This window comes from Flavobacterium galactosi, assembly GCF_048158585.1.
GTDB classification, from domain to species: Bacteria; Bacteroidota; Bacteroidia; order Flavobacteriales; family Flavobacteriaceae; genus Flavobacterium; species Flavobacterium galactosi.
The window spans coordinates 461,373-519,043 of sequence record NZ_JBLNKV010000003.1 but is presented as its reverse complement, the minus strand read 5'-3'; the positions used below and the strand labels follow the sequence as shown (position 1 = coordinate 519,043).

Below are 57,671 nucleotides of genomic sequence, written 5' to 3'. Positions count from 1 at the left end.
TAGACAATTAGCAGACAAAGAAGAAATTGATATCCGTTACTATTCTATTATCTACGCTGCTATCGATGACTTGAAAGATGCGATGGAAGGAATGCTTGCTCCGGAAATGAAAGAAGAAATTCTGGGTACTGCAGAGATTAGAGAGATATTCAAAATCTCTAAAGTTGGTTCTATTGCGGGAAGTATGGTTATGGATGGTAAAATCGTTAAAAACGCCAAAATGAGAATCATCAGAGATGGTGTGGTTGTCTTTACTGGAGAGTTATTAGCGTTGAAACGATTTAAAGATGATGTAAGAGACGTTGCTAAAGGATACGATTGTGGTATTCAAGTGAAAGGATACAATGATATCGAAGAAAGAGATGTTATTGAATCGTACCATGAAGTAGCTATCAAAAAGAAATTGAAATAGTATTTACCAAATTAGCTTTTGATATAAAATCCCGATTCGTCGGGATTTTTTTTTATTTTAGGTTGAACGGTATTTGTGTTATTATAAGACTATATTTACAAGTATAAGTACAACGGAAAAGAGCTGCAAGACGAGCTGGGGCTCGGGGTTTACGACTATGGCGCGAGAAATTATGACCCTGCTTTAGGACGGTGGATGAATATTGACCCGTTGGCTGAACAAATGAGAAGATTTAGTCCTTATAATTATGCTTTTGATAATCCTGTTCGTTTTATTGACCCTGATGGAATGGCTCCCACAGACACAATATTTTTGACGCGAAATAAAGATAATTCGGTTAAAGACCAGCTCCAATATAGAAATGGTAACTTTTATCACGATGGAGGTAAAGGTGAAAGATATAATCCAAAAGAAGGAAATGTTGTATTGAACAAGGTTTTGAAAGCTTATCGAACTATAGAAAAATCAAATGATAAAATACTTAAAAACCAATTGCATACTTTAGAAAAAAGTGACAAAACACATTATGTAGAGAAAAGTCCAAATGGAGAAAATGCTGTCTCCACTTTATAGCGTGATAATTCTTATTTTGGTAAACCTGCAAGTACGCAAACTGAATATGATTTTGACGTAAAATATGAAGGAGGAAAAAGTGATTTAGGAGTAGTTGCTCACGAAATGAGACATCAATTTGATCACGATATTGGGAATATGCAAGATAGATCAGATAATGATAACGCAAGTGATCCTGAGGAGATTAGGGCAGTTTATAATGAGAATCTTGCTCGTAAAATAGAAGGTAAAGAACCATTATCATCATATGGAGGAGAAAAGATCGATCCTAAAAAATTAGCTAATCCACCAAACAATAAACAATCCAAATAATGAAACAAAATAAATTTAAGTTACTAGTTATCATTTTTCCATTTTTACTTTGCGCTTGCAGTAAAGAATTAAAAAATGATAAAAAATTTATTGAGAACTTATCAAATGATGTAGACTTTGATTTACCACTATATAATAAATCCTTGAAGGTTTTCATTAATAAAGACGATACTATATATGCAACTAGTCTAAGAGAATTGCATTTTATTAAGGATAAAAATTATAAAGATTATAAAGATTTTGATAGCTTTCTAATTAATGCCATAAATGATAATTTATTATCAAAATCAGATTTAATTAAAAACTCTGAATTTAATTTTGTGTTAGATAAAACCGTAATGGAAGATTACAGTAATAATGGGCTAAATTACTTGATAAATAAATATTGCGAGAAGAGTGATTCTAAAAATAAATATTATATACTAAGCAATTTAAGTTTTAACATTAAACAAAGTCTGATGTATTTCTTTTTTAAAAATAATTATTATGTGATGCATAATGATCATTCAGGAAAATATGTTTTAATTAGTAAAAATTTATAATAGCCCAGCTGGCGCAAGCGTTTCGCTCGTGAACACAAGCAAAATCACACTGGCGCTCGTTTGTCCACCTTCTCTGGTGCTTGACTGCGTCGAGTATTAACTTTAATTAGAATACAAATCGTAGCGTTTGCAACGCGGTTAAAACAAATAAAGCCACTTCTTTACAGAGTGGCTTTATTATGTAAAAAAAAAGTAATTATTTGATTTTATATATCTACCCTTTACTTGGTTTTATCAAGAGTACATTTTTGTGTTTTTTTCTAATGTCAATTAGATTTCGTTCTGCTTCAATGCGAGTTTTAAAATTCCCTACCCAAACCTTATAATTGGGAGTATTGAATACAATTGTTCCGTCAATATCACTAAATTCTTGTTTAAATTCATTTAACGTGTTTTTTGCTTTTTCGCTGTCGCCACTAAAAATTTGAACTTTATACCATTCGTTTGCAGCGTTCAAAACGTTTGTTTTTCTTTTCTCATTTAGCAATTGTTCGAATTTAGGGTCTTGACTTACCGTGATATTTCGATCTTGTGCATTAATATAATTTGAGGTAAGGGACAATGTGACGGCGTAAAAAAAGGCTTTTCGGGGTGTTAAAATTCTCATAATGTGATAGTTTTTGTGCAAAAGTACTATTTATAGAATGAAACGAAATAATAAATATTATTTAGAATTAATATAAATTGAATTTAAGACTATTTTAAGGTTTTGAGAATAGTTCTTAAGTCGTATTTTTGTCCAAGTTTTAAAAAATGTACTGTTTTTTTCTAAAAATATTAATAGAAAAAACCGTACCAATTTTAGTAGATAATCATTTATAATATGAAAAAGGTGGGTAACCATAATTCGATCTCAAGGAAATTATATCTAGGCTTAGGGCTAATGTTGATTTTCTCCCTAAATTCATTTGCGCAAACTGCAGTTCCTGCAGTCGCTCCGGCTGCGACGCCTCCTGCGGCTGTTGCGACCCAAGGTGGTGATGCTGCAAAAGGAAAAGAGCTTTTTAATGCGAATTGCGCTGCATGTCATAAGCTAGATGCGAAAGCAACTGGTCCTATGTTAAGAGGTATTTCTGCAAAACATGACATGGCTTGGATTTACAAGTGGGTTCATAACAGTTCTGATATGATTAAATCAGGAGATGCAGCTGCTGTAAAAGTTTTTGAAGAAAACAATAAATCAGTAATGACGGCTTTTCCTCAATTGACGGAAGCAGATATTAATGATATTATTGCTTACACATCAGAGCCAAAAGCGGAAGCTCCGGTTGCTGCGGGTACTGCTTCAGTTCCAGGTACTGGGGGTAATGATAGTAGTATTTCTAATAATGTTATACTTGGCGCTCTTGCTTTAGTGATGGTTATGTTGGTTGTAATGTTGTTTTTGGTAAACAATGTTCTGACTAAGGTGGCTAAGGCTAATGGAATTGAAGTTGCTCCAAAAACACCAACTACTCCAATTTGGAAAGCGTTTGCAAGAAATCAATTTTTGGTATTGGTAACGTCTATATTCTTACTATTGTCGGGTGCTTATTTTGTGTATGGTTTCTTAATGCAAGTAGGTGTTGATCAAGATTACGAACCAATTCAGCCAATTCATTATTCTCATAGAATACATGCCGGTAGTAATGGAATTAGCTGTAAGTATTGTCACTCTTCGGCTAGAGTAAGCAAGAATGCTGGTATACCATCTTTGAATGTTTGTATGAATTGCCATAAAAACATTTCTGAAGTGTCTGATACTACTGCTACTCCAGATCACTCTAAGGCATTCTATGACGGAGAAATCCAAAAATTATATACTGCTGTTGGTTGGGATCAAGCAACTCAAAAATATACTGGCAAAACTCAGCCGGTTAAATGGGTTCGCATACACAATCTTCCTGATTTTGTTTACTTTAATCACTCACAACACGTTACGGTGGCTGGTATTGAATGTCAAACTTGTCACGGTCCAGTTCAGACTTATGAGGTTCAAAAACAATTTGCTCCGTTGACTATGGGTTGGTGTATTAATTGTCATAGAAAAACCGAAGTGAAAATGGAAGGGAATGATTATTATACAAAAATTCATGAAGAGCTTTCTAAGAAATACGGTGTAGACAAATTGACTGCAGCGCAAATGGGCGGTTTAGAATGTGGTAAATGCCATTATTAATCAAATTATTAAGATTTTAATATTTATATATGTCATCAAACAAAAAATACTGGAAAAGTGTTGAAGAGCTAGACGAAAATAGTTCTATTGTTGAGGCGCTTAGAAATAACGAATTTGTTGAAGAAATTCCTACGGATGAATTTTTAGGAAATAGTGATGCTTTATCATCTTCATCAACAACACGTCGCGATTTTTTAAAGTACGTTGGGTTTAGTACTGCAGCAGCTACGCTTGCAGCTTGCGAAGGTCCTGTGAATAAGTCGATACCTTATGTGCTTCAGCCAGAACAAATCATTCCTGGAGTTGCGGATTATTATGCGACCTCAGTTTTTGATGGTTTCGATTTTGCAAATCTTTTGATAAAAACACGTGAAGGGCGTCCTATTAAAATAGATAATAATACTATTGCGGGGGCAAAATTTTCTGCTAATGCTAGAATTCACGCGTCAATATTGTCACTATATGACAGTATGCGTTTGAAAGAGCCAAAAATTGAAGGTAAAAATTCAACTTGGTCTGCTGTTGAGTCTAAAATAAAGTCAAGTTTAGCTGATGCAAAAGCTAAAGGCGGTCAAATTGTTCTTTTAACAAATACATTGGCAAGTCCATCAACTGAAAAGTTGATTGCTGAATTTATTGGTAATAACCCAAATGCTAAACATGTAGTTTATGATGCTGTGTCTTCATCGGAAGCTTTAGATGCTTTTGAAGCGGTATATGGTGAAAGAGCTTTGGTTGATTACGATTTCTCAAAAGCTTCTTTAATAGTATCTGTTGGTGCGGATTTCCTTGGAGATTGGCAAGGTGGAAGTTATGATTCAGGTTATGCTCAAGGCAGAATTCCAAAAAACGGAAAAATGTCTCGTCATTTTCAACTGGAATCAAACATGACTTTATCTGGTGCTGCTGCTGATAGACGTTTGGCTATGTCTACTGCAAATCAAAAACAAGCATTAGTTCATATATATAATGTAATAACTGGTTCTTCTGTAGCAGTTAGTTTAGATGATAAATTTAAATCTGAAGTTAATAGAGCTGCTCAGCAATTAAAGGCTGCTGGTTCAAAAGGAGTTTTAGTTTCAGGTATTCAAGATAAAAATGCTCAATTATTAGTTTTGGCGATCAATCAAGTATTGGCAAGTGAAGCTTTTAATACTTCAGGAACAAGACAAATAAGAAAAGGATCAAACGAAAAAGTTACTCAATTAGTTAATGAAATGAAAGCAGGAAGCATTCATACTTTGATTATGAGTGGTGTTAATCCTGTTTATACTTTAGCAGATAGTAAAACATTTGTTGAAGGTTTGAAAAAAGTTAAAACTTCAGTTGCTTTTTCTTTAAAAGAGGATGAAACTGCTTTGCTTACTACAATCGCTGCTCCAGCTCCACATTATTTAGAGTCATGGGGTGATTTAAGTTTGACAAAAGGGACTTATAGTATTACTCAGCCAACGATTCGTCCATTATTTGATACCAAGCAATTTCAAGACGTTTTATTGTCTTTGAATGGTGCTAGTGGAACTTTTTACGATTATTTAAAAGGAAATGCCTCAGGAATTGTTTCAGGTTCTACTTGGAATAAAGTGTTGCATGATGGTGTTTTTGTTGGAGCTATTCCAGCATCTTCGGCATCTTCAGCTGATTATAGTGCTGCAGCTAATGCTTTGGCTCGATCAAAAGCTTCTGAAGGATTTGAATTGGTTTTGTATACAAAAACTGGATTGGGTGATGGTCAACAAGCGAACAACCCTTGGTTGCAAGAATTGCCAGATCCAATGACAAGAGTTTCTTGGGATAATTATCTTACCGTTTCAAATGCTGATGCTAAGAAATATGCTTTGTCTAATGAAATTGTTGCTAATGGTGGTTTGAATGGTAGTTATGCTACAATTACAACGGCTGATGGTTTAAAATTAGAAAATGTGCCGGTAATAGTTCAGCCAGGTCAAGCTGTAGGAACTATTGGTTTAGCTTTAGGTTATGGTCGTAAAGCGGCTTTGAAAGAAGAAATGCAAGTAGGTTTAAATGCTTACCCATTATATAAAGGTTTTAATGATGTTCAATCGGTAACATTGGTTAAAGCTGCCGGAGAACACGAATTTGCTTGTGTTCAGGGTCAGAAAACATTGATGGGAAGAGGGGATATTATTAAAGAAACCTCTTTGGAAATTTTCAATACTAAAGATGCTGAGTTCTGGAATGAACAACCGATGGTGTCTTTGGATCACAAGGAAGTTGAGGCTACAAAAGTAGATTTATGGGATTCATTTGATCGTTCTACCGGACATCACTTCAATCTTTCTATCGATTTGAATGCTTGTACGGGTTGTGGTGCTTGTGTAATTGCTTGTCATGCTGAAAACAACGTTCCTGTTGTTGGTAAAGCTGAAATCAGAAGAAGTCGTGATATGCACTGGTTGCGTATCGACAGATATTATTCTTCTGAAAGTACATTTGCAGGCGATAATGAAAGAAAAGAAAATATTGCTGGTTTGTCAAGTTCATTATCTACATTTAATGAAATGGAAAAAGCAGGAGATAATCCTCAAGTTTCTTTCCAACCGGTAATGTGTCAACACTGTAATCATGCGCCTTGTGAAACTGTTTGTCCAGTTGCTGCAACATCTCATGGTCGTCAGGGACAAAATCAAATGGCTTATAACAGATGTGTTGGTACGCGTTACTGTGCGAATAACTGTCCCTATAAAGTGCGTCGTTTTAACTGGTTCTTGTATAACAAAAACAGTGAATTCGATTATCATATGAATGACGATTTAGGACGTATGGTATTAAATCCAGACGTAAATGTTCGTTCTCGTGGAGTTATGGAAAAATGTTCGATGTGTATTCAAATGACACAAGCAACAATTTTAAATGCAAAAAGAGAAGGAAGAGTAATCGTTGATGGTGAATTTCAAACAGCTTGTTCAAATGCTTGTTCTACTGGAGCAATGATTTTTGGAGATGTAAATGATAAAGAATCTAAAGTTACTAAACTGGCTGAAGACGAAAGAATGTATCATTTATTAGAGCATGTTGGAACAAAACCAAATGTGATTTATCATGTTAAAGTTAGAAATACCTAGTACAAAAAATAATTAATTAAGAATCAATATAAAGGATTATGTCGTCTCACTACGAAGCAACCATTAGAAAACCCTTAGTTATAGGTGATAAATCTTATCACGATGTAACTGTAGATGTAGCTGCGCCTGTAGAAGGTAAAGCAAACAAACATTGGTGGATTGTATTTTCAATTGCATTAACCGCATTTCTTTGGGGAATGTGTTGTATCATTTACACTGTATCTACAGGTATTGGAACATGGGGATTAAATAAAACGGTAGGTTGGGCTTGGGATATCACTAACTTCGTTTGGTGGGTAGGTATCGGTCACGCAGGAACCTTAATTTCAGCTGTATTGTTACTTTTCCGTCAGCGATGGAGAATGGCTATTAACCGTTCAGCGGAAGCAATGACCATTTTTTCTGTAATTCAAGCAGGTTTATTTCCAATCATACACATGGGTCGTCCGTGGTTAGCCTATTGGGTTCTACCGATTCCGAATCAATTTGGTTCATTATGGGTGAATTTTAACTCTCCTTTGCTTTGGGATGTATTTGCAATTTCTACGTATCTTTCGGTTTCATTAGTTTTCTGGTGGACTGGTTTATTACCTGATTTTGCTATGTTGCGTGATAGAGCAATAACACCTTTTAACAAACGTGTGTATTCTATATTGAGTTTTGGATGGAGTGGTAGAGCAAAAGACTGGCAACGTTTCGAAGAAGTTTCTCTGGTTCTTGCAGGTTTGGCAACTCCTTTAGTACTTTCGGTACATACCATTGTATCAATGGACTTTGCTACCTCGGTAATTCCAGGTTGGCATACTACAATTTTCCCTCCTTATTTTGTTGCAGGAGCAGTTTTCTCCGGATTTGCAATGGTAAACACGTTGCTTATCATTATGAGAAAAGTTTCTAATCTTGAGGCTTACATTACTATTCAACATATAGAATTAATGAACATCGTAATTATGATTACGGGTTCTATTGTGGGTGTTGCGTATATCACTGAGCTTTTTATCGCTTGGTATTCAGGAGTTGAATATGAGCAATATGCATTCTTAAACAGAGCAACCGGACCTTACTGGTGGGCATATTGGTCGATGATGACTTGTAATGTTTTCTCTCCACAATTCATGTGGTTTAAAAAATTAAGAACAAGCATTATGTTTTCTTTTATTATTTCAATTGTAGTAAATATTGGAATGTGGTTCGAAAGATTTGTGATCATTGTAACTTCGTTGCACAGAGATTATTTACCGTCTTCTTGGACAATGTTCTCTCCTACATTTGTTGATATTGGAATTTTCATTGGAACCATAGGTTTCTTCTTTGTGTTATTTTTGCTTTATTCTAGAACATTCCCTGTTATAGCACAAGCGGAAGTAAAAACGATATTAAAAGGAACTGGAGATAATTACAAAAGAGAAAGAGAAGCAAATAAAGATTTACATCATGAGTAATAAAGTAATATACGCCATTTATAATGACGATGATATTTTGATGGATGCGGTTAAGAAAACCAGAGCAGCTCATCATCATATTGAAGAAGTTTTTTCTCCATTTCCTGTTCACGGTTTGGATAAAGCGATGGGGCTTGCTCCAACAAGATTAGCAATTTGTGCTTTCATATACGGTTTAATTGGTTTATCATTTGGAACTTGGATGATGAATTACATTATGATTCAAGATTGGCCTCAGGATATAGGTGGGAAACCAAGTTTTAGTTATATTCAAAACATGCCTTCTTTCGTTCCAATTATGTTTGAAGAAACAGTTTTCTTTGCAGCTCACTTAATGGTTATTACCTTTTATATGAGAAGTAAATTATGGCCTTTCAAACAAGCGGAGAATCCAGATGTGAGAACAACAGATGACCACTTTTTGATGGAAGTTGCTGTAAATGACAATGAAAGTGAATTAGTTTCTTTTTTCGAAAGTACAGGAGCAGTAGAAGTTAAAGTAATTGTAAAGAATTAATTGTCGATATGAAAAGTCTATATAAAATAACATGTGTAATTTGTATTACTATTTTAGTTTCGTCTTGCCATAATAATTCGAAGCCAAATTACCAATACATGCCTAATATGTATGAGCCTGTAAGTTATGAAACTTACGAAGAGTCAAGTGCATTCAAGAACGGTAAAGAAGGGCAACTTCCTCCTGCAGGAACTGTAAATAGAGGATTTGAGCCTTACGAATATGAAAATTCAACTGCCGGATATGATTTATCTAAATTAAATTTAAAATCGCCACTTGATTCTATATCAGTTAAGGATGAAGAGAAATCTAAAGAATTATTTGAAATTTATTGTGGTATTTGTCATGGTAATGCAGGTGATGGTAAAGGTAAATTAGTTACACAAGGAAAATTTCTTGGTGTACCAAGTTATAAAGATAGGGTGATAACTGAAGGAAGTGTTTTTCATGTTCAAACGTACGGTTTAAATTCAATGGGTTCTTATGCTAACCAGTTGAATCAACACGAACGTTGGTTAGTGGCATCTTATGTTTTAAAACTGAAAGCTAAATTATAATTGTTGAACAAACTGATCGTAATAGATATGTATACATTTTCAAGTAAATTAAAAACATTTTCTTTTGTCTTAATGGCTGTGGGCCTTTTAGGGATAGGATATGGTTTTTTAACTGCACCAAAAGATATTCAAGAAGTTGAAAAACTACTTGCTGCTGAAACTCATGAAGGTCATGGTGAAGCAAAGCATGAAGTTGCAACCGCAACTACTGAGGCTCATCATGAAGTTAGTAAGGATAGCGAAGTTAAAGAAGAGACAGAACATAAAGAACATTTAAGCCATGTTTTAAAGCAATTGCAAAATAAGCCTTGGGCTTCCTTGTATGTTGCTTGTATTTTCTTTATGCTTATCGCTATGGGAACTTTAGCTTTTTATGCCATACAGCAAGTTGCTCAAGCAGGATGGTCTCCAGTTTTGTTTAGAGTTATGCAAGGTATAACGGCATATTTGCCTGTTGGTTCCGTTATATTTTTTGTAATTCTTATCATTTGTGGTTTACACATTTTTCCTTCAAATAGTTTATTTATTTGGTTAGATCCTGAAGTAGTAGCCCATGATAAAATAATTGCTAATAAATCAGGGTATCTTAATTTCCCTTTTTGGATAGTAAGAGCTGCAATTTTCTTAGCAGGTTGGAATTTATATCGTTATTTTTCTGCCAAAAACTGTTTAGCGCAAGATCAAGCCAATGATGATCTTTGGTACAAAAAGAATTTTAATATATCAGCAGGATTTTTAGTTTTCTTCATTGTTACGGAGTCTATTATGTCATGGGATTGGATTATGTCTATCGATCCACACTGGTCCAGTACTTTATTTGGATGGTACGTTTTTGCTAGTTTCTTCGTAAGTGGAATTACTATGATTACAATGGTAACGTTGTATTTGAAGTCTAGAGGTTATTTAGAACATGTGAATACAAGTCATATTCATGATTTAGCTAAGTTCATGTTTGGAATCAGTGTATTCTGGACTTACTTATGGTTTTCACAGTTCATGTTGATTTGGTATGCTAATATTCCTGAAGAGATAACTTATTTTGTAACAAGAATACAACTATATAACCTTCCGTTTTTTGGTGCGGTAGTTATGAACTTCTTATTTCCAATATTGATTTTAGTTAATACTGACTTCAAAAGAATTACTTGGATTTTAGTTATGGCAGGTATAGTAATCTTATTAGGACATTACATTGATTTCTTTAATATGATTATGCCTGGAACGGTAGGGGATAGATGGTTTATTGGTGTGTCTGAAATTGCATCTGTTCTTTTCTTCCTTGGATTATTTATATATGTTGTTTTTACAGCATTAACTAAAGCTCCTTTGTTACCAAAAAGAAATCCATATATAGAAGAAAGTAAACATTTCCATTATTAATATTTAAAGAAAAAAACAGATGACAAGTTTGTTGGTAATTATAGTTTTAGTTTTATTAGCTGTTGCTTTATGGCAATTGACTAAAATATTCGACCTAACTCAAGTAGGATCAAATCCGGATAGTTCTCAAGTAGCTACGGACAATGATAATAATGTACAGGGTTATTTAATGTTCGGTTTCTTAGCTTTTATTTATATTTTTACGATCTACGGATTGTTTAAATGGGGTCCACTTGTGCTTCATACGCCAGCTTCAGAGCATGGTGGTCTTGTTGACAGTCTTATGAATATTACTTGGGTTTTGATATTTATTGTTCAAGCAATCACGCAAGTTTTGTTGCATTATTTTGCCTTTAAATACAGAGGTAAAAAAGATCAAAAAGCTTTGTACTTTGCTGATAATAATAAATTAGAAGCGATTTGGAGTGTTATTCCGGCAGTAGTTCTAGCAGGCTTAATTCTTTATGGTCTTTATGCTTGGACTAATATCATGTTTATTGATGATGAAGAGGATACCGTTGTAATTGAATTATATGCACAACAATTTAAATGGACTGCACGATATGCAGGAAATGATAATGTTTTGGGTAAAGCTAACGTTAGATATATTGAGGGTGTTAACACGCTTGGTGTTGATTTAGGGGATCCTTATTCTCAAGATGATATTGTTGTTTCCGAATTGCATATACCAAAAGGAAAAAAAATACATTTTAAAATGCGTTCTCAGGATGTTTTGCACTCTGCTTATATGCCTTATTTTAGAGCTCAAATGAATTGTGTTCCTGGAATGGTAACTGAATTCGTTTTTACTCCAATTTATACTACTGCGGAATATAGAGATCTACCTTTTATGATTGAAAAGGTTGCTAATATAAACAACATTAGATCTAAGAAAAGTATAGAGCTAGTAGCGAATGGAGAAACAGCTTTGGATCCTTACACTTTTGATTATTTGTTATTATGTAACAAAATTTGTGGAGCTTCACATTATAACATGCAAATGAAAGTTATAGTTGACACTCCTGAAGAGTATAAAAAATGGTTAAGTGATAAAGCAACTTTAGTAAAGGAAGTAAAAGCTTCTAAAACTCCAGCTCCTGTAGAAGGAGGAACTACAAAAGATTCTACTGGTGCCAAAGACACCGCAGCTATTGCTAAAATAGCTATGAAATAATTATTAAGAAAATTTAAAGTATACACATATGTCAGCAGAAGGTCACGATCACGGACACGATCACGAACACGAACATCACCATAAAGAAACTTTTATTACTAAATATATCTTTAGTATTGATCACAAAATGATTGCCAAACAATACTTGATAACAGGTATTATTATGGGAGTAATTGGTGTGGGTATGTCTATGCTTTTTAGAATGCAATTGGCATGGCCAGAACAATCATTCAAAATATTCAATATATTATTGGGTGATAAATTTGCTCCAGACGGAGTTATGGCAAATGATATTTATTTGGCATTAGTTACTATTCATGGAACAATAATGGTTTTCTTTGTTCTTACCGCCGGATTAAGCGGTACTTTTAGTAACCTGCTAATACCGCTTCAAATTGGTGCACGAGATATGGCATCAGGCTTTATGAATATGATCTCTTATTGGTTATTCTTTTTATCAAGTGTAATCATGATTAGTTCATTATTTGTAGAAGCTGGTCCGGCTTCAGCTGGTTGGACTATTTATCCACCTTTAAGTGCTCTTCCACAGGCTATTCCTGGATCTGGAATGGGTATGACACTTTGGTTGATTTCTATGGCTATATTTATTGCTTCTTCATTAATGGGATCTTTAAATTATGTTGTTACTGTAATCAATCTTAGAACTAAAGGGATGTCAATGACAAGATTGCCACTTACTATTTGGGCATTCTTTGTAACTGCAATTATTGGTATAGTTTCTTTCCCAGTTTTATTGTCAGCTGCTTTATTGTTGATTTTTGACAGAAGTTTTGGAACTTCATTCTTCTTATCTGATATTTATATTGCAGGTGAAGTTTTACATTATCAAGGTGGTTCTCCAGTTTTGTTTGAGCACTTATTTTGGTTCTTAGGACATCCTGAAGTTTATATTGTATTATTACCAGCTTTAGGAATCACATCTGAAGTTATTGCAACTAATTCTCGTAAACCAATTTTTGGTTATAGAGCGATGATTATGTCAATTTTGGCAATCGCATTCTTATCAACAATTGTTTGGGGTCATCATATGTTTATCTCGGGTATGAATCCATTTTTAGGATCTGTATTTACATTTACAACTTTGTTGATTGCGATTCCTTCTGCAGTAAAAGCGTTTAATTATATTACAACACTTTGGAAAGGAAATTTACAGTTGAACCCTGCGATGTTATTTTCAATTGGTTTAGTTTCTACTTTCATAACAGGTGGTTTAACAGGTATTATACTTGGAGATAGTACATTGGATATCAATGTTCACGATACCTATTTTGTTGTGGCTCACTTCCATTTAGTAATGGGTATTTCTGCTCTTTATGGTATGTTTGCCGGTATTTATCACTGGTTTCCAAAAATGTTTGGAAGAATGCTTAATAAAAACTTAGGTTATGTTCACTTTTGGGTAACTGCTATTTGTGCTTATGGTGTGTTTTTTCCAATGCACTTTATTGGATTAGCTGGTTTGCCAAGACGTTATTACACGAACACTAATTTTCCATTGTTTGACGACTTACAAAATGTAAATGTTCTTATTACTACTTTTGCATTAATTGGAGGAGCATTTCAATTGGTTTTCTTATATAACTTTTTCAGTAGTATTTTCTACGGTAAAAGAACAGTTCAAAATCCTTGGAAATCAAATACACTAGAGTGGACTGCACCCGTGGAACATATCCATGGTAACTGGCCAGGAGAAATTCCTGAAGTTCACCGTTGGCCGTATGATTACAGTAACCCTGCTCATGTTGAAGATTTTGTGCCTCAAAATGTTCCCATGAAAGAAGGTGAAGAAGTTTTACACCATTAATCGAAATATATATAGCCTCTGCGAAAGTAGAGGCTTTTTTATTTTAGAACGGTATGATAATTATCTATTTATTTTACAGTTGTTTTCATTAATAATTTGATAAAGTCTTCAAAGGGAATTCTGCCAAACTAAATACTTTCTTTATCTTTGTTAAATGAATGAAAATTTAGATCCAACAACAAACGGTTATAATGCAGAGGAGCTTGATCTTGAAAAAAAATTAAGACCGCTTTCATTTGATGATTTTGCAGGTCAAGACCAAATATTAGAAAATTTGAAAGTTTTTGTTCAAGCAGCAAATCAAAGAAATGAAGCACTTGATCACACCCTTTTTCATGGTCCTCCAGGTTTAGGAAAAACTACTTTGGCGAATATTCTTGCCAATGAGTTGCAAGTAGGCATAAAAATTACTTCAGGACCTGTTTTAGACAAACCGGGTGATTTAGCTGGCTTGTTGACCAATCTAGAAGAAAGGGATGTGTTATTCATTGACGAAATTCATCGTTTAAGTCCCATAGTTGAAGAATATTTGTATTCAGCAATGGAAGATTTCAAGATTGATATAATGATAGAATCTGGGCCAAATGCAAGAACTGTCCAAATTAATCTGAATCCATTTACTTTAATTGGTGCTACAACTCGTTCTGGTCTATTGACTGCACCCATGAGAGCCCGTTTTGGAATTTCATCACGTCTTCAATATTACACAACGGAGTTATTAACCACAATTGTGGAACGAAGCGCCGCTATTTTCAAAATGCCTATCACTATGGAAGCTGCAATCGAAATTGCAGGTAGAAGTAGAGGAACGCCCCGTATTGCCAATGCATTATTGCGTCGCGTTCGTGATTTTGCACAAATAAAAGGAAATGGCAAAATTGACATCGAAATTGCTCGTTATGCGCTGAAAGCTTTAAATGTTGATGCTCATGGATTAGATGAAATGGACAATAAAATTTTAACTACTATTATCGATAAGTTCAAAGGCGGACCTGTTGGTTTATCAACTTTGGCGACAGCCGTGTCCGAAAGTAGTGAAACAATCGAGGAAGTTTACGAACCGTTTCTTATTCAAGAAGGATTTATCATGAGAACCCCAAGGGGTAGAGAAGTTACTGACAAGGCCTATAAACATTTGGGTAAATTAAATACGAATATTCAAGGCGGATTGTTTTAATTTTGGGAGCTATTTACTTCGTCAGTTCGCTACCTTTTGTCCTGCTATTCGCTATATCTATCTCGTGAAAAACAAGATAGGATGCCACTTCAAACGAAGTTCACTGAACTTCCATAAAATATAGCTAAGTAAAGTAATCAGGGCTAGTTTGAATAAACTATTAATTTTTAACTTTTGCGTCATAATTCAAAAATCTAAATACACACAATTCATAAAATCCGAAGCTAAACGCCTCGGTTTTTTGGCTTGTGGTATCTCGAAAGCCCAGTTTTTAGAAGAGGAAGCTCCGCGCTTAGAAAATTGGTTAAATAAAAATAGAAATGGTGAAATGGCGTACATGGAAAATCATTTTGACAAACGTTTAAATCCAACGTTACTTGTTGATGACGCTAAAAGCGTAGTTTCTCTTTTATTAAATTATTATCCCGAGGAACTTCAAAATCCGGATTCTTATAAAATTTCAAAATATGCTTATGGACAAGATTATCATTTTGTCATTAAGGAAAAGCTTAAAGAATTTTTATTTTCGATTCAGTCAACAATTGGTGAAGTTTCTGGGCGTGCCTTTGTTGATTCAGCACCAGTTCTAGACAAGGCTTGGGCTGCCAAAAGTGGTTTGGGCTGGATTGGTAAAAACAGTAATTTACTGACTCAAAAAGTAGGTTCTTTTTACTTTATTGCCGAACTAATTATCGACTTAGATTTAGAGCATGATAATTCCACATCAGATCATTGCGGAACATGTACGGCTTGTATTGATGCTTGTCCAACGAAAGCGATTGTAGCACCGTATATTGTAGATGGGAGTAAATGTATTTCTTATTTTACAATAGAATTAAAAGAGAATATTCCTCAAGAGATGAAGGGGAAATTTGATGATTGGGCTTTTGGTTGTGATGTTTGTCAAGACGTTTGTCCGTGGAATAAGTTTTCAAAAGCTCATAAAGAACCTTTGTTTAAGCCAAATCCTGAATTGCTTTCCATGTCCAAAAAAGATTGGAAAGAAGTTACTGAAGAAACATTTAGAGTTGTGTTTAAAAATTCGCCTCTTAAAAGAGCAAAATTTCAGGGAATTAAACGGAACATTGATTTTTTAGAGTAATCTAATATTTTAGATCAGCTTATTTAAGTTAAGCAAATTAATTCTTTATAGAAGATTCTCTAATAATAACACTTGTTTCTAATTCAATAGTTCTTGGTGTAAAAGGAATTCCTTCTTTATGACAATTCATTTCTTCTAATAATAAATTAAAAGACTGAATTCCCATTTCATGGCTTGGCTGATCTATAGTGCTTAATTTGGGTGTCAGTACTTGTGACATAAACCAATTGCTGAAACCAATTACAGCAACTTGTTGAGGAACTTTAATTTTGTTGTCATTAAAATGAGATAATACACCTACTGCAACCAAATCAGTAACTGCAAATACTCCGTCAACATCAGGATGATCTTTTATTATTTGTTTTGCAAAATCTAATCCTTCCTGAAAAGACACGGTTTCACAGGTATAAACTAATTTGGTATCAAAAAGGATATTGTTTTTTTCTAAAGCTTTTTTATATCCTATATAACGGTCAATTGAATTTTGGGGGTTTAGAGGGCCGCGGATATGGACAATTTTTTTACAGCCATTGTCTATTAAGTGTTGAACAGCGTTAAATGCTGCTTTTTGGTCATCTATAATTACTTTTGAGCAAGAAATTAGTTTGTTTATTTTATCAAACATTACAAAAGGAATATTCCTGTTGATTATTTCTTTTAAGTGATCATCGTTATTTGATTCGTTAGAAAGTGAAATAATAATTCCATCAACTCTTTTCTTGATAAGAAGTTCTACTTGTTTTTTTTCTAATTCCAATGACTCATTTGATTGTAGAATAATAACTAAATAGCCATTTTTTTCCGCTTCATCAATAATAGCATTTACCACATTCGAAAAAAAGTGATGTACTACTTCAGGAATAATTAAACCAATAGTTTTTGATTCTTTTGTTCTTAAATTTACGGCAAAGCTGTTAGGTGTATAATGTAGATTTTGAGCAAGATCAATTACTGCTTGTTTCGTTTTTGCACTAACATCAGGATAGTTTTTCAATGCTTTTGAAACAGTTGTTATTGAAATTCCTAATTTTGTTGCAATTTCCTTAAGAGTGATATCTTTCATGAATTGGATTTCTACGAATTTAATTTTATAAAAATATTTTTTAGGAACAGTTTTCTTTGAAATTTGATAAGCCTTTGTCTTAATTAATATTTATTAAAAACGGCTTTACTTTCATATATTCTTTTACAAGATATTAATTTTTATCGTATTTCTGTTTTTTTTATCAAAATAAACAAATTAATACAGATTAGTTAAATTGCGAAATACGTAGTGTGTTGTTTTTATTAAACAGTTAGATTTATTAAGTAGACTGTCTTTCAATTATACTTGTTGCTAATTCAATTGACTGAAAAACTATAGGTAAATTGTTTTTTTTTAAATTAATTTCATCGAATAAAATTGATGCTGATTTTCTTCCAATTTTAAATCCAGGTTGGTCAATCGTAGAAAGTTTTGGACTTATTACACTTGACATAAACCAATTACTAAAACCCAAAACTGCAATCTGTGTTGGAATAGCAATGCCTACTTCATTTAAGTATTTAATAATTCCTACTGCAACTAGATCAGTAACTGCAAAAATAGCGTCGATTTCAGGATGTTCATTGACTACTTTTTTTGCGTTTTCATAGCCATTTTCAAAATCCATGTTGTTATCACACACATAAACCAGTGACGAGTCATAGATAATGTTATTGTCTTCTAATGCTTTTTTGTATCCTAAAAATCGGTCGATGGAATTTTGTGGCAAATAGGAACCTCTAAAATGAGCAATTTTTTTATATCCTTTTTTTATAAGATAACTAACGGCATCATAAGCTGCTTTTCTATCGTTAATAGTTACTTTAGAACAGTTAACAAGTTTCGCAATTTTATCAAAAAGTACGAGTGGAGTATTATGAGAAAGGATTGTCTTTAAATGTTCAAATTCGCCAGTTTCGTTAGATAATGACATTAAAATTCCATCAACTCTTTTATTCAATAAAAGATCAATCTGTTTTTTTTCAAACTCAAACTTTTCGTTTGATTGTAAAATAATAACCAGGTAATCCCTCTTCTCAGCTTCTTCAAGAATTCCTTGAATAACATTTGAAAAAAAGTCATGAACAAGCGTAGGGATTATCAAACCTATTGTTTTAGATTCTTTTGTTCTTAAGTTTACTGCAAAACTGTTTGGAGTATAATTTAGCTGATTTGCTAGTTCAATAACTGCATTTTTTGTCTTTTCACTTACATCTGAGTACCCTTTCAAAGACTTTGAAACGGTTGTAATAGAAATCCCTAGTTGGTTTGCAATTTGCTTGAGAGTGGTGTTATTCATATTTCGATACTCTATAAAAGCCGAATAAAAAACTGCTTCTTGAAAAACGAATTTACAATTAATTTATTGTAATTCAATTTTCAAGAAACAGTTTAATTTTAAATTATGGATTTTATATCTTTTATTATTATTTAAGCTCTATTACGATGGCTTCGTAAGGACGTAAGATGTTATTTTTTAGTTTTTTAGTTCCAGCATAATTATCTAAAATAATTTTAGATTTAGCAACTGAAATCCCTATTTTGTAGGTGCTATTTTTATCGGTAAAATTCAATAACACCAATAATTTTTTACCGTCCAGTTCTCTGGTGTAAGCATATACATTTGGATTTTCTTTATCTAATACTGTATATTTTCCATAAACAAGCGTTGGTTCTTTTTTGCGTAATTGTACTAATTTTCTAAAATAATTCAAAACTGAATTTTGATCTTTTTCTTCTGCTTCTGCATTTATGGTTTTATAATTTGGATTTACTTTTAGCCATGGTGTTCCACTAGTAAAACCTGCGTTTTTAGTATTGTCCCATTGAAAAGGCGTTCTCCCGTTTTCTCTAGAAGTTTGTTTTTGACCTTCTAAAAACGCATTCAAATCACCCCCTTTATTTTTTAATCCAATGTATTTGTTGCGGGTGTCAACATCGTGATAATCATCAATTGAATTGAATCGAATGTTGACCATTCCTAATTCATCTCCATAATAATAATAAGGAGTTCCTCGCATTGTCATCACAAAAGTCGAAAGCATTTTTGATGAAATTTCTCGAAATTCAGGAGTATCATTACCAAACTTGCTGACCATTCTGGGTTGATCGTGATTAGCGAGAAAAATAGAAAGCCAACCTCTGTCTTTAAAGGCTTCATCATAACGAGAAAAAATTTCTTTGTATTTTACAAGGCCAAAATCTTTTAAATGTGTGCCAATATCAACACTTTCAAAATGGTAGGCCATGTTTAATTCTTTTCGGTCTGGATCTACAAATTGCATCGCATCTTCTGGAGAACTACCAGCACCTTCAGCAACGGTCATAATGTCGTATTTACTAAAAACTTCTCTATTCATTTCCTGTAAATATTCATGTAAATGAGGACCGACTCCATAGTATTTTATGATGTTTTTTTCATATCCTTTTGGTAATTCTGGCCAAGTTGTGTCTTTTGAAGCAAATTGAAATGCATCCATTCGAAAACCATCAATGCCTTTGTCTAACCAAAATTTCATGATATCATAGACTTCATACCTGACTTTTGGGTTCTCCCAATTTAAATCAGGTTGTTTTTGAGAAAAATAATGAAGATAATAGGAATCCGTTTGCGCATCATATTTCCAAGCATCACTATTGACGTCAAAAAAGCTCCATCTATAAGGGGGTTTCCCTTTCTCGGCTGGCCACCAATGGTAATAATCTCTATATTTATTATCTCTGGAGCTTCTGGATTGTTTGAACCATTCATGCTCGTCACTACTGTGATTTACCACTAAATCCATGACAAGTTTGATACCCCGCTTGTGCATTTCTTTCAATAAAAGGTCAAAATCTTCCATAGTTCCAAAATCCTTCATGATTTCACGATAATTGCTAATATCATAGCCATTATCATCATTTGGAGAAGTATAAATAGGATTGAGCCAAACAGCATCTATTCCCAAGCTTTTAACATAATCTAATTTGGATATAATTCCTTTTAAATCGCCAACTCCATCGCCATCACTATCCTTGAAACTTCTAGGATATATTTGATATACAACGGTTTCTTTCCACCATTTGGGATCCTTTTTTTGAGTCATTTTTACAGACATGTTTTGTGCGATTGTACTCTCAGCGACGAATAGCATCAGAGCAGAAAATAAGCATGATTTGATAATAGGTTTCATGTTTGTTTGTGTTAGTGGTATCAGGATTATTTAGTATTATTTTTTTGGAGGGTTCATAAATGCCTGAATTGCTTTATCTGTTATTTTGGGGTTTGCACCTTCGTTTTTTGCTACTAAAGCACCCATGGCACAAGCAAAATCAATAGCATTTTGGGGTTCATCATTGCTTAACAATTTGTAAAGTAATGCAGCCAAAAACGAATCTCCAGAACCTACGGTATCAATGACTTCGATTTTATAGCCACTATTATAATACATTTTTTCGTTGTAATATAAAACGGCTCCATGGCTACCTTTGGTTACGCAGATCTGTTTTGTATTTGTTTGCTCTGCAATAAAAAGAATATTTTGTTCCAATGAATGATAAGGAGAGTTAAGGAAACTACTTATTTCATACAATTCATCATCATTAAATTTTATAAAATCAGATTGTAGCATTAATCGAATAAGTACTTCTTTAGTATAAAATGGTGCCCGTAAATTGACATCAAATATTTTGTATTTGGCATAATTGATAAGTTCCAATAAAGTAGTAAACGAAATCAAATCCCTGCAAATAAGACTTCCGTAAACAAATGCATTAGCTTTTTTTACCACATTTTCAATTTCTGGATTGCATTCAATTTTATCCCAGGCAACAGGATAATTGATAGTATAGGATGCAGATCCTTTTTTATCTAATTTGACCAATACTTCACCAGTTGAAAAGGAAGCATCGATTTGAATAGTGTTTGTTGATACACCATTTTCTTTGATAAATTCCAGTAATTCTTTGCCTATCTTATCATTTCCGACACGGCTTATTATTTGAGCTTTTGCTCCAAGTGAAGCTAGCCGAAGCGCCACATTCAAGGGCGCTCCGCCAATTTTTTTATGTGTTGGAAAAACATCAAACAATACTTCCCCAAAGCAAACGACGCTGATTTCTTTTTTGATATTATTCATTGTTAAGCATTTTATGTTCTAATTCTTCTAGTGATAATCCTTTAGTTTCTGGCATCATAAATAGTACAAATACCAATTGCAGAACCATCATAAAGGCAAAAAAGGCAAATATAGGCCAAGGGTTTTCTTTAAATAAATCAATTACAACTGGTCCGGCTAAAGTGATTAAAGCTGCAAAAATCCAATGAATTCCAGTCCCAAACGATTGCCCGTTTGCCCGAACATTATTCGGGAATATTTCGGAGATAAATACCCAAATTACGGCTCCTTGTCCTATTGCATGTGAGGCTATAAATAATAAGATGGATACCATTAAAATAATAGAGCCTAGATTATTGTAAAATGCTAAAGCTACCATTGCTAAACTTACAATATATCCAATAGAGCCAATTATCATCAGTTGTTTTCTTCCCAGAACATCTATTAATCGCATACCTACAATAGTGAAAATCAAATTTATTAATCCAATTAATATGGAATTCATCAAAGATTCTTTTGAGGCTAATCCTGCCATTTCTAATATTTCAGGAGCGTAGTACAAAATAAAATTGATTCCTGACAATTGGTTGAAAAAAGCAAGTAGAAAAGCTAAAATTACCGGTAGTTTATATTTATTGGAAAAAATGGTTTCTTTTACTGTGGAGTCAATAACATCTTTTTTTATTTCTTCAAAATTTTCTAAAGCTTCTTCTTTAGTATAAATCATTTCCAATACTTTCAAACCAGCTGCATCGTCTCTCTTTTTTAAAATTAACCAGCGTGGACTGTCCGGAATTTGCAAAACAATAATGCTATAAATGAATGCAGGTAAAGCGACTATTCCAATCATCCATCGCCAGTCATTTGCACCAGCAAATCCTTCGAACAAATAATTAGAAAAGAATGCAATTAAGATTCCAAATACAATGTTGAATTGGAATAAAGCAACTAATTTTCCTCTATTTTTTGCTGTGGAAATTTCAGAAATGTAGATAGGTGCAGCTACAGAGGAAGCACCAACGCCGATTCCTCCTATAAAACGAAAGAATGAAAAGATATAAGGATTTTGTGCTAATGCAGAACCTAATGCTGATACTAAAAATAATATACCAATCCAAAAAAGAGTCTTTTTTCTACCCAATTTATCACATGGAATTCCACCGAATAAGGCACCAAAAACAGTTCCCCACAATGCCATTGACATGATAAAAATGCCATGAAATAATGGAGTGGTGTGCCATAATTCTTTGATTGGCAAATTTGCACCGGATATTACTACAGTGTCAAAGCCAAATAAAAATCCCGCTACTGCTACGGTGAGAGACCAATTTCGAACGTTATTCATTTGTTATGTTTTTGGTTAATAGTTTTGGTTTTTTTATTCGCCAGACGGGTGTTAATTTTTCCAAATTTCTTTAATTTTATTTATAGTAATGTTTTTAATTTCTTGATCTTGATTCGATTGAATGTGTAAAACTGTATAGGGCTTTTTAGGAAAAATTTGTTCTGTAAAGCTGTAAATCCCTTGATTTAAGAAAATTTCTATGGAAGACCAATCTAAAAGAATTCGATAGTCAATAGTTTCTGAAACAATGTTTGGAGTTGATGTTTTGTGAATTTTTTTCCCAAAATTTTCTTCAAAATTTACTATCCCTGAATGCCGTCTGTCGATGGAAAATGTTTTTTGTTTAGCATCATAATGAATTACTAAAGAATCGTTTGCATTATTAGAAAATATCAGTTTTAGATCCTTTGACTGTGCTTTAAATTTTATTTCTGATTGATTGAGGTTGTTGTGTTTTATAGTGACAGTTTGTTTTGCAGTAATGTCTATTTTCTCTTTTGAAAATTCAGAAATCATTTGTTTTTTTAGCTGTTCAACCGGAATGCTTTTTAAAATATAATTCACGCCTAATTTTTCAAGTGAAAGTTCTCTGGGCAGTGTCATGGCACTTCTCCAATTTTTTGTCGGTGTATTTCGGGCATAAAGCCAATTGCTCATCCAACCTATAAATATGCGTTTGTCATTTGGGGCATCATTATAAGTAACTCCTGCATAATTATCTGCTCCATAATCAATCCATTTAGTTTCTTTTTGGGTTGTATAAAAAGTTTTTCCGTCAAAATTGCCAATGAAATATTGCGTTCCTGAACCGCCATTTGGGGCTCCTGGATTAATACTTATAAGTAACACCCATTTTTCTTCATTTGAATTAGCTACTTTTAATTTGAAAATATCAGGACATTCCCAAACACCACCATGAGCACCATGGTTTTTGCCAAATTCACTTTCGAATATCCAAGTAATTAGATTTTTTGAACTATAAAATTGAGCATGGTCACCGGCTACTAAAACCAAATTCCAAAGATTAGTTTCGGTGTTCCAGAAAACTTTGGGATCTCTAAAATCTTTTAAACCGGAATTTCCTAAGATTGGATTTCCTTTATATTTTGACCAAGTGTCTCCTTCATCTAAACTATAGGCCAATCCTTGTGTTTGAAAATTTGTTTTTCCTTTTTTTTCGCCATCCATGTTATGATAGGTGAAAATAGCTATCATTGGTGGGTTGGCTTTAGTCCCTAATCCTGAAGAGTTATTTAGGTCCATAACGGCGCTTCCTGAAAAGATGAGTCCTAATTTATCAGGATATAAGGCAATATTCTTGTGTTTCCAATGAATTAAATCCGTACTAGTTGCATGCCCCCAGTGCATCGGTCCCCACACAATATCATTTGGGTAATATTGGTAAAACAAATGATAAAAACCTTTATAATACACCATCCCATTAGGATCATTCATCCAGTTTTTTTCTGGAGAAAAATGAAATTGCGGACGAAAAGGTTCTTTATATCTTTTTGAAGAGTCAATTTCTATTTTTTCAGAAGAATTTACAGTAATGATGGTGTTATTTTCTTCTTTTTTACAAGAAAAGATAGATAATAAAGCTCCGAAGAAAAATAAAATGATTAAACTAATACTTACGAACTTCATTTAAAAAAGGATTTATTTTTATATTATCTCTATAAAAATAGAATTCTTTTTTTAAATTATTCAATCTGTTGTAATCAAAAACGTTTTCGGTTAGTCGAAAACGTTTTCGATTTGTAATCAACGTACTATATGAGATTATTTAATTTTTTAACAAATTAATTATATAAGTTTGAATATATTATTAAAAATTACAATTATGATTTCAAATTTTAAAAGCCTGATATTCCTGTTTTTCCTGAGTCCAATTGTTTTTGGTCAAACAAAATCAGATGAGTGGCATTTGTATGCAAACTCCAGAGAAAATTATTATGGAGTTGCTATGGCAAATGGTCAAATAGGAATTGTTACAGACTATACTCCTTTAAAGACAAAAGAAATAATTCTTAATGGTGTTTACGATGGTAGTCCTGAAAATGGAATAAGCAGAATTGTGAGAGGGATTGAATTTTTAAACTTACACCTAACTATAGACAATCAAGAAATAAAATCGGACAATATCGATAATTGGAGTCAAGTGATTTCTATGAAAGAAGGAACAAGTACCACTTCGTTTACGTTCAAAGATTTTGCAAGTATTAATTATACAATTTTAGCAAATAGAGCGGTTCCATATTCTGCTATGGCAATTGTCGAAATTACTCCTAATAAAGATATCGAGATAAAGGCTTATAATTATATGATTGTCCCTGATGAATTGAAAGAAGCCAAAAGTCAATATCGGGTTTTAAAAGATAATCAATACATGATGCCAGTTTTTGGAACAACTGCAAAAACATTAACTGGTAAATATACCGTTTCAGCATCCACTACGTTTCTTTTTGACGGGCAAAGTGAAACATTGAAGCAAGTAGGAAATGAAGTTGGTTTTTCTAAAAAATTAGTAAAAGGAAAAAAATATCGATTTGCTATTGCCGGTGGAATTTGTACTTCAAAAGACATTACCGATCCATTGAACGAATCCGAAAGACAGCCTATATATGCATTGCAACAAGGAATTGATAATTTATTGAATCGTCATAAAGAAGCTTGGGCTGAATTATGGAATACGGGAGACATCCAAATCGAAGGCGATTTAGACGCGCAACAACGCGTAAGATTTGCTTTGTATAATTTGTATTCTTTCATTCGTCCAGAAACAAGACAAAGTATTGCGCCTATGGGATTATCTTCTCAGGGATATAATGGACATATTTTTTGGGACAGCGAACTTTGGATGTATCCTACACTTTTAGCCTTGCAACCAGATATGGCAAAATCATGTTTGGATTACCGTTCAGACCGTTTGCAAAAAGCAAAACAAAAAGCTACAATATATGGCTATAAAGGTGCGATGTATCCATGGGAATCTGATGACACAGGAGAAGAGGCAACGCCAACTTGGGCTTTGACAGGAATCTTTGAGCAACATATTACGGCTGATGTTTCGATTGCGTTTTGGAATTATTACGCTTATACACAAGATAAGTCTTGGTTAAGAAAAGAATGGAGCGTGTTAAAAGAAACTGCTGATTTTTGGGTAAGTCGTGTAGTTAAGAATCAGGATGGAAGTTATTCTATTTTGAATGTTGTTGGTGCGGATGAATATGCACAGCATGTTGATGATAATGCATTCACAAATGCCTCAGCTATTGAATCATTAAAAAATACAATTAAGGCAGCCACAATTTTAAATGAACCCATTGATTCGAAATGGGTATCGGTATCTGAAAAATTAGTAATTCATACAGAAAAAGGAATCACCCAGAATTACAAAGGATATAAAGGTCAGATTATAAAACAAGCTGATGTGAATTTATTGGCGTATCCTTTACACATAATCACGGATAAAGATCAAATAAAAAGAGATTTGGAATACTATGCCGAAAAAATTGATAAAAAAGATGGGCCCGCTATGGCTTCAGGAGTTTTATCCGTTTTGTATGCGCGATTGGGAGATAAAGAAAAAGCGTATAATTATTTTGTGAAATCATATTTACCAAATAGTCGACCTCCTTTTGGGGTATTCTCAGAATCAGCAAATAGTAATAATCCTTATTTTGCAACTGGAGCTGGTGCGATGCTTCAAGCAGTAATTTATGGTTTTGGAGGAGTGGAGCAAACAGACCACGGATTACAATATAATAAAGGGTTGTTGCCAAAAAAATGGAAGTCTTTAAAAATAATCGGTTTGGGAATGGATAACAAAACAATTACAATAGAATAAATAGTATATAACAATATTTTCAGCCACGAATGCACTTTTTAATCTTTTCTAACGGATTGTAATAAGTAATGTATTCGTGGTTTTTTTTGTTTTAGGTACCCTTTTTTTCTTTTCGAAAGAATAAAAAATGATATTTATGAGGCTAAAGCTTCCTAATTTGGGAAAGGTTATTTTTTTGGGATTATAGTCAAAATAACAGTTCTAAGCTAATGAACAAAAAAAGCACATTGTGTCAATTTGACATTGAAATAATAATAAAAATGATTTATTCGCAATGCTTTTTTGGTAAAGCAAGACTGTGTTGATGATAGTGTAAATAATTTTAGATATAAAAGGACTTAATATTAAAGATGTGTTTTTTTTAAGTGTTTTTTTTATGTTTAATATAATTTTAGTATTAATATTTTGAAGTATTAATTTTTAAAATCGAAAACGTTTTCGGCTTAACGAAAACGTTATAGTTTGTGATTTTCTTAATATTATCATAAAATTAGTATTATGTTTACGACATATTTTAAAACAAACCATTAAAACAAATTATTAACCAACTTATTTATTACGTATGAAAAATAGTCTACTAAAAGGCTTGATGGTGTTTCTAACGATGCTATGTACTAGTTTGACCTATTCGCAAGATGTGTCCGGTACGGTATCTGATGCTAGCGGTCCGCTTCCAGGGGCTTCTATATTAGTTAAAGGAACAACAAATGGAGCACAAACAGATCTCGATGGAAAATTTACTATCAAAAATGTTGGCTCAAACGCAGTTTTGGTTTTCAGTTACATTGGTCTTAAAACTCAAGAAGTAAGTGTAGCAGGAAAAAGCTCAGTGACTGTAATGTTAAAAGAAGACTCAGCTGAATTAAAAGAAGTAGTAGTTATTGGCTACGGTTCTGTTAAAAAGAAAGATGCAACTGGTGCAGTTGATCAAATTGGAGCGAAAGATTTTGATAATGTAGCTTCTCCTTCTCCAGCTCAATTATTGAGAGGTAAAGTAGCGGGTGTACAAGTAACACAGTCAAGTGGAGAGCCAGGAGCTGGTGTTGCTATTAGAGTTCGTGGAAACTCTTCTATTCGTTCAGGAAACGGTCCGTTAATTGTTATTGATGGTGTGCCATTGGATGGTGGAAATGTTTCTGCTGGTGGGGATAACTTGCTAGGTGCTTCGTCTGCAAAGAATCCATTAAACTTTGTAAATCAAAATGATATTGAAAGTATTAGTGTATTGAAAGATGCATCTTCTACAGCTATCTATGGTTCTCGTGGTGCAAATGGAGTTATTGTAATCACAACTAAAAAAGGAAAATCCAAAGAGCCTCAATTATCATACAGTTCATCAGTTCAATTCAGTAAAATGTCAGGTAAATTTGGCGTAATGAGCGCGGATGAATTTGTAGCAGCGGGTGGAGATGATAAGGGTTCAAGATCTTACAATTGGAAAGATGCGGTTTTACGTAATGGCTTTTCAATGAACCATGATTTGTCTTTCAGTAAAACAACTGAAAATTCAAATACAAGAGTCTCTTTTGGAGCTTCTAATACTGATGGTATTGTGAAAAATACAGGTTTGGATAAATATTCGGCCTCTTTTTACAATTCTAACGATTTCTTTGGTGGTGCTTTAAAAGTGGAGTCAAGAGTTATTTATGCTTCATTAAAAGATGAAACTACTATTTTATCTAATGACGCTGGTTTTATTGGAAATATAATTGGGACTGCTCTATATTGGAACCCTACATTGCCTATTTATAATGCTAATGGTTCTTATAATACAATAAGTAATACTTATTTAAATCCAGTAGAATTATTAAATTCTTATAAAGATTATACCAACACTAATAAATTGTTAGGGAGTATTAATACGACTTGGAAAATCAATAGTAAATTGAAATATCAATTCTTATTTGGTATAGAAAGTTCTACTTCGACTAGAAAAAGTCAGTTATTGCCAACTATGCGTATTTTGGATGTAGCAACTGCTGCTGTTCCGGGAGGTACAAATATTAAGTATGGTCAAGCTAATATTGCTAGCCAAAATAAGTTTAACAAAACTTTCGAGCACACTTTGAATTACAACAATGATTTTGGTGATAATTTTAACTTGGATGCATTAGTTGGTTATTCTTATTATGATTACACTGCTGATGGAAGTGGTGCGAGAGGAAAGGGATATGATAATGCTCAAACTAATCTAATTGACAACATCGAAGGTGGTCTTCAAAATGAATTTAGAGTTTCTTCTTATAGAAACAGAGTTGAATTACAATCTTATTTTGGAAGAGTAAATGCTACTTTGTACAAAAGATTAATTCTAACAGGAACGTTACGTTCTGATGGTTCTACCAAATTAGGGGTAAACAACAAATACGATTATTTTCCTTCTGTAGGTGTCGCTTACAAAGTAGTAGATGACAAAGAAGGTTTAGTGAATAGTTTCAAAATTAGAGGGAACTACGGTATAACTGGAAATCAGGAATTTGCTCCAAACTCTGCTATTGCAAGAGCATCTTATGGTAACAATGGAACTTTAGGAGTTGACAGTAATGCTAATGCTGATTTAAAATGGGAAACTACTAAATCGTATGGTGTTGGGACAGATTTTGAGTTGTTGAATAATAAATTGACAGGTTCATTAGATTATTTCCAAAGAGATACCAAAGATTTAATTTTTCCTGTACCTGCAGCTGCTACTCAACCAGGTCCACCGTCTCCACGTTTTAAAAACTTACCAGGTAACTTAATCAATAAAGGTGTTGAAGTTTCTTTGAGCTACAAAGTGATTGATACAGAGGATTTAACTTGGGATATCTCGGGGAATGCATCTTTCTTGGAAAATAAAATGACAAATTTTGCAGGGTTTATATCTACTGGAGGTTTAAATGGTCAAGGATTGTCAGGTGCTTATGCACAGGTGATTACTAATGATAAACCAATTTACTCTTATTATATGTATGAGTGGAGAGGATACGACTCTACTGGAAATTCTATCTATGCTGATGCATCAGGAAACAATACGGGTTTAGGTACTGCGGCTAAAAAGATATTAGACAAACAACCATTACCAAAAATTAATGTTGGTTTCTCAACTAATCTTACATATAAAGGTTTTGATGCTAGTACTTCTTTCTATGGTGCTTTCGGTCATTATATTTATAACAATACAACAAATGCATATTTCTTTAAAGGTGCTTTCCTTGGAGGTAGAAACGTAACTAAGGAAGCTGCAACTTCAGCTCAAGCGCAAGGTGATCCAAATTCACCATCTACAAAATACCTTGAAAAAGGTGATTTCTTAAGAATGGGGAATCTAACTTTTGGTTATACAGTAAAAGGAGCTATTTTAGAGAGATTTAAAATTAAATCAGCTCGTTTTTATGTAAATGGTTCTAATTTATTTGTAATTACAAATTACTCAGGGTCAGATCCTGAGGTTGATACAGATAAATCATTAAATGGTGTGCCATCTGCAGGTATGGAATATTTATCTTATCCTAGAGAGAAAAGTGTAGCTGTTGGACTTAACGTAACATTTTAATTAAAAAACAATGAAAAGAAATAATATTATAAAAAGCATCTTATTCGCCAGTACAATCGTGCTAGGGGTAAGTTGTACCAATCTAGAAGAGGAAGTATTAGATGGTGTAGTAGTTGGTAATTCAGCAGGGGGAACAGTAAACAGTGCGTCTCTATTGACTAAAGCTTATGAAGGTTTAAGAGAATTTCAAGGTCAAGGTCAAATGTTCGCTTTAGACGAAATGTCAACAGACGCATTAGTGGGTCCTACTCGTGGTGGTGACTGGGATGATAATGCGACATGGAGACAAATCCATACGCATACATGGGCGCCAGATCACAATGAAGTTAGAGGTGCGTGGAACTCTTTATTATCAAATGTTTATAACTGTAATTTAGTTGTTGAAAACGGTACTGCTTCAGAGGTAGTTCAAGCGCGTTTTTTAAGAGCATTTTACTATTATAATGTGGTTGATTTGTTTGGTCAAGCACCATATAGAGAAGCTGGTTCTTCATTAGAATCGGATCCAAAAGTATGGACTAGACAAGAAGCAACAGCATATGTAATTAGTGAATTAGAAGCCATTGTTGGTACGTTGCCTGACCGTGTTGCTAGTGACGCCAGTATCGCAAATAAAGATGCTGCTAGATTTTTATTGGCAAAATTGTACTTAAACAAAGGGGTTTTCAATGCTGCAAATCCAGCAGGTCCTTATGTTTTTGACGCTGCTGATATGACTAAAGTGGTAAGTTATGTTAATGCAATAAGTAGTTCTTTGACTACAGATTATTGGGATAATTTTAAACCTGATAATAATTTGTCTCCTGAAATATTGTTTTCATCTAAAAATTTAAGAGGTGGACAGGGTGGAAATATTCAATCAAGATGGAGAATGGGTATGCATTACAATCAAACTCCTGATGGATGGAACGGTTTCGCTACCGTTGCTGAATATTATAACAAATTTAATCCGAATGACAGACGTATTAAAAATGCAGATCCAGCGATTATTGCATCTTTTGGTAACAATGTTGGATTTCAAGTTGGTCAAATGTACAAACCAGGTGGGACTACTGCATTGAAAGATAGAAATGGAAATCCTTTATTTTTTACTCCAGCTTTAACTTTAATTACAAGCGGTGCTACTTTAGAAACTGCAGGTATTAGAAGTCAAAAATATATTCCGGATGCTGATAATTTAGGTACTCCGGAGAATGATTATGAATTCATGCGTTATTCTGATGCTTTGTTAATGAAAGCTGAAGCAATTCTAAGAGGAGGAACTGGGACTATGGCTACTGATGCGGTTAATACTGCCAAAATGATTACTAGAACTAATGTTACAGGAACTTTTCCAACGACTTTAGACGCTGTCTATGCAGAAAGAGGTAAAGAATTATGGTATGAAGGATGGAGAAGAAATGATATGATTCGTTTTGGTAAATTCTTGGCCGCAAGAGAACTAAAACCGTATGTTTCTGATAACAGATATGCTTTATTCCCTATACCAGCGGATGCTTTGTTTAATGCAAATTTAAAACAAAACCCTGGTTACTAAGGACTTGTTTGCAATTTATTATGTTTTGAGTTAGTTATAAAGAGGGTGTTGATTTACCCTCTTTATTTTTTTATACTACACAGTTTCTCAGAGTACCTTTGAAATAGACTCTATTTTGTCTGCTTTTTTTACAAAAAGTAAAGATTGGTTTTCATGGGTTTAGTACTTAAAAATGAGATTTTTTTAGTTTCAAAAACAACTATTTATTTGCTGTATTAATTTTTATATATAATGAATTATATATAAATTAGTCAATTATAATTACCTAATCAAATAGTTTTTAAATATGTTTAATCGTATTATTTTATTTTTACTTCTAATTTTAATTTTCACTAATTGTTCTAAAGAAAATTCAACTAATGAGAATGCCCTGTTCTCTAAATTAGATTCTTCAAATACCGGAATTAATTTTGTAAACGAAGTTAAGAATGGCGTGAATATGAATATATTCAAATACCGAAATTTTTATAATGGTGGAGGTGTTGCAATAGGTGATATCAATAATGATGGGCTTTCCGATATATATTTTACATCTAATCTAGGCACCAATAAACTGTACTTAAATAAAGGCCATTTCAAATTTGAAGACATCTCCAAGAAAGCAGGTGTCGAAGGGAATAAATCTTGGTCAACGGGTGTGGTAATGGTTGATATAAATGGAGACGGATTTCTCGATATTTATGTTTGTAGCGCAGGGAATAACATTAACTCAACAAGAAAAAGTCAACTTTTTATAAATAACGGTAATAGTACTTTTACTGAAAAAGCAGATGAATACAATCTTGCGGATACCGGTATAACAACTCATGCCGCTTTTTTTGATTATGATAAAGATGGGGATTTAGATTGTTATATATTAAATAACAGCTTTATTCCTGTGAGTAGCCTAAATTACTCGAATAAAAGGAATTTGCGAGATAAAGATTGGGATGTAGCAGATATTCTTAAAGGAGGGGGTGATAAATTATTGCGAAATGACAACGGAAAATTTATCGATGTAAGCGAAGCATCAGGAATATATGGCAGTCTTATAGGTTTTGGCTTAGGAGTTACTGTAGGGGATGTAAATGGAGATTTATACCCGGATATTTATATTTCTAATGATTTTTACGAAAAAGATTATCTATACATTAATAATAAAAACGGAACTTTTACAGAACAAATTCAAGGTTGGGCATCTCATATTAGCCAGTCTTCTATGGGGGCAGATATGGCCGATATAAACAATGATGGCAAAGCGGATATATTTGTTACAGATATGTTGCCGGAGCACGATGAGCGTTTAAAAACCACCACAAATTTTGAAAACTATGATTTATATCTTAGAAAAATAAATTTAGATTTTTTCAACCAATACATGCAAAATACTTTGCAGCTTAATAATGGGAACAATCAATTTCTTGAAATAGCAAATTATGCGGGTGTCTCTAAAACGGATTGGAGCTGGGGTGCTTTGATGTTTGATATGGATAATGACGGTTACAAGGATATCTATGTATGCAATGGAATTTATAACGATTTGACCAATCAGGATTTTGTGGACTTTTTTGCGAATGAATTTATGCAAAAAATGATAGTTACTGGCAAGAAGGAAGAAATTGAAACGATTATTAATAAAATGCCAAGTACGCCAATACCTAATTATGCTTTCAAAAATAATAAAAACCTAAAATTCACTAATGAAGCCAAAAATTGGGGATTGGATACGCCCAGTTTTTCAAATGGTGCTGCCTATGGCGATTTAGACAATGATGGCGATTTAGATTTGATTGTCAATAATGTTAATATGGAAGCCTTTGTTTATAAAAATAATTCAGAGAAAAACAAAGAAAACCATTTTGTAAAAGTAAAATTAAAAGGGGATAATCAGAATAGATTTGCAGTAGGAAGTGTTGTTCAATTATTTTCAGGAAAAGAAATTTTAAGACAAGAGTTAATCCCATCAAGGGGTTTTCAATCGTCGGTGGATTATGTTATGACTTTTGGAATTGGAAATAAAAAAATTGATTCCTTACAGGTAATTTGGCCAAACAGTAAATTTCAAACGATTAAAAAAATAAAAAAGGATTGTACGCTTAATTTGAATGTTGCAGATGCTAAATCAAGTTTTGTTCCAAAAAAAGAGGGAGCAAAATCATTATTATCTGAAAAGAAAAGTCAATTTTTGGCACATAAAGAAAATGATTATATCGATTTTGATTATGAAGGTTTAATTTCAAAAGAACTGTCACAAGAAGGACCTTCGCTTGCTGTTACCGATATTAATGGGGATGGTAACGAGGATCTTTATATTGGCGGAGCCAAAGGACAGGCTGGAAAAATCTATTTGAATAATGGAAACGGAAATTATAAGATTACAAGCCAAAAAGACTTAGACAGCGATGCTAATTTTGAAGATACTGCAGCCAGTTTTTTTGATGCTGATAACGATGGCGATCAGGATTTATTAGTGGGTTCTGGTGGAAACGAAAAAACAGATCAGGCCAATTATAAAAACAGATTGTATTTGAATAATGGAAAAGGGATTTTTATCAAAAGTAAAACGAATATTCCGTCTACTAATAACAATGTTTCCATAATAGCTGCAAATGATTTTGATAATGATGGCGATAGTGACGTTTTTATTGGTAGTCGAAGCGTTCCTGGGGTTTATGGAATTGACCCAAAACACTTATTATTGGAAAATGATGGAAAAGGAAATTTCACTAATGTAACCGATAAGAACGCTTTCAAATTGAATGAAATAGGTATGATCACCGATGCTGTTTGGGAAGATATTGATAATGACGGAAAAAAAGATTTAATTATTGTAGGTGATTGGATGGCACCAAGAATATTCAAAAATACGGGAAGACGTTTGGCGGATTATAAATCCAATCTTACGGAATTAAGAGGTTTTTGGAATGCAGTCAGCTGTGTGGATTTAAATAATGATGGTAAAAAAGATCTGGTACTTGGAAATAAAGGAACTAATATTCCTTACAAAGCATCAAGCACTAATCCGATGCGATTATTTGTAAATGATTTCGATAATAATGGAACGATTGAGCAAATTGCTACTCGTTTTATCGATAATAAAGACATACCCATCCATTTAAAACAAGAATTAGCCAAACAAATACCTTCAATCAAAAAGAAGAATTTAAGTTATGCGGACTATTCCAAAAAATCATTTCAGGAATTATTTGCTCAGGATATAGTTGATAATTCTATCCAAAAAAAGGCGACGATTCAAGAGAGCGTAACCGCCATTAATAAAGGAAATGGAAAATTTCAAGTCAAAGCATTACCCAAGGAGGTTCAGTTTTCTTGTGTGAATACTATTTGTACTTTGGATGTGAATAACGATGGAATTTTAGATTTAATTCTTGGAGGAAATCAATACGAATTTAAACCTCAGTTTACCAGATTAGATGCTAATTTTGGAAGTGTTCTTTTGGGAAATAAAAACGGAGATTTTTCCTGGATCCCTTACAACAAATCAGGCTTTTTTATTAAAGGAGAAGTAAAACATGTCAAAGCAATGAAAAATAAGAACAACACTATTTCCATAATAGCTGTTGTAAATGATAATACTCCTAAAATATTTAGTATCAATGAATAATTTTTTTAGAATAGGGCTAGCTTCATTGCTAATTGTTGGTTGTTCCAAAAAACAAGATCAGTTATTTGACAAGCTATCACCGGAGAAAAGCAATATTACATTCAACAATCAACTGGATCCTTCCAAGAATATCTCTATTTTAGACTATCTCTATTATTATAATGGAGGTGGTGTTGCGTTAGGAGATATCAATAATGATGGTTTGGTAGATATTTATTTTACTTCAAATCAAGGAAAGAATAAACTGTATTTGAATAAAGGCGGTAATAAGTTTGAGGATATTACAACGAAAGCTGGGGTTGAAGGGCAAAGTGATTGGAATGCTGGTACTGTAATGGCAGATGTAAATGGGGATGGATATTTAGATATTTACGTTTGTGCTGTTGTTGGAATCAATGGCTTTGAAGGGCACAATGAGTTGTTCATCAATAATAAGGACAATACATTTACTGAAAGTGCAACTGAATACGGATTAGATTTAGATAATTACAGCTCATCTGCTGCGTTTTTTGATTATGATAGTGATGGAGATTTAGATATGTATTTATTAAATCATGCTGTTCATTCTGAATTATCATTTGGAAATGCTGAAATTAGAAATAAGAGAAGTTACGAATGCGGAGATAAATTATTTAGAAATGATAATAACAAATTTGTTGATGTAAGCGTACAAGCAGGAATTTTTGGCGGAGCGAATGGGTACGGTTTAGGAATAGCGGTTTCTGATTTTAATCTTGACGGCTATCCTGATATTTATATTTGTAATGACTTTCATGAAGATGATTATTATTACTTAAATAACGGTGACGGTACTTTTACGGAAAGTTTGAAAAAGCATTTTGGGCATACCAGCAGATTTTCAATGGGAGTCGATGTTGCGGATGTAAATCACGATGGATTTCCTGATATTATGACATTGGACATGCTTCCAGAGGACGAAAAAGTTTTGAAATCTTCATTAGGAGATGACAATGTTCAAATGCTGAAAATGAGAACGGAGAAATTAGGGTATCATTACCAGTATACCAGAAACATGTTGCAACTGAATCAAGCAGGAGAACATTTTACAGAAACTGCTTTACTCAGTGGTGTCGCAGCTACTGATTGGAGTTGGAGCGCATTATTTGCTGATTATGATGAGGATGGAGAACAAGATATATTTGTATGTAATGGAATTCCCAAACGTCCGAACGATTTGGATTATGTGAAATACTTTTCAAACGATCAGATAAAAAGTAAAATCAGCACGACTAAATTGTTGGACAACGAAGCTTTAAGAAAAATGCCAAAAGGCAATGTGACCAATTACGTTTTTCAAGGTTCGAAAGATTTAATGTTTAAAAACAGATCTAAAGATTGGATTGAAAATGATTCCATAATTTCAAATGGCAGTGGTTATGCTGATATTGATAATGATGGGGATTTAGACGTAATTACTAATAATTTAAATAGCGTAGCTTCCGTTTATGTAAATAGTACGAATAAAAGTTCTAATTATTTAAAATTGAGATTGCAGTTTGGCGGGAAAAATACTTTTGGTATTGGGACCAAAGTAATTTCTTATTCTAAAGGCAAAAAACAATTCAAGGAACTGCAAACTACGAGAGGATTTCAATCTTCTTCGGAGCCTATTATTCATTTTGGTTATGGGAATACAAGAACTATAGATTCGATAGTGGTTATTTGGCCAGATAAAACATATCAAACAGTGAAAAATGTTAAAACGTGTCAAACGCTGAATATAAAACCGAATAGCAACCGAAAAGCATTTAATTATAGTAAATTACATCCTGCGGTTCTACCTATTTTCAAAAAGGTAGTAACTAATTTAGGAATCGACTTTACGCATCAGGAAAATGATTATATCGATTTTGTCTTCCAAAAATTAATTCCATACCAACGTTCTGATCGGGGACCGGCAACGGCAATAGGTGATTTAAATGGAGACGGTAAAGATGATATTTTCTTTGGCGGAGCCAAAAACAACAAAGCAGCTATTTATATTCAAAATCCAAAAGGATTTACTAAAAAATCTTATATTGAAATTGAAAAAGATTCTGTTTTTGAAGATGCTTCAGCGGTAATAGGCGATTTTAACAACGATAAAATTAACGATTTGTTTGTAGCTTCCGGAGGCGGTGAAAATGCCTCTAATTTGCAAGACCGATTATATTTAGCTAATAAGGGACAATTTGCAAAAACGATTTTGCCTGATTTAGCCCAAAACGCTTCGGTTGTAAAAACGTTCGATTATGATAAAGATGGTGATTTAGATGTTTTTATTGGGAATAATTCTGTGAACAATAGATTTGGAAGTATGCCGGACTGTTATTTATTGAACAACAATAAAGGCGTTTTTACTAGTGTTGAAAACAGAACGTTTTCAAAAATTGGAATGGTTACGGATGCTATTTTTACGGATTTTAATAAAGATGGTAAAATAGATATTATCGCAATTGGTGAATGGATGAAACCTACTTTCTTTGCCAATACAAATGGAAAATTTAAAAACGTTACTGAAACTGTTTTTTCTGAAAAAAGCAATGGATTGTGGCAAGCTATAATTCCTTTTGATATTGATAATGATGGCGATCAAGATTATTTGGTTGGAAATTGGGGAATGAACTCTAAATTCAAAGCTTCACAGGAGTTTCCTATGAAAATGTATTACGATGATTTTGACGGAAATGGTTCTTTTGAAACGATTGTGGCTAAAGAGAAAAATGGGAAGTATTACACCACAATGGGGCTGGACGAGTTAGCCGAACAGTTTAGTGGAATGCTTAAAAAGAAATTTAATAGTTATAAATCATTTGCGGGTAAAACATTAGAAGAGGTTTTTGATCCAAAAATGCTCGAAAAAGCAAAATTATATGAAGTTCATAATTTGAAATCGGGATATTTAAGAAATGATAAAGGAAAATTTACTTTTGTTGCTTTTTCTAATAAAATGCAAGTAGCCCCAATTACCTGTTTTGTGAAGTCAAATTTTGATTCTGATACAAAAGAAGAAGTTTTTGTAGGAGGAAATTATTTTGGTGTGTCACCTTATCATAGCCGATTTGATGGGTTTTCAGGAGCTTTAATAAAAAATGAAAAAACAATCTATTTAGGAAGTCAAATAGGTATCGATTTAACTCAGAAGGCAGTTAAGCATTTGGATGTTATTAATCTCAATGGTAAAAAATATTTATTGATTACTATCAATAATAATAAAGCTGAGGTTTATGAAATGCCAATGGTTAAAAATTAATTTAAAAAAACATTACAAATAAATAATTAAACTCAATAAAATGAAATCTAAGATTTATCTTTTAGGACTTATAATGTTCTTTTTTATTTCTTGTAAAAAAGAAAATTCAATAAAAGTTACCACAAATGATTTCTGTGCTGCAGTGGATACAGTGACGGGAATTATGGTTCATGACATCTTTTCACCGCCTGTTGCAAGTAGAATTTACGTTTATCCTAATGTTGCAGCCTATGAGATTATGGCTCAAAACAGTACAAAGTACCAGAGCCTGCAAGGACAATTAAAGGGATTAGATTCTATCCCTAAACTAGATTCAAAAAGTGGGGTTAACAAAAATTTAGCAGCACTAATCGCCCATATTGAAGTGAGTAAGCAATTAATTTTTTCTGAAGAAGCGCTAGAAAAATTCAGAGACAGTTTATATGAAAAATGGGAAAATGAGAATGCGGAGGAATTCTTGGTTTCTAAAGAATATGGCTTAAAAGTAGCGGATCGAATTAAAAAATGGATGGGAAAAGACAATTACAAGCAAACCCGAACTTTTTCTAAATTTTCGGTTTATGCAAACCAGCCCGGAAGATGGCAACCAACACCGCCCGCTTATATGGATGCTGTTGAACCGCATTGGGGAGAAATAAGAACTTTAGTGATGGATTCAGCTTCTCAATTTAAACCAATTGCACCCTACCCTTTTTCTACAGATAAAAATTCTGCTTTTTACAAAGAAGCAAAGGAAACCTATGACGTAGGGAATATGATTTCCGAAAAATTAATTGCAATGGAGAAAAATAAAAGTACTGTAATTCCAGAAGAATCTGATATTGCTACTTTTTGGGATTGTAATCCCTATGCCACAGTAACACAAGGACACATGATGTTTGCCAAGAAGAAAAACTCGCCAGATGCACATTGGATGAATATCACTAAAATTGCCTTGAAAAAAAATAAATCTGACTTTGAAACTTGCGTTTTTGCCTACACTAAAACGTCGATTGGAGTTTTTGAAAGTATTATTAGTTGTTGGAATGAGAAATTTAGAACTAATGTAATTAGACCGGAAACCTATATTAATCAAAATATTGATGAAAATTGGAGACCGCAATTACAAACACCTCCTTTCCCAGAATATACGAGCGGGCATTCAGTGATTTCTTCTTGTTCGTCACTAATTTTAACTTCAATTTTTGGAGATAATTTTAGTTATATTGATGATTCTGAAGTTCCTTTTGGATTACCAAAAAGACCTTTTAAATCGTTCAAGCAAGCAGCAGCAGAAGCCGCAATTAGTAGACTGTACGGAGGTATTCATTACAGAGCAGCAATCGAAAATGGTGTTGTGCAAGGTAATAATATTGGAAATTATTTGAATGAAAAATTAAAGATGCTTAAATAATAATGATAGTCAGAAAAAAATATATAATAGGATTTAGTGCATTTTTTTTATTGTTTATAGCATGGTATTTATTTATAAAAAAAAGTGATTATTGTATTTCATTTAAGGTTAATACTGCTACAGGAACTGTTTTTCAAGGTGTTCAGGAGTGGTCAGCCACTCAGTTACTAAATCAAAAAGAAAATTATACTATTCTGGAAAAGAGAAATTTTGATTTCATCAAACAAGAAATGAAAAAAGGGAACTCCTATATGGAATATACTTGGGAAATGAAATCCATTAATGACTCAATAACCGCAGTAACCGTTGGTATAAAAGATTTCGATAATAGTTTGTTCAATAGACTTACCGCGCCTTTTTATAGAACTAAGTTTAAGGTAGAACAAATTAAAAAAATAACCGATTTTAAAAACGGCTTAAATAATCATATAAAAAATTTTAAAGTCAAAATTGATGGCGAAGGTACTTCTCAAGAAACATTTGTAGCTTATATAAGCTTGAAAAGTATATTGCAGGAAAAAGCACAAACTATGATCGCAAATGATGCGATTATAACTGGTTTTTTGCAACAAAATAATATTAAGATAATAGGAAGTCCTTATTTAGAAATTCAAAGTTGGGATCTTGATAAAGAAACAATCAACTTTAATTATTGTTTTCCAATTGATAAAAGCACCAAAATTATCGAAAATGAGATAATTAAATTCAAAACATTGCCAGCTCTTAAAGGTTTAGAAGCTACCTATTACGGGAATTTCAGAACTTCGGACAGAGCATGGTTTGCTTTGCAGGATTATGCAAAGAAGAATGACATTAAATTAGAAAATAAACCACTAGAGCATTTTCTTGCAAATCCTTTTAATGGGGGCGATGAACTGGAATGGGAAACTAAAATAATTATTCCATTTGCGAAAAAATAAAGGTTAAAAATTTAGATTATTTTAACATTTCGAAAACGTTTTCGGGTATTCCGAAAACGTTTTTGTTTTAATTATGTATTGAATTGGGAATTTTAAAATTAAATTTAAAAAAAATTAACAAACCAATACATTAACCAAAGAATGGGAATTAAAATAAAATTAAGTTTTTGGCAGATAATCAATATGAATGTTGGTTTTTTTGGCATACAATATAGCTTCGGATTACAGCAAAGTGCTGTAAATCCTATTTATGATTTTTTGCATGCAAGCCCAGATCAAATTCCTATATTGAATCTTGCAGGTCCGTTAACGGGTTTGTTGATACAACCTATAATTGGTGCAATGAGTGATAAAACTTGGCATCCAAGATGGGGAAGGCGAAAACCTTACTTTTTTATTGGAGCAATAGTTTGTAGTATTGCCTTATTTTTATTCCCATTTAGTAGTTCATTATGGATGGCTGCAGGTTTGCTTTGGATTCTAGATGTTGGTAATAATACCGCAATGGAACCTTATCGTGCCTTTATTGCTGATACATTAACCGAAGACCAGCAACCTATGGGTTTTCAAGCGCAAAGTTTTTTTACTGGTTTCGGGCAGTTTTTGGCTTATATCTCTCTTTTTCTATTTCCAATAATTTTCGTCGGTTATACGGGATCATTGCCTACTTGGATTTATGCCTCCTTTTTTCTAGGAGCAGTACTTTCTGTAACTTCCATTTGGTGGAGCATAAGTAAGACTAAAGAAATTCCACCAACTGAAGCAGAATTAGCAATTTTAAAAGCGGAGCCATTAAATGTTTTTTCTCCTTTTATAGATATTTATAGAGCGGTTTTAGAAATGCCAACGGTTATGTGGCAACTATTTTTGGTCTATTTGTTTCAATGGTATGCCATGATGTGTTATTGGCAAAACAATTCAAAAAGTATTGCTTTGTCCGTTTGGAATGTCACGCCAAAGAATACAGCAGGATATGAAAAAGCAGTGGAATGGAATGGATTGATTGGTGCATTTGGGTTTATAGTTACTTTTTCAATAGCCTTCTATTTGGCCAAATTAGCCAAAAAGCATGGGGCCAAGATGATTCATTTCGTCTGTTTGTTATTAGGAGCGGTTTCTCTTTTATGTTTTCCAATGGTACAAAATCAGTATGTGTTTTTTGCTGTGGTTATTGGCTACGGCATTGCTTGGGCAAGTATGATGGGAATTCCTTACTTGATGGTTGTTGCTGTTATTTCAAAAGAAAGATATGGTGTCTACATGGGTATTATCAATATGATGATTGTGATCCCAATGATTATTCAAAACCTGTCATTTGGTTATATTTTAAAAAACTTCTTACATAATGACCCTCGATTAGCAATAAGTTTTGCAGGAGTACTGTTAGTGATTGCTGCTTTCTGCACATTATTAATTAAAATAAAAAAGACAAAATTAAGTGAATAATACAATAAATAATAATATGGATGAAATAGATATCCTTTGTGTTGGTGAAGTTCTTGTAGATTTTATTGGACATCAAGAAGGAGTGCTTATTAATGAAACTAGAGATTATCATAGGTATTTAGGAGGTTCACCTACTAATGTTGCTATGAATTCAACGCGATTGGGTTTGAATACTATTATGGTTGCAACTGTTGGGAATGATGGTTTTGGATCCTATATTACGCAACGATTAGCGAGTGTTGGTGTGAATACAAACCATCTTAACGTTCTGGATGATAAATCGACTAGCGTGATTTTTGTTTCAAGGTCCGAGGGTACACCAGATTTTATTCCGTATCGTTCAGCAGATTGTTGCATTTATGAAGAACAAATTTCAAGGGAAATACTATCTCGTACAAAGATATTTCATACCACCTGTTTCGCATTAAGTAAAAATCCTGCACAGAAAACTATATTAAAGAAAGCACAAGAAGCACACGATTTAGGATGTAAGCTAAGTATCGATGTTAACTATGCGAGAAAGCTGTGGAAAAGTCAAAAGAAGGCTTTTAAAGTAATCAAAACCTATTGTCAGTTCAATCCATTAGTAAAAATTAGTGAAGATGATATGCTGCGTCTTTTTGAGAAGGAACTTCCTCATGAAGAAATATTTGAATTTTTTCACCATCAAGGAGTAGACACTGTTTGCTTAACTTTAGGCAGTAAAGGAGTGAAATTATCTCAAAAAGGGGAAGAAGTAATACAAATGCCAGCAATAAAAATTGACAAAGTTATGGACTCCACTGGAGCGGGTGATGCTTTTTGGTCTGGATTTTTATTTGCTTATATAAAAGAGAAACCAATTAATGAATGTTTGGATATCGCTTTAAAATTAGCAGCTTTAAAACTGCAAAATGTAGGGCGATTACCGGATAACATCAATATCCTTTCTAAACTTTTATAAAATACTATGCAACAAAATAATACAAAAATTAGTAATGGCGTAATGCTCAATATTTATCCAGATAGTATTGGAGAAAAATTTAGTGATACCATTGCTATGCTTAAAATGGGCGAGTTTAAAGATGTATTTTCTTTACTATACGTTTTACCTACTTTTTTTAATAGTGATTTAGATAGAGGTTTTTCTATTATTGATTATGATATAAATAAAGATTTAGTTGATGCAAAAGATTTAAAGGACTTGAATGAGCTTCAGATAAAACTGAAATTTGATATTGTGTTAAATCATCTTTCTGTAGCTTCTCCTCAGTTCAAAGACATGCTGGAACACGGTAAGGATTCTAAATTTAAAGATTTTTTTATCAATTGGAATGAGTTCTGGGAGGGAAACGGGGTGAAAAATGAAGATGGAATTGTAATTCCAGAACCAGAGTTTCTCAATAAATTGTTCATGAGAAAGTCGGGTTTACCCGTATTGAAAGTACGTTTTCCGGATGGTACCGAACAGCCTTATTGGAATACTTTTTATCAGCAAATCACCTACAATCCGATTGCTGCAGCAGATTTACAAAATGTAAAAGGACTTACAGAAAAGCAAAGTTTATTTATTGTTGCCGTAATTAACACAGCAATTAATGATAATCAAGATTTCACGACCATTGATTTTGAAAATTGTACTCCTTTTAAATCAGAAATTTTACAAATTGTAGAACAAAAGCGTTCCTATTTAGGACAAATGGATGTCAATGCCGAATCGCCTTTAGTATGGGATTTTTATGAGGAGACACTAAAGAAATTAAATGGTTATGGTTGTAATATCCTTCGATTAGACGCTTTTGCCTATTTGCACAAACAAGTCGGGGAATCCAATTTTTTTAATAAACCGGGGACTTGGGAATATTTAGAGCGTATCAAGAAAATAGCACAACAAAATAATTTGATGCTATTGCCAGAAATTCACGCAGAATATGGTTTGCATTTACATGATGAGGTAGCCAATGAAGGATATTATATCTATGACTTTTTCTTACCGGGTTTAACGATACATACCATTGAAAATAAAACCAGTAAAGCCTTGTTGAGTTGGGCTAAGGAAATTATTGCCAAAGGGTATAAAACAGTAAACATGCTTGGTTGCCATGATGGAATACCTGTTCTGGATTTGAAAGGCAAGGAGGTAAATGGTGTTTATAATAAAGGATTGTTAGAAGATACCGAGATTGAAAGCATCATGAATAAAATCATGGAACGTGGTGGTCGTGTAAAGAATCTTTACGATCCTTCAGGGAATAAAATTTCTTATTATCAAATAAATGCTACCTTTTTTAGTGCACTAGGTGAAGACGAACAAAAGTTGCTTCTTGCAAGAGCCATTCAAATGTTTATGCCAGGAATACCGCAGGTTTGGTATTTAGATATTTTTGCAGGTAAAAATAATTATGAGGCAGCAGATAGTGGAGGTAGTGCCGGACATAAAGAAATTAATCGTACCACATTGACAATGAAGGATATCGCGCAGGGGCTCAAAACGGAAGTTGTAAATAAGCAGTTAGAAATTATGCACTTAAGAAATACTTCAACTGCTTTTTCAGGTCATGTAGAAATAAATGATGCCGTTGACGCTATTATAGATATTAAATGGGTAAATGGCACTACAGTTGCGCACCTAAAGGCAAACCTTGAAACTAATCGTTTTACAGTTGACCAGTCGGTAAACGGTATAACAACCACTATGAGTTTTTAAATTTCATACTGTAATCGAATAATTAGGGGTGTTAAAATATAAAAATAAAGATAGTGACTCCGTAAAATCGGAATTGTCCAAAGGATTAAAAAAATAAAATATGAAAAAAAACGCTGTCAAAATTGCGATGTATCTCAATTATTTTGTGTTTGCAATATTATTAAATAGTGTTGGGATTGTTATATTAAAATCGCAAGCAAATTATGGAGTAGATGAATTGCAAGCCAGTATTCTTGAAGCATTCAAAGATCTGCCTATTGCGATAGTTTCTTTTTTGATAGCGTCATTTTTACCAAGAATAGGGTATAAAAGAGCCATGCTCATTGGATTGGCATTGGTTTCTGTAGCCTGTATAAACATGTATTTTGGAAATTCATTCGGTACCGCCAAAATACTTTTTGCAACCGTGGGAGTTTCATTTGCCTTGATAAAAGTCTCTGTTTACTCCTTAATAGGTACAATTACAGAGAATCAAAAAGAGCACAATAGCTTGATGAGTAGTATTGAAGGAGTGTTTATGATAGGAATTGCCTTGGCTTACTTTCTATTTCCTGCTTTTAATTCGGCTACAAATCCAGATTCATGGTTAAATGTATACTGGTTGTTGGCCGGGATTTCAGTAGTGTCATTTGGATTTTTGTTTTTTACCAAATTTGAAAACCAAACGGAAATTCCTGGAGTTAATTTGGCCGATGATTTTGCACAAATGTTCAAATTATTTGCCAAACTTCTAACTATCGTATTTGTAATAAGTGCTTTTTTGTTTGTGATGATTGAGCAAGGAATAATGTCTTGGCTGCCTACGTTTAATAGTAAGGTGCTGCATCTGCCGCAAAATATCAGTATTATGATGGCAAGCATTCTAGCAATTACTTTAGCAGTTGGACGGCTTTTAGCGGGTGTGATTACTAAAAGAATTGACTGGATTTGGGTGCTCAGTTTTTGTATTGTAATGGCGATGTTGATTGTCGTTTTTGTGCTTCCAAAAACAGTTGGGTTAGAGGTGAAAGAAATTAATTCACTTAGCGATATTCCATTGATAGGATTTGCATTCCCATTGGTCGGACTTTTTATTGCGCCTATTTACCCGCTTTTAAATTCGGTTGTTTTGAGCGCTTTGCCTAAAAAATTGCACAGTTCAATGACGGGTTTAATTGTGGTTTTTTCGGCTCTTGGGGGTACACTTGGCTCTAGAGTTATTGGTTATTTATTCAAAAATGAAGGTGCTGAAAATGCATTTTTCTATACTTTAATTCCAATGTCTTTGCTGCTCGTTTCATTCTTTATATTAAAAAAACTTACTTCTAAAATATGAATTTCTTAATTAACATAGACAGGGTATTTCATGAATTATTACTTCAGGAGGATACCGATAAAGATAAAAAAATCACTAAAGATGATGCTGGGCCTAAAAAGTTTACTTTAGTTGATGAAAACACAAAACAAGAAATTGTTATCGAGGGAACGTATCATTTGTCCAATTTACTTCAGGAATTGGCTTTGTTGAAAGAAAATAAAGTCGCTAAAGGGGAGGTAGATGTGAGCCGTATTCAAGAGAATCCCGTTGAACGAATTTCGAGGAAAATTAGAGAAGATTATTGGAATGAATTGACACGATCTATTGATAGAAAAGGTTTAGATCAAATTCTTCAGGACGAAAAAACGACTAATGAAGTTCCTACATTGTATGTCTCGGCAAAAGACAAGCAAGGGGTTGCCTATTTTCAGGAATTGGAAAAAGAACTTCAGAATTTTAAAGTAGGTATTTTGCCCGAAAATTTTTCGATGGAATATGTAGATACATTAAATACAAAGCCAGGTATTTTGGCTTTGGCTTTAGAGCAAAAAACAGACAGTTTGCATGGAGTGCCTTTTGTAGTTCCCGGAGGAAGATTTAATGAGATGTATGGCTGGGATAGTTATTTTATTGGTGTTGGTTTAATTATAGACAATCAACTGGAAAAAGCGATTTCCATTGCCGAAAATTTTAAATATCAAATCATACATTACGGTAAGATTCTAAATGCGAACAGAAGTTATTATTTGACAAGAACGCAGCCACCATTGTATTCTTCGCTGATAATCGAAATTGTAAAAAAGAAAATACCAAGTTTAGAATGGTTGAGAAGTCATTTGGAAACAGTTATTTTGGAGTATAATACGGTTTGGATGGTTCAAGGAAAACGATTGACACCAACAGGTTTAAACCGATATAAAGCAGATGGAGTGGGGATGCCATTTGAAGTAGAACCAGGGCATTTTGATGATGTTTTAGAGCCGTATGCTAAAAAATACAATTTACCAATCCGAGAGTTTGAAAAACAATATTTAAACCGAACTCTTGTTGATGCGGAGCTTGACGTTTATTTTGTTCATGATCGTAGTTTGAGAGAAAGCGGTCACGATACAACAGATAGACTTATAAATACGTGTGCCAATTTGAACTCGGTAGATATCAATAGTTTTCTTTATAAATACGAAAAGGACATTGCGTATTTGATAAATGAGTATTTCAATAATGTTTTCCAAGTTGGAGATGTGACTTATACTTCGGAAGAATGGGAACAGAAAGCACTTTTCAGAAAAGGGAAAATTGACGAATTGTGTTGGAATGAAGAATTAAGCATGTATTTTGATTATGATTTTGTAAATAAAAAACAATTTCCATTTGAAGCGGCAACTACATTTTTTTCTTTATGGGCTGGGTTGTGTAATGAACACCAAGCTAAAAAATTAGTAGAAATAGCCTTACCACAATTTATAAAAACAGGTGGAATTACTGGAAGTACAAAAGCGAGCAGTGATAGTTTTTCAAAAGATGCGCCACAACGACAATGGGATTATCCATTTGGCTGGGCGCCACATCAAATGTTATTGTGGGAGGGTTTAATTAACTATAAATTCTTCAATAAGGCTCAAGAAATGGTCTACAGATGGTTGTGGTTAATCACTAAAAATGCGGTTGAATATAACGGAACCATTCCTGAAAAATTTGATTTAGAAATTAGTTCACACAAGGTTTTTGCTGAATATGGTAATGTAGGAACTGAATTTGATTATATCGCCAAGGAAGGATTTGGTTGGGTAAATGCATCGTATCAATACGGTTTGCAAATATTGAGTGACAATTTAAAACAAGAACTAAATAAGCTGACTTCGCCCGATGAATTATTTTAATGTGAAATAAATAAATAAATTGAGGATTTGAATACTATTTTTTTTAACTTTATAATAAATTAAACTTATCTATTATGACTGTTAATCAAATATTAAGCACAAAAGGAAAGGAAGTTTATTCCATACTTTCCACTAACACTGTATACGAAGCATTGACAGTGATGAGCGAAAAAAACATTGGAGCGATTCTTATCATCGAAGATGGAGTTTTGAAAGGTGTTTTGTCTGAGAGAGATTATGCCAGAAAAATTGTTTTGAAAGCCAAATCTTCAAAGAAAGCTTTGGTTCATGAAATTATGGAGGCAGATGTAGTTACAGTAAAACCATCAGATAATTTAGATTATTGTATGGAATTAATGAGTACTAAAAGAGTGAGACATTTACCTGTTCTAGAAAACGATACTGTAATAGGAATTATATCCATAAGTGATGTTGTAAAAGCAATAATCGAAATCCAAAAAGATACAATTCAACATTTAAACTCTTACATTACTCAATAGAAGTAAATAGTCCAATACTATAATAGCTGCGAATTTTTGCGGCTATTTTTATTTGTATCTGCTGGTACTAGTCTGTTTTTTTTATAAAAGAATAGGATAAAAGCTGACTTTTTAAACCAAGTCTTCTATCTTTGTATGATAGAATAAAATCTAAAAACAATGGACAAAAACAGCAAAAGAAGAGAAGCATTATTATACCACGCAAAGCCAACTCCTGGTAAAATTCAGGTAGTTCCCACTAAGAAATATGCAACACAAAGAGATTTATCTTTGGCCTATTCCCCTGGTGTAGCCGAGCCATGTTTAGAAATTGCAAAAGATGTTAACAATGTTTATAAATATACAGCTAAAGGAAATTTAGTAGCAGTAATTACCAATGGTACAGCGGTATTAGGGCTAGGGGATATTGGTCCTGAGGCGTCTAAACCGGTAATGGAAGGTAAAGGATTATTGTTTAAAATTTTTGCTGATATTGATGTATTTGACATCGAAATTGGAACTAAAGATATTGAGGAATTTATCCAGACAGTTAAAAATATAGCACCAACTTTTGGTGGAATTAATTTAGAAGATATTAAAGCTCCGGAGTCTTTTGAAATAGAAAGAAGATTGGTTGAAGAGCTGAATATCCCGGTAATGCATGATGATCAACATGGAACAGCTATTATATCATCGGCTGCTTTGTTGAATGCATTAGAATTGGCTAATAAAAAATCAGAAGATGTGAAAATGGTGGTTTCCGGAGCGGGTTCTGCCGCTCTTGCCTGTGCTGATTTGTATGTTTTATTAGGGGTAAAAGTTGAAAATATATTGATGTTTAACAGTAAAGGAGTTTTGACTAAAGACAATCCTTCTCTTTCTGTTTTGCAACAAAAATATGCCAGAGATATAAAATCAATGAGTCTTGAGGAAGCATTAGTTGGCGCAGATATCTTTTTAGGTTTGTCAACAGGTGGAATTATGTCTCCACAAATGTTGATGGGAATGGCAGAAAGCCCAATCGTTTTTGCAATGGCAAATCCAAATCCTGAAATTGATTATAATCTAGCTATTGCAACTCGGAAAGATGTTATCATGGCTACAGGACGTTCTGATTTTCCTAATCAGGTGAATAATGTTCTTGGATTTCCTTATATTTTTAGAGGAGCGCTTGATGTTCGTGCAACCAAGATAAACGAAGCCATGAAAATGGCCGCTGTAAAAGCGCTTGCTTTATTGACAAAAGAATCTGTTCCTGAACAAGTAAATGTGGCTTATGGAGCGACTAAATTAGTTTTTGGAAGGGAATACATTATTCCTAAACCATTTGATCCAAGATTAATAACTATTGTAGCACCTGCTGTTGCAAAAGCTGCGATGGATTCAGGGGTGGCATTAAATCCGATTACGGATTGGAAAAAGTATGAAGAGGAACTTTTGGACCGTTTGGGGAATGACAATAAAATGGTTCGGTTGATTACCAATAGAGCTAAAATGGATCCAAAAAGAATCGTTTTTGCGGAAGCAGATCATTTAGATGTGCTTAAAGCGGCTCAAATTGTATTAGAAGAAGGAATTGGTTTTCCAATTTTATTAGGGAATAAAGAAATTATTTTAGAATTAAAAGAAGAACTAGGGTTTGATGCCGATGTTCAAATTATAGATCCAAAAATAAAAGAAGAGGAACCTAGAAGAAATAAGTTTGCCAAAACCTATTGGAAATCCAGACAAAGACGTGGAATATCTTTATTGGATGCTCAAAAATTAATGCGTGAAAGAAACTATTTTGCCGCCATGATGGTCAATGAAGGGGAAGCTGATGCACTTGTTACAGGGCACTCCAGAAGTTATCCATCTGTTGTGAAGCCAATGTTGCAACTTATTGAAAAAGCTCATGGTGCTTCACTTGTTGCCACTACAAATATGATGATGACTAGTCGTGGGCCGATGTTTTTATCTGACACTGCTATAAATATAAATCCTTCTGCAGATGATTTAGCTAAAATTGCCATTATGACTGCAAAAACTGCCAGAATGTTTGGAGTGGAGCCGGTAATTGCAATGATATCGTATTCTAATTTTGGTTCTTCTACAAATGAAAGTGCTACTAAGGTGAGAGAAGCGGTAGATTATTTGCATAAAAGCCATCCTGAAATGGTTATTGATGGTGAAATTCAAGCTGATTTTGCTTTGAATCCGGAGATGTTGAAGGCAAAGTTTCCGTTTTCTAAATTAGCAGGTAAAAAAGTAAATACGTTGATTTTTCCTAATTTGGAATCAGCTAATATTACCTATAAACTTTTGAAAGAATTGAACAAGGTAGATTCAATAGGACCTATCATGTTGGGAATGGGAAAACCAGTTCATATATTTCAACTTGGCGCAAACGTAGAAGAAATGGTAAATATGGCAGCTATAGCTGTGATTGATGCACAAGAAAAAGAGAAGAAAAAGAATTTGTAATTAAATAGTTCTTTGATAAAAAGAGCATTTAAACAGATATATTTAGCGAAATTATGTGCTAATTTTATTATATTTGGTGACATATATTATAAAAAATGATTGCACATATAGCGGGAAAATTAGTAGAAAAGACACCAACACAGGTAGTTATTGATTGTGGAGGTGTAGGATATCATGTAAACATATCCTTACATACCTACTCTTTACTCCCCAATACTGATTTTATAAAATTGTATACGCATCTTCAAATAAAAGAAGATGCGCATACTTTATTTGGTTTTGTAGAAAAATCAGAGAGGGAGATTTTTAAATTATTATTGTCAGTTTCAGGCATTGGGGCTAGCATTGCCAGAACTATGTTATCATCATTAGACCCAAAACAAATTACAAATGCTATTGCATCAGGTGATGTGGTTACAATTCAATCTATAAAAGGAATTGGTAGTAAAACGGCACAAAGAGTAATACTTGATTTGAAAGAAAAAGTATTGAAATTGTATGATTTAGATGAAGTTTCTATGTCACAAAGCAATACAAATCGAGATGAAGCGTTATCTGCTTTGGAGGTATTAGGTTTTGTTCGAAAAACTTCAGAACGAATCGTAGAAAAAATTGTAAAAGAGGATCCAGATGCTTCTGTTGAATCTATTATTAAGAAAGCTTTAAAAAACTTATAAAAGGTACTCAAAACACGGATTATATGCATAAAATTTGTATTTTTTTGCTAGTCATATTTTGTGGTTTTGTATCGCAAGCTCAGGTAACACCGGCCGCTCAGGATACAATTAAAACGGGTTTCTCTACAGGAAAAGTCCAGTTAAAAGATCCTCAAAGTGTTCTCTCTGCTTACACATATGATCCTGTTACGGATAGGTATATTTATACCAATTCTGTAGATGGGTTTTCTATTAACTATCCTATTATTTTAACTCCAAAAGAGTATGAAAACTTGGTTTTGAAAGAATCTATGCGAGATTATTTCAAGAAAAAAGTAGATGCCATTGATGGAAAAAAAGAAGGCAGTGAAGCTGCCAAAAAAGATTTATTGCCAAGGTATTATGTAAAATCAGGGCTTTTTGAATCTATTTTTGGAAGTAATACAATTGACGTAAAACCTACCGGATCAATAGAAATGGATTTAGGAATGCGGTATACAAAACAAGATAATCCTTCATTTTCTCCTAGAAACAGATCCAATCTTTCTTTTGATTTTAATCAAAGAATAAGCATGAGTTTAATGGGAAAAGTGGGAACACGACTTAGTGTAAACGCTAATTACGATACTCAGTCTACTTTTGCTTTTCAAAATCTAATCAAGTTAGAATATGCACCTTCGGAGGATGATATTATTCAAAAAATTGAAGTTGGAAATGTAAGTATGCCTTTGAATAGCTCATTAATTAGAGGAGCGCAAAGTTTATTTGGTGTAAAAACACAATTGCAATTTGGGAAAACTACAGTTACAGGTATATTTTCGGAACAAAAATCGCAAACTAAAAGTTTAATTGCTCAAGGTGGCGGAACGATTCAGGACTTTGATTTGTACGCGCTAGATTATGATAATGACCGACACTTTTTCTTGTCTCAATATTTTAGAAACAAATACGATGCATCACTAAAAAATTATCCTTTCATTGATAGTAGAGTTCAGATTTCAAGATTGGAAATTTGGGTTACCAACAAACAAAACAGGGTAAGCACAACAAATAACAATCTGCGGAATATTATTGCACTCCAGGATTTAGGAGAGGGCCAGTTGACTGGTTTAGCAGACAATGAAGTAGTAGTTTTAGATCCTTCAACCGGGATGTTTAATAATCCTGTCAATTCTCCTTCTGATAATTCAAATAATGATTACGATCCTGCACAAATAAATGCAGGAACTGGTTTGTTGAATAATAACATACGAGAAATTGTTACTTCAAGCTCTGGATTTAATGCTACTGTAAGTGAAGGTCAGGACTATTCTAAATTAGAAAACGCCAGAAAACTAAATCCTAACGAATATACTTTTAATGCACAATTAGGATATATTTCATTGCAACAACGACTAGCCAATGATGAGGTTTTAGCTGTAGCGTATCAATATACAATTGGGGATAAAGTCTATCAAGTGGGTGAATTTGGTAATGATGGAGTAGATGCAACAGTTGTTACAGGAAATAGTAATAATTCAACTCAGGCAATTATTACGCAAAGTTTGATCTTGAAAATGCTGAAAAGTAATTTGACCAATGTCAAAAATCCTGTTTGGAACCTGATGATGAAAAATATTTATCAGATTCCGGGGGCATACCAAGTGAAACAGGAAGACTTTAGATTTAATATTCTTTATACGGATCCTTCAGCCTTAAACTACATTACAGAAGTACCGGGAAGTCCTTTTCCGCCGAATCCATTGCCTGAAAATAAAGTGGCAGAAACTCCTTTGTTGAAAGTATTTAATTTAGATAAACTGAATTACAATAATGATCCACAAGCTGGCGGTGACGGTTTTTTTGATTTTATGCAAGGTTTGACGATTGACGCTCAAAACGGGAGGATAATATTCACAACCAAAGAGCCATTTGGTGAACTCTTGTTTTCTAAATTATCAAATACGGGTTCAGGAGAAAATTATAATGATACCAACACATATAATCTTAATCAAAAGAAATATGTGTTTAGAAACATGTATCGCAACACACAATCCGGGGCTTTACAAGACAGTGAAAAAAATAAATTTTTATTAAGAGGAAAATATAAATCCTCGGGCGGTGACGGAATACCAATTGGTGCTTTCAATGTTCCCAGAGGTTCGGTTGTAGTAACGGCTGGAGGAAGAGTTCTGGTTGAAGGAATTGACTATAGTGTGAATTATCAATTGGGGAGGGTTCAAATTTTAGATCCTTCTCTTCAAGCTTCAAATATACCTATTGAAGTTTCTTTAGAAAACAATTCTATTTTTGGTCAGCAAACCAGAAGGTTTATGGGCGTAAATGTAGAGCATAAAATTTCTGATAATTTCTTGGTCGGAGCGACTTTTTTAAAAATGACAGAGAAGCCCTTTACCCAAAAATCCAGTTTTGGTCAGGAATCTGTAAATAATACCATTTTTGGTTTTAATACTAATTTTTCTACTGAAGTACCTCTTTTGACCCGATTAGTGAATAAATTGCCAAATTTAGATACTGATGTTCCTTCTAACCTTTCCATAAGGGGAGAAATTGCATTTTTGAAACCAGATTCGCCAAAAGCAGATCGTTTTGAGGGAGAATCAACTATTTATGTGGATGATTTTGAAGGTTCTCAATCGACCATCGATATGCGTTCCCCGTATGCTTGGAGTTTGTCATCGACCCCGGAGAAAAATGCCAGAAGCACATATGATTTTAATGGCAATGCTAACGATTTGAGTTATGGGTTTAAAAGAGCCAAGTTGGCTTGGTATTCAATAGACCCGGTATTTTATACTCAAAAACCGTCCGGAATTACAAATGAAGAATTATCTTTCAACACTACCAGAAGAATTTTTAGTGAGGAATTGTACCCTTTAACTGATATTGCACAGGGGCAATCCCAAGTTGTAAACACATTGGATTTAAGTTATTATCCTTCTGATAGAGGTCCGTATAATAATAGTTCAAACGTTTCTACAAACCCGGCAAGTAATTTTGGGGGAATTATGAGATCATTAAATTCTACTAATTTCGAACAAGGAAACGTAGAATATATTCAATTTTGGGTGTTAGATCCATACGTAGGAAGCGGTCAAATACCGCAGTCAAATACAGGTAAAGTTTATTTCAATTTAGGTGAAGTTTCAGAGGATGTATTAAAAGATGGAAGGAAACAATATGAAAATGGACTTGGACCAGATCAGATATTGGCAAATCCACGATCAATTTGGGGAGATGTGCCTGCATCACAATCTTTGATTTATGCTTTTGATACAAATGCAGCTAACAGAACCAATCAAGATGTTGGTTTAGATGGTTTGGCTAATGCCAAAGAAGGTAGTATTTACAATAATTATGCGTCTGATTCGGATCCTGCAGGAGATGATTATGCCTATTATTTGAATGCTTCAGGAAATGTTTTAGACAGATATAAAAAATACAATGGCGTAGATGGAAACTCCGCAGTTGATATTAACGATCCTAATCGGGGTTCTTCTACAGTTCCTGATGTAGAAGATATAAATAGGGACAATACAATGAATACTATCAATGCGTATTATGAATACAGTATTGATGTTAAGCCTAATATGAATGTTGGAGAAAATTACATTACTGATATAAGAAGTACACAAGTTACATTGCCAAACGGGTCTGTAACTGATGCCAGATGGATTCAGTTTAAAATTCCTGTTTCACAACCTGAAAATACTATCGGTAATATCTCTGATTTTAGATCAATCCGTTTCATGAGAATGTTCATGACCGGTTTTAATGATCTGGTAACGGTTCGTTTTGGAGCGTTAGATTTAGTGAGAGGAGAATGGAGAAGATATACGAATACACTTGATTTTAATGATACAAATGTTGCTGATGATAAAACAACTTTAGATGTTTTAGCAGTTAATGTTCAAGAAAATAATGAAAGATGTCCCGTAAATTATATAACTCCTCCAGGGGTAGTTAGGGAACAGTTATATAACAATAATACCGTTATCAACCAGAATGAGCAATCATTATCTTTAAGAGTATCTGGTGATGGATTGGAACCAGAAGATTCGAGAGCTGTTTTTAAAAATGTGAGTATTGATATGCGTCAGTTCAAGAAATTAAAAATGTTCTTGCATGCTGAATCTTTACCAAATGAAATTGCACTTAGAGATAATCAAATGGTAGGTTTTATCCGTTTTGGAAATGATTTTACACAGAATTTTTATCAAATAGAAATCCCATTAAAAGTTACCGTTCCTTCCTCAACTTCGAGTTCTGATTGTTCGGCTTTGAATGCCGAAGCAGTTTGGCCAGAAGATAATGAAATTGATCTGTCATTGGCATTATTGACTAAATTGAAAATTCAGGCAATGAGCATTGATAAGAGTACACTTCCGCTGGATGGAATTTATTATCAAAATGAAGAGGAATTAGATCCGTCTTTGGCTAATAAAAATAATAAGCTGAGATTGGGTATAAAGGGAAATCCTAATTTTGGATTAGCGCGAACATTAATGGTTGGTGTAAAAAGTAACGAAACCCATCAAGATGTTAAAGGAGAAGTTTGGTTTAATGAACTTCGTTTAGCTGATATGGATAACCAGGGCGGTATGGCTGCGGTGTTGAATGTAGATTCAAATTTTGCTGATTTTGCCACAGTTTCTGCCACAGGTAAAAAAAGCACCATAGGTTTTGGAGCATTAGAAGAAGGTCCGAATGAAAGAAATCGTGAGGACACTAAACAATATAATATTGTAACGAATGTTAATTTAGGTAAATTATTACCTCCGAAATGGGGAATTAATTTACCGTTCAATTATGCTATTGGTGAAGAAATGATTACTCCAGAATATGACCCTTTTAATCAAGACATTAAATTAAAACAATTATTGGATAATACTACAGATAAAGCGGAACGGGATAATATTCAAAGTCGAGCTACAGATTATACGAAACGTCAAAGTATCAATTTCATCGGTGTAAGAAAAGAAAGAAGACCAGAACAAAAACAACACGTTTATGATCCGGAAAATTTCACTTTTTCACAGTCTTTTAATCAAGTGGAGCGTCATGATTTTGAAATCGAGGATTATGTGGATCAGCATGCAAATTCATCTGTCGATTATGCCTACAGTTTTCAGCCTAAGCCAGTAGAGCCTTTCAAGAAAACTGCTTTTATGAAGAAAAGTAATTATTGGAAATTACTGAGTGATTTCAACTTTAATTATCTGCCTTCAAACATATCTTTCAATACCAATATTATCAGACAGTACAATCGTCAGCAATTTAGACAAGTTGATGTTGAAGGAATTGGTCTTGATCCATTGTACAGAAGAAATTTTGCTTTCAATTATCAGTATGGCTTTAATTTTAATTTGACAAAATCGTTAAAATTAAATTATACGGCTTCCTCCAGTAATATTGTCAAAAGTTATTTAAACGAAAATAATGAGCCAATCGATACTTTTACAATTTGGGATAGTTATTGGGACATTGGCGACCCTAATCAGCATATGCAACAATTAGTTTTAAATTATGAGTTGCCAATTAATAAAATTCCGCTATTTAGTTTTATAAAAGCGAACTATTCTTATACAGGTGATTATAGCTGGCAACGTGCTTCTAATGCATTGTCTCAAATAGAAATTGAAGGAAATAGTTATAATTTAGGGAATACGGTTCAAAATGCAAGCTCAAATAATTTGAATGCTACGTTCAATATGGATGCACTTTATAAGTATTTGGGACTAACAAAAAATACAAATAAAGCAGTTACCAAACCTAAGGCAACTGTGCCAAAACCTGGAGAAAAAATTGTAAATATAAATACGCAGCAAATTGCAAAAAATAATGAATTTGTAGATGGTTTGATGGGCATTTTAACGAGTGTTAAAAACATCCAGATGAATTATACAGAAAATAGTGGTACGATATTGCCAGGATATACGCCAAGTGTGG

Annotated in this window: 36 protein-coding genes and 1 pseudogene (2 of these 37 cut by a window edge); 30 read left to right on the top strand and 7 right to left on the bottom strand. The window is 33.4% G+C overall.

Features of this window, described 5'->3' with window-relative positions:
* The 4 genes and pseudogenes from infB to ACM55M_RS08970 all read left to right on the top strand — a co-directional run.
* Positions 1 to 412, top strand: partial view of a translation initiation factor IF-2 gene (gene infB / locus ACM55M_RS08985; RefSeq protein WP_416857250.1) — the end only. 2,477 nt of this gene lie to the left of the window's left edge; only the last 412 of its 2,889 coding nucleotides appear in the window; its start codon lies off the left edge, out of view; the stop codon is at positions 410 to 412.
* Positions 413 to 508: 96 nt separating this feature from the next.
* Positions 509 to 709 (top strand): annotated as a pseudogene (locus tag ACM55M_RS08980) (RHS repeat domain-containing protein); the annotation flags it as partial.
* A 381-nt stretch (positions 710 to 1,090) separates the two neighbouring features.
* Entirely contained in the window at positions 1,091 to 1,297 is a 207-nt protein-coding gene (locus ACM55M_RS08975) for a hypothetical protein (RefSeq protein ID WP_416857249.1), read from the top strand.
* Complete coding sequence (locus tag ACM55M_RS08970; RefSeq protein ID WP_416857247.1) at positions 1,297 to 1,839, top strand: hypothetical protein; 543 nt, start codon at positions 1,297 to 1,299, stop codon at positions 1,837 to 1,839. The genes ACM55M_RS08975 and ACM55M_RS08970 overlap by 1 nt, the downstream gene beginning before the upstream one ends.
* 214 nt (positions 1,840 to 2,053) lie before the next feature.
* Here ACM55M_RS08970 and ACM55M_RS08965 read toward each other — a convergent pair whose 3' ends face one another.
* Positions 2,054 to 2,446 (bottom strand): SPOR domain-containing protein, encoded by a 393-nt coding sequence (locus tag ACM55M_RS08965; RefSeq protein ID WP_416857246.1) that lies wholly within the window; start codon positions 2,444 to 2,446, stop codon positions 2,054 to 2,056.
* A 216-nt stretch (positions 2,447 to 2,662) separates the two neighbouring features.
* Here ACM55M_RS08965 and ACM55M_RS08960 point away from each other — a divergent pair, with 216 nt between their 5' ends.
* The 10 genes from ACM55M_RS08960 (at position 2,663) to queG (ending at position 16,257) form a co-directional block, all read left to right on the top strand.
* Positions 2,663 to 3,997: a c-type cytochrome gene (locus ACM55M_RS08960; protein ID WP_416857245.1), complete on the top strand. Its 1,335-nt coding sequence runs from the start codon at positions 2,663 to 2,665 to the stop codon at positions 3,995 to 3,997.
* A 29-nt stretch (positions 3,998 to 4,026) separates the two neighbouring features.
* Positions 4,027 to 7,083 carry a TAT-variant-translocated molybdopterin oxidoreductase gene (locus ACM55M_RS08955; protein ID WP_416857244.1) on the top strand — a complete coding sequence of 1,019 codons (3,057 nt, stop codon included), beginning with the start codon at positions 4,027 to 4,029 and terminating at the stop codon, positions 7,081 to 7,083.
* 38 nt (positions 7,084 to 7,121) lie between these two features.
* On the top strand, positions 7,122 to 8,525 hold the full coding sequence (gene nrfD, locus ACM55M_RS08950) for an NrfD/PsrC family molybdoenzyme membrane anchor subunit (RefSeq protein ID WP_416847726.1): 1,404 nt from the start codon (positions 7,122 to 7,124) through the stop codon (positions 8,523 to 8,525).
* Positions 8,518 to 9,042 (top strand): DUF3341 domain-containing protein, encoded by a 525-nt coding sequence (locus tag ACM55M_RS08945; protein WP_416857242.1) that lies wholly within the window; start codon positions 8,518 to 8,520, stop codon positions 9,040 to 9,042. Before nrfD ends, ACM55M_RS08945 begins: the two co-directional genes overlap by 8 nt.
* Before the next feature lie 8 nt (positions 9,043 to 9,050).
* Complete coding sequence (locus tag ACM55M_RS08940) at positions 9,051 to 9,599, top strand: c-type cytochrome (RefSeq protein WP_416857240.1); 549 nt, start codon at positions 9,051 to 9,053, stop codon at positions 9,597 to 9,599.
* 27 nt (positions 9,600 to 9,626) lie between these two features.
* Positions 9,627 to 10,979: a quinol:cytochrome C oxidoreductase gene (locus tag ACM55M_RS08935; RefSeq protein WP_416857239.1), complete on the top strand. Its 1,353-nt coding sequence runs from the start codon at positions 9,627 to 9,629 to the stop codon at positions 10,977 to 10,979.
* A gap of 19 nt (positions 10,980 to 10,998) precedes the next feature.
* Positions 10,999 to 12,153: a cytochrome c oxidase subunit II gene (locus ACM55M_RS08930; protein WP_416857238.1), complete on the top strand. Its 1,155-nt coding sequence runs from the start codon at positions 10,999 to 11,001 to the stop codon at positions 12,151 to 12,153.
* A 28-nt stretch (positions 12,154 to 12,181) separates the two neighbouring features.
* On the top strand, positions 12,182 to 13,978 hold the full coding sequence (locus ACM55M_RS08925) for a cytochrome c oxidase subunit I (protein WP_416857237.1): 1,797 nt from the start codon (positions 12,182 to 12,184) through the stop codon (positions 13,976 to 13,978).
* Between the two features lie 154 nt (positions 13,979 to 14,132).
* Positions 14,133 to 15,155, top strand: coding sequence for a Holliday junction branch migration DNA helicase RuvB (ruvB, locus tag ACM55M_RS08920; RefSeq protein WP_416857235.1), 1,023 nt, complete (start codon positions 14,133 to 14,135; stop codon positions 15,153 to 15,155).
* A 181-nt stretch (positions 15,156 to 15,336) separates the two neighbouring features.
* On the top strand, positions 15,337 to 16,257 hold the full coding sequence (gene queG, locus ACM55M_RS08915) for a tRNA epoxyqueuosine(34) reductase QueG (protein WP_416857262.1): 921 nt from the start codon (positions 15,337 to 15,339) through the stop codon (positions 16,255 to 16,257).
* Between the two features lie 37 nt (positions 16,258 to 16,294).
* Here the strand turns inward: queG and ACM55M_RS08910 are convergent, their stop codons facing one another.
* From ACM55M_RS08910 to ACM55M_RS08885, 6 genes are all read right to left on the bottom strand, one after another.
* Entirely contained in the window at positions 16,295 to 17,320 is a 1,026-nt protein-coding gene (locus ACM55M_RS08910) for a LacI family DNA-binding transcriptional regulator (protein WP_416857234.1), read from the bottom strand.
* 241 nt (positions 17,321 to 17,561) lie between these two features.
* The gene (locus ACM55M_RS08905) at positions 17,562 to 18,581 is read right to left on the bottom strand and encodes a LacI family DNA-binding transcriptional regulator (protein WP_416857233.1); all 1,020 of its coding nucleotides are present in this window, start codon (positions 18,579 to 18,581) and stop codon (positions 17,562 to 17,564) included.
* 127 nt (positions 18,582 to 18,708) lie between these two features.
* Positions 18,709 to 20,454 carry a glycoside hydrolase family 13 protein gene (locus tag ACM55M_RS08900; protein ID WP_416857231.1) on the bottom strand — a complete coding sequence of 582 codons (1,746 nt, stop codon included), beginning with the start codon at positions 20,452 to 20,454 and terminating at the stop codon, positions 18,709 to 18,711.
* A 36-nt stretch (positions 20,455 to 20,490) separates the two neighbouring features.
* A complete protein-coding gene (locus ACM55M_RS08895; RefSeq protein WP_416857230.1) occupies positions 20,491 to 21,399 on the bottom strand; it encodes a carbohydrate kinase family protein in 909 nt (302 codons plus the stop codon).
* Positions 21,392 to 22,723: a sugar porter family MFS transporter gene (locus ACM55M_RS08890; protein WP_416857228.1), complete on the bottom strand. Its 1,332-nt coding sequence runs from the start codon at positions 22,721 to 22,723 to the stop codon at positions 21,392 to 21,394. Before ACM55M_RS08890 ends, ACM55M_RS08895 begins: the two co-directional genes overlap by 8 nt.
* Before the next feature lie 51 nt (positions 22,724 to 22,774).
* Complete coding sequence (locus ACM55M_RS08885; protein WP_416857227.1) at positions 22,775 to 24,370, bottom strand: glycoside hydrolase family 32 protein; 1,596 nt, start codon at positions 24,368 to 24,370, stop codon at positions 22,775 to 22,777.
* A 196-nt stretch (positions 24,371 to 24,566) separates the two neighbouring features.
* On the opposite strand from ACM55M_RS08885, the gene ACM55M_RS08880 reads away from it, so the two are divergent.
* From ACM55M_RS08880 to sov, 16 genes are all read left to right on the top strand, one after another.
* The gene (locus ACM55M_RS08880; protein ID WP_416857225.1) at positions 24,567 to 26,573 is read left to right on the top strand and encodes a glycosyl hydrolase family 95 catalytic domain-containing protein; all 2,007 of its coding nucleotides are present in this window, start codon (positions 24,567 to 24,569) and stop codon (positions 26,571 to 26,573) included.
* A gap of 562 nt (positions 26,574 to 27,135) precedes the next feature.
* A complete protein-coding gene (locus ACM55M_RS08875; RefSeq protein WP_416857224.1) occupies positions 27,136 to 30,108 on the top strand; it encodes a SusC/RagA family TonB-linked outer membrane protein in 2,973 nt (990 codons plus the stop codon).
* Between the two features lie 10 nt (positions 30,109 to 30,118).
* Positions 30,119 to 31,645, top strand: coding sequence for a RagB/SusD family nutrient uptake outer membrane protein (locus tag ACM55M_RS08870; protein ID WP_416857223.1), 1,527 nt, complete (start codon positions 30,119 to 30,121; stop codon positions 31,643 to 31,645).
* 286 nt (positions 31,646 to 31,931) lie between these two features.
* Positions 31,932 to 35,249 (top strand): VCBS repeat-containing protein, encoded by a 3,318-nt coding sequence (locus ACM55M_RS08865; RefSeq protein ID WP_416857222.1) that lies wholly within the window; start codon positions 31,932 to 31,934, stop codon positions 35,247 to 35,249.
* Positions 35,242 to 38,502 (top strand): VCBS repeat-containing protein, encoded by a 3,261-nt coding sequence (locus ACM55M_RS08860; RefSeq protein ID WP_416857221.1) that lies wholly within the window; start codon positions 35,242 to 35,244, stop codon positions 38,500 to 38,502. The genes ACM55M_RS08865 and ACM55M_RS08860 overlap by 8 nt, the downstream gene beginning before the upstream one ends.
* A 40-nt stretch (positions 38,503 to 38,542) precedes the next feature.
* Positions 38,543 to 39,895, top strand: a complete 1,353-nt coding sequence (locus tag ACM55M_RS08855) for a vanadium-dependent haloperoxidase (protein WP_416857220.1) — start codon at positions 38,543 to 38,545, stop codon at positions 39,893 to 39,895.
* Between the two features lie 2 nt (positions 39,896 to 39,897).
* Complete coding sequence (locus ACM55M_RS08850) at positions 39,898 to 40,815, top strand: GyrI-like domain-containing protein (RefSeq protein WP_416857218.1); 918 nt, start codon at positions 39,898 to 39,900, stop codon at positions 40,813 to 40,815.
* 141 nt (positions 40,816 to 40,956) lie between these two features.
* Entirely contained in the window at positions 40,957 to 42,261 is a 1,305-nt protein-coding gene (locus ACM55M_RS08845; RefSeq protein WP_416857217.1) for an MFS transporter, read from the top strand.
* Positions 42,262 to 42,277: 16 nt separating this feature from the next.
* On the top strand, positions 42,278 to 43,204 hold the full coding sequence (locus tag ACM55M_RS08840; protein ID WP_416857261.1) for a carbohydrate kinase family protein: 927 nt from the start codon (positions 42,278 to 42,280) through the stop codon (positions 43,202 to 43,204).
* Between the two features lie 6 nt (positions 43,205 to 43,210).
* Positions 43,211 to 44,947 carry an alpha-amylase family protein gene (locus tag ACM55M_RS08835; protein ID WP_416857215.1) on the top strand — a complete coding sequence of 579 codons (1,737 nt, stop codon included), beginning with the start codon at positions 43,211 to 43,213 and terminating at the stop codon, positions 44,945 to 44,947.
* Positions 44,948 to 45,047: 100 nt separating this feature from the next.
* Positions 45,048 to 46,262: an MFS transporter gene (locus tag ACM55M_RS08830; protein WP_416857214.1), complete on the top strand. Its 1,215-nt coding sequence runs from the start codon at positions 45,048 to 45,050 to the stop codon at positions 46,260 to 46,262.
* Positions 46,259 to 48,124 (top strand): trehalase family glycosidase, encoded by a 1,866-nt coding sequence (locus ACM55M_RS08825; RefSeq protein WP_416857213.1) that lies wholly within the window; start codon positions 46,259 to 46,261, stop codon positions 48,122 to 48,124. Before ACM55M_RS08830 ends, ACM55M_RS08825 begins: the two co-directional genes overlap by 4 nt.
* A 74-nt stretch (positions 48,125 to 48,198) precedes the next feature.
* Positions 48,199 to 48,624, top strand: a complete 426-nt coding sequence (locus tag ACM55M_RS08820; RefSeq protein ID WP_416857211.1) for a CBS domain-containing protein — start codon at positions 48,199 to 48,201, stop codon at positions 48,622 to 48,624.
* Positions 48,625 to 48,783: 159 nt separating this feature from the next.
* On the top strand, positions 48,784 to 51,066 hold the full coding sequence (locus tag ACM55M_RS08815) for an NADP-dependent malic enzyme (RefSeq protein WP_416857209.1): 2,283 nt from the start codon (positions 48,784 to 48,786) through the stop codon (positions 51,064 to 51,066).
* Between the two features lie 95 nt (positions 51,067 to 51,161).
* On the top strand, positions 51,162 to 51,743 hold the full coding sequence (gene ruvA / locus ACM55M_RS08810; RefSeq protein ID WP_416857208.1) for a Holliday junction branch migration protein RuvA: 582 nt from the start codon (positions 51,162 to 51,164) through the stop codon (positions 51,741 to 51,743).
* Positions 51,744 to 51,766: 23 nt separating this feature from the next.
* Positions 51,767 to 57,671: the 5' portion of a T9SS outer membrane translocon Sov/SprA gene (sov, locus tag ACM55M_RS08805; RefSeq protein ID WP_416857207.1), read on the top strand. The gene runs 1,247 nt beyond the window's last position; the window shows 5,905 of its 7,152 coding nt (coding positions 1-5,905); its start codon is at positions 51,767 to 51,769; its stop codon lies beyond the right edge, outside the window.

Bases quoted from the DNA above. Each gene is read 5' to 3' on its own strand.
- ACM55M_RS08975 (WP_416857249.1), top strand. From the start codon at position 1,091: ATGAGACATCAATTTGATCACGATATTGGGAATATGCAAGATAGATCA.
- ACM55M_RS08970 (WP_416857247.1), top strand. From the start codon at position 1,297: ATGAAACAAAATAAATTTAAGTTACTAGTTATCATTTTTCCATTTTTA.
- ACM55M_RS08965 (WP_416857246.1), bottom strand. From the start codon at position 2,446: ATGAGAATTTTAACACCCCGAAAAGCCTTTTTTTACGCCGTCACATTG.
- ACM55M_RS08960 (WP_416857245.1), top strand. From the start codon at position 2,663: ATGAAAAAGGTGGGTAACCATAATTCGATCTCAAGGAAATTATATCTA.
- ACM55M_RS08955 (WP_416857244.1), top strand. From the start codon at position 4,027: ATGTCATCAAACAAAAAATACTGGAAAAGTGTTGAAGAGCTAGACGAA.
- nrfD (WP_416847726.1), top strand. From the start codon at position 7,122: ATGTCGTCTCACTACGAAGCAACCATTAGAAAACCCTTAGTTATAGGT.
- ACM55M_RS08945 (WP_416857242.1), top strand. From the start codon at position 8,518: ATGAGTAATAAAGTAATATACGCCATTTATAATGACGATGATATTTTG.
- ACM55M_RS08940 (WP_416857240.1), top strand. From the start codon at position 9,051: ATGAAAAGTCTATATAAAATAACATGTGTAATTTGTATTACTATTTTA.
- ACM55M_RS08935 (WP_416857239.1), top strand. From the start codon at position 9,627: ATGTATACATTTTCAAGTAAATTAAAAACATTTTCTTTTGTCTTAATG.
- ACM55M_RS08930 (WP_416857238.1), top strand. From the start codon at position 10,999: ATGACAAGTTTGTTGGTAATTATAGTTTTAGTTTTATTAGCTGTTGCT.
- ACM55M_RS08925 (WP_416857237.1), top strand. From the start codon at position 12,182: ATGTCAGCAGAAGGTCACGATCACGGACACGATCACGAACACGAACAT.
- ruvB (WP_416857235.1), top strand. From the start codon at position 14,133: ATGAATGAAAATTTAGATCCAACAACAAACGGTTATAATGCAGAGGAG.
- ACM55M_RS08910 (WP_416857234.1), bottom strand. From the start codon at position 17,320: ATGAAAGATATCACTCTTAAGGAAATTGCAACAAAATTAGGAATTTCA.
- ACM55M_RS08905 (WP_416857233.1), bottom strand. From the start codon at position 18,581: ATGAATAACACCACTCTCAAGCAAATTGCAAACCAACTAGGGATTTCT.
- ACM55M_RS08900 (WP_416857231.1), bottom strand. From the start codon at position 20,454: ATGAAACCTATTATCAAATCATGCTTATTTTCTGCTCTGATGCTATTC.
- ACM55M_RS08895 (WP_416857230.1), bottom strand. From the start codon at position 21,399: ATGAATAATATCAAAAAAGAAATCAGCGTCGTTTGCTTTGGGGAAGTA.
- ACM55M_RS08890 (WP_416857228.1), bottom strand. From the start codon at position 22,723: ATGAATAACGTTCGAAATTGGTCTCTCACCGTAGCAGTAGCGGGATTT.
- ACM55M_RS08885 (WP_416857227.1), bottom strand. From the start codon at position 24,370: ATGAAGTTCGTAAGTATTAGTTTAATCATTTTATTTTTCTTCGGAGCT.
- ACM55M_RS08880 (WP_416857225.1), top strand. From the start codon at position 24,567: ATGATTTCAAATTTTAAAAGCCTGATATTCCTGTTTTTCCTGAGTCCA.
- ACM55M_RS08875 (WP_416857224.1), top strand. From the start codon at position 27,136: ATGAAAAATAGTCTACTAAAAGGCTTGATGGTGTTTCTAACGATGCTA.
- ACM55M_RS08870 (WP_416857223.1), top strand. From the start codon at position 30,119: ATGAAAAGAAATAATATTATAAAAAGCATCTTATTCGCCAGTACAATC.
- ACM55M_RS08865 (WP_416857222.1), top strand. From the start codon at position 31,932: ATGTTTAATCGTATTATTTTATTTTTACTTCTAATTTTAATTTTCACT.
- ACM55M_RS08860 (WP_416857221.1), top strand. From the start codon at position 35,242: ATGAATAATTTTTTTAGAATAGGGCTAGCTTCATTGCTAATTGTTGGT.
- ACM55M_RS08855 (WP_416857220.1), top strand. From the start codon at position 38,543: ATGAAATCTAAGATTTATCTTTTAGGACTTATAATGTTCTTTTTTATT.
- ACM55M_RS08850 (WP_416857218.1), top strand. From the start codon at position 39,898: ATGATAGTCAGAAAAAAATATATAATAGGATTTAGTGCATTTTTTTTA.
- ACM55M_RS08845 (WP_416857217.1), top strand. From the start codon at position 40,957: ATGGGAATTAAAATAAAATTAAGTTTTTGGCAGATAATCAATATGAAT.
- ACM55M_RS08840 (WP_416857261.1), top strand. From the start codon at position 42,278: ATGGATGAAATAGATATCCTTTGTGTTGGTGAAGTTCTTGTAGATTTT.
- ACM55M_RS08835 (WP_416857215.1), top strand. From the start codon at position 43,211: ATGCAACAAAATAATACAAAAATTAGTAATGGCGTAATGCTCAATATT.
- ACM55M_RS08830 (WP_416857214.1), top strand. From the start codon at position 45,048: ATGAAAAAAAACGCTGTCAAAATTGCGATGTATCTCAATTATTTTGTG.
- ACM55M_RS08825 (WP_416857213.1), top strand. From the start codon at position 46,259: ATGAATTTCTTAATTAACATAGACAGGGTATTTCATGAATTATTACTT.
- ACM55M_RS08820 (WP_416857211.1), top strand. From the start codon at position 48,199: ATGACTGTTAATCAAATATTAAGCACAAAAGGAAAGGAAGTTTATTCC.
- ACM55M_RS08815 (WP_416857209.1), top strand. From the start codon at position 48,784: ATGGACAAAAACAGCAAAAGAAGAGAAGCATTATTATACCACGCAAAG.
- ruvA (WP_416857208.1), top strand. From the start codon at position 51,162: ATGATTGCACATATAGCGGGAAAATTAGTAGAAAAGACACCAACACAG.